This window comes from Blastomonas sp. (genome assembly GCF_046294995.1).
In the GTDB taxonomy this organism is placed as follows: domain Bacteria; phylum Pseudomonadota; class Alphaproteobacteria; order Sphingomonadales; family Sphingomonadaceae; genus Blastomonas.
In genome coordinates this window covers 402,371-456,048 of sequence record NZ_JBKBOG010000001.1, presented here as the reverse complement: position 1 = coordinate 456,048, position 53,678 = coordinate 402,371, and the positions used below count along the sequence as shown (strand labels likewise).

Here is a 53,678-nt window from a genome sequence, read left to right as displayed (position 1 = left end):
GACGAGCTCGACGACGACGAGCTGCTGCTGGAGCTGACGTTGCCCGAAGAGGTGGAGACGTTGCCCGAAGACGTGCTGACGCCGCCGGTGGAGGTGGATACGCCGCCGGTCGAAGTCGAGACGCCGCCGGTCGAAGTCGAGACGCCGCCCGTCGAGGTACTCACACCACCCGTCGAGGTGCTCACACCGCCGGTTGAGGTCGACGTGCTGACGCCACCGGTCGAGGTCGAAATGCCCCCGGTGGAGATGCTGCCGCTGGAGGTGCTGGTCGAACCGGTCGACGAGATGACGACACTGCCGCCGCCACCGCCGCCGCCGAAAAAGCCGCCAAAGAAGCCGCCGCCGAAACCGCCGCCAAAGCCGCCGCTACCGCCGACCATGACCGGGAAGCCGCCACCGCCGCCACCGAAGCCGCCGGTTTCCTGCGGCACAGGCGCAGGATAAGGATAGGGCAGCGGAATGGGCGCGGGCTGCGTGGTGACGGTGACCACCTGGGGTGCCACTCTGGTCGCGACCGGGGCCACGGCCCGGCGCGGACGCTTGATCTGACGTGGGGTTGCCTTGGCGAGCTGGCGACCGCGAATCGGCTTGCTGTTCTTTGCCTGCCGATACTGCTTCACCTGCGCAGGGGGCGTATCTGCCACATGCACTGCTCCACCGCCGATAATCGCTCCGCCGCAGGTGCAGGCGCACAATTTTGCCAAGGCCATCCGTACAGACATTGTGTTTTCTCTCTCAGACCTAAGGAGGCTGATTGCGACCTGCCAGTACAGAAGCTGGGGCCGGGTCAGCGTCCCGATATGCTAGGCAAGCCAGAACAAAGCGTTAATCTCAATGCTGTTAACCCTGATTCGACGACCAGTGCGACTAAAAACTGAGCCTGTCCGGGGGGTCCAACCCCGCCTGTCCCGATTTGGAACCGATTGCAGCAGGTCGATTAACCGCGATGGCCTGCGCCACCCCCAAAAATTCGGCCTGATCGCCGTTGACGCCGCGGCACCCGCCAGCGCTATCGAAGCGGGTCGAAAATCTCCCGGATGGCTCTGCTTTGCAGCTTGTGTGCCCCCTAGGCGCTGGCTATAGGCGCGATCAACATAAGGCCGACAGAGCGTGTCCGACCTTGGGCATCCGCTGCCGGTACCGATATCCACCGGGAGCATGCAATGGCGTCCATCTCGACCGCGATCGACGAGATCGATGTGCTGGCAAAGGCGCGCAAGTCGTTGGAAGGGGACTATTTTCCCTCACCCGACGAAGAATATATGAACGGCCGCCAGCTGGAATATTTCGGCGCGCTGTTGCAGGAATGGAAACGCTCCATCCTGGCCGCATCCAAGGACACGCTGCAGCAGTTGCAGGATGGTCCGATGCGCGAGCCGGACCTCAACGACCGGGCTTCCAGCGAAACCGACTGGGGAATCGAACTGCGCACCCGTGACCGCCAGCGCAAGCTGATCGCCAAGATCGATTCCGCGCTGCGTCGGATCGACGAAGGCGAGTACGGCTATTGCGAGGTTACCGGCGAGCCGATCGGCCTCGGACGGCTGGTTGCCCGCCCCATCGCAACGATGACGGTCGAAGCGCAGGAAGCGCATGAGCGTCGCGAAAAGATATCGCGCGACGACTGATTTTTTGCGGGTTCGGGCCCAAGCTTAACCAATTGGCGACAATCGCTGCGCTATAACATCGGCACCTCCCGACCGTCGCCCAAAGGCGGAGGTCCGGCAGGGAGCACGACCCTTCATGCCAAGCAGCTGGACGCCATATCGATGAACACGCCTGTCAGCCCGAAATCTCTTGAAATGAAAGAGACCCGTGACCGCGACAGCCTGTTCCTGCTGGCGGAACTCACATTCGACGGATCGAGCGAGGTCCACAAGGTCAAGGTCCGCAATCTCTCGCCTGGCGGCATGATGATCGAATCCGACCTGAACGTGGCGCAAGGGCAGACGATCACCGCCACCCTGCGCAACATCGGATCGGTGCGCGGCCAGGTCGCCTGGGCACGGACTTCGCGCTTCGGTGTCGCCTTCGATCGCGAGATCAACCCCAAGCTGGCACGCCAACCGGTGGGCGGCGGTGTCGAACTGCCCCGCTATCTGCGGACCGTCATCGGCACCAAGCCCTCCCATTTTCGCTGAGATTCCCGACGACGGGCGCTGCCCCGTCAGTCGTTCGCCTGAAGCGGCAGTTCGTGGTTCTGCGCGCCCACGCTCTGCGGTGCCAGCCTGAGATTGACCGGGCTGCCGGCGAATGCGATCGGGTGACGCAAGGTGCGGTATTGCCCGATATGCGGTGCGTGCGCATCAATGAAGAAGCCGGTCGCTGCCAGATGCGGATCGCTCGGCACGTCCTCGATCCGGTTGAAACGCATCGCCGGGATGTCCTCGCGGTCGAGCAGTTCGACCCATTCGTCGGTGGTCTTGGTCGCAGCGACCTCCTCGATGATCGCATACAGGTCACCGGTGTGCTTGGTGCGCTCTTCATAGGTTGAAAAGCGCGGATCGCTGAACACTCCGGGCCGCCCGCCGATCTCGAAAAACCGCTCCCACTGACGATCCACATACGGAACGATCGCGATATACCCGTCCTTGGTCGGATAGGGCCGGCGGCGCGGGTTGATCGAGCGGGTATAACCGAATTTCCCGTCCCCGGGGAACGTGTGCCCGTAGAGGTTCTCGACCATGTTGAAGAAGGTGAAGCACTCGAACATCGGCACCGATACGAATTGCCCCTGCCCGGTCCGTTCCTTGTGCACCAAGGCTGCAAGCGTGGCGTTAGCGGCGAACAGCCCGACCGTCTTGTCCGCCACCAGCGAAGGGGTATACGCCGGGTCACCGCCCGAGCGCTTGGCATACAGATCGGCCCAGCCCGATGCCGCCTGGACGAGGTCGTCATACGCCTGGCGCTTGCCGTAAGGCCCATCGGCGCCATAGCCGCAGCAGTGGATGTAGATGATCTTGGGATTGATCTTTTTGACCGCCTCATAGCCAAAACCCATCCGCTCCATCCCGGCCATGCGGACGTTGTGGAAGAAGACATCGGCTTCGCGCAGCAGGGCTTCGATCTGCGCCTTGCCCAGCGCATCTCGCCCGTCGATCGTCACCGCCTTCTTGTTGCGGTTGAGCGCCATGAAGATCGGGCCGAGATCGCCAGTCGGCGAAGCGCCAGCATAGCGCATCATGTCCCCGGTGTGGCTGCCGCCGCGATTTTCGACCTTGATGACGTCGGCGCCCATATCGGCAAGCAGCAGGGTCGCCAGCGGACCCATCACCACGCTCGACATATCCAGCACCCTTATGCCGGCCAACGGCCCGGTGGCTGCTATTTCGTTCGACGTCCAGATCTGTTCAGCCATGCAACGCTCCTGCTTTTGTGTTTTCATCCTCGGCGTTCCCGTGTCGCGATAGCCCGATGCGAGACAGGACGGGTTTGGGTGAGCCTTGCGGTGTGTGGCATTGCCAAACCCGCCATATTTGGGGTATGTTGCGCACGCACGGACAAAGGCTGATCCGGCGCCGGAATGCGGGTCGCACCCTTTCCTGTGAGGATCCTATGATTTTCAGCCTTTTCGAAACTGCCGAACATCGTCGCAAGGACGATGAAGACCTGAAATCACTGCATGAAAGATATGGAACCGAGATCGTCGATGTTCTCGAGGCGCGCGCGGGCGACGACACTTTGAGTGCGCGAGACCGCAGGCACTGGACCCGGTTGCTGCGCAAAGCGCGCCAGCGCTTCGCCGACTGATCGCAAGCGCCGGTGAGCAGCGTGTCTTGCGGAAGGCAGCGCGCGATGACGCGAACGGAGCGCGTCGACGCCCTGCCCTTCGCAACCACCGCTGAATCCATTGCAGCCACCCTGAAGATCCGCTCCCCACGCCGTTAACCGATCGGTTAAACAGCGATGCGGGAGAATCATCCTGCCGTCAATGCACAGTTGGCTGCACGGCGGTGGCGTGCCGTCGATCAGTCTCCAGTGAGGATACGATCGACAAGTTGCTTGACGGTAGGAACAAAGCCGTTGGAATAGAACGGATCGGTCCCGAAATTGTACGCGGCGTGCCCTGCGAACATCAGGTTCTTGTCGACATCCTCGCCATGGGCGATGTTCTGCAGCGCCTTCTGGATGCAGAAGCTGCGCGGGTCGGCGAGATAGCCGGTCGAGAAGTTGTCATGGTCCTTCCACGCGGAAAAGCCGCAATGCGAAAGGCAGCCCATGCAATCGGCCTGGTCCTTGCGGATTTCGGCGCGCTCGTCGGGGGTGCAGAACACCAGGGTGTTGTCGGGGGTCTTGAGCGCGGTGGTGAAGCCTTGCGCATCCCAGCGGCGCGCGCGTTGCAGGTCCTCGGGCGTGACCCAGAAGTTCTTGCCCTTGACCCCGCAATCGAGCTGCGCGGTATGCGTGCCTGCAGTCTCGGTCGAGAACGGGATCTGCCGCTCCGAACGCGCTTCCAGGCTGCGCAGGAACGGGTTGCGCACCGCGCTCGAGTAAAAGCCGGTGGGGCTGAACTTGTGCAGCAGCACGTCGCCGGGCTTGATCTTGGTCAGCTCGTCCTTCCACCCTTGCGGGATCGGGCTTTCCTGCGTCAGCAGCGGACGCGTGCCGAACTGGAACGAGATCGCGCCGAGTTCGGGATTGTCGATCCAGTTCTCCCAGTCGCGCAGATACCACACGCCGCCGGCCATCACGATCTGGACGTCTTCGGACACGCCCTCGGCGCGCATCGTCTCGCGCAGTGCGGCGACACGGGGATACGGGTCCTGCGGAACGCGCGGATCTTCGGCGTTGGACAGGCCATTGTGCCCGCCCGCCAGCCAGGGGTCTTCATAGACCACCGCGGCCATCAGATCGGCATATTTGTGATAGGCACGCTTCCACAAGGCGCGGAAGGCGCGGGCCGAACTGACGATCGGCAGATAGCTGACATTGTACTGCGCCGCGATCTCGGACAGCTTGTAGGGCATGCCCGCGCCGCAGGTGACGCCGGCCACCATGCCGCGTGTCTGCTCGAGGATGCCGTGCAGGATCGGCTGCGCGCCGCCCATTTCCCACAGCACGTTGATGTTGATCGCGCCGTTGCCGCCCGCGATCTCATAGGCGCGGCGGACCTGCTCGACGCCTCCGGCGATGGCATAGCGGATCAGTTCCTCATGGCGCTCGCCACGGGTGCGGCCATGATAGACCTGGGGGATGACGTTGCCGTCTTCGTCGTAGCTGTCCGCATTCACTGCCGATACGGTGCCGATGCCGCCGGCAGCCGCCCATGCACCGGAGCTGGCGTGGTTGGTGGCCGAAACACCCTTGCCGCCTTCGATCAGCGGCCAGACTTCGCGTCCACCATAGACAATCGGCTTCAAACCCTTGAACACGTATAAGCTCCCACATTTGCCCAGCCGTATAAGCATGCTGCGCAACAATTGCCCAATAAAAACGCTGCGCCGGCAGCGGCGTTGCCTGACCGGCGAGTCAGGACTGATCGCATCCCTTGATCTTCTCGGGCGCCAGCATCGGCCCAACCGCCTCGAACCGCGCGAAATACCCTGCAATATCCGGTTTCTCGATGAACTCGGCCAACTTGTACCCCACCGCCTCGAACTCGCAGAACAAAAGCTTGGGCGGTATTCCATGCCGGTTGGTCGGTCGGTCGACATCGACCACGATGACCTGCCCGCCCTGCTTGAGCGCCCGGCGCAAGCGCCAGATAAAGGCATAAGGCTCGGTCACCTCATGGTACATGTGCACCATGAAGATGCGGTCGAAGCTCGCCTCGGGCAGCCGCGGATCGTCGATGTCGCCAGGCTTGATCGAGACGTTGTCAAGCCGGTCGCGCTCGACTCGGGTGCCCAGCCGCTTGAGCGCGCCATCGTCGATGTCCTGCGCCAGCACCCGGCCCTGCTCGCCGACCCGGTCGGCCAGCCGGACGGTGTAGTAACCGTTGCCTGCACCAATATCGGCCACGGTCATGCCCGGCTCTATCCCGGCAAGGTCCATCACCGTGTTCGCCTCGTTGCGGTCGTCGCGGGCTTCCTCGTTGGAAAACTCGTTGCTGACCACGCCTGCGACCGGCCGGTCTGCACGGGGGAACGCGCGCGCGGTTTCGGGCCGGTCGGCCTGATCACCCGATGTCGGCTGGCATGCCGCAAGCCATGCCGTCGCCAATAGCAGCCCTGCCCACCGACCAAAACGGTCAGTCGACATCTTCGACATCCACCTTTTCACCGGTAACCTTTTGCGACAGCGCCGCAGCCATGAACGGGTCGAGCGCGCCATCGAGCACATCACCGGGAGCCGTCGAGGTCACGCCGGTGCGCAGGTCCTTCACCAGCTGGTACGGCTGGAGGACGTACGAGCGAATCTGATGGCCCCAGCCGATCTCGGTCTTGGCGGCATATTCGCCCGAGGCCTCGGCTTCGCGTTTCTGCAGCTCGGCCTCATAAAGCCGGGCCTTGAGCATGTTCATCGCGGTCGCACGGTTCTTGTGCTGCGAACGGTCGTTCTGGCTGGCGGCGATGATGCCGGTGGGAATATGCGTGATGCGCACCGCCGAATCGGTGGTGTTGACGTGCTGGCCGCCCGCGCCCGAGGCGCGATAGGTATCGATCTTGAGATCGCTTTCCTTGACCTCGATCTCGATATTGTCATCGATCACCGGATAGACCCAGACGCTCGAGAAGCTGGTGTGGCGCCGGGCCGAGCTGTCATAGGGCGAAATCCGCACCAGACGGTGCACGCCGCTTTCGGTCTTGGCAAAGCCATAGGCGTTCTCGCCCTTGATCAGCAACGTGGCGGACTTGATCCCCGCCTGTTCGCCGGCGTGATAATCGACCAGCTCGACCTTGTAGCCGCGCCGTTCCGCCCAGCGCGAATACATCCGCTGCAGCATTTCGGCCCAGTCCTGGCTCTCGGTGCCGCCTGCGCCGGCATGGACTTCCAGATAGGTATCATAGCTGTCCGCCTCGCCCGCGAGCAGCGCCTGCACCTTGTCGCGCTCGGCGCGTTCGGCCAGTGCCTTGAGGCTGGCGAGCCCTTCTGCGATGGTCGCATCGTCGCCCTCAGACTCGCCCAGTTCGACGAATTCGATCGCATCGGCCATTTCCGCGCCGATCTCATCGACCGTGCCGATCGCCTGCTCCAGCCTGCGCCGCTCGCGCATCACCTCTTCGGCGGCCTTGGGGTCGTTCCACAGGGTCGGATCCTCGACGCGCGCGTTCAGTTCGTCGAGACGGCGAAGCGCGCGTTCCCAATCGAGAAACTTTCGGACCAGCGCCAGCGCGGCGTTGATGGTGTCAATATGGGCCTGCCCTTCGGCACGCATGGGGCTACTCCTGATGTATTTGGTCCCGCGCTCTAGCTGAAAGCCGGGCAATCGCAAAGCCCTGCGCGGTATGCGTGATTGATCTTGGCCGCCGAGCGCCTAGATTGGTGGCATGCACGGCACACCCGGCCCGGTAACGATCGATCTGACGATGCTGATGCGCGCCTATGCGATCGGTATCTTCCCGATGGCCGACGCGCGCGACGATGTCGACGTGTTCTGGGTGGAGCCAGAAATGCGCGCGATCCTGCCGCTCGATACCTTCCATCTTTCCAAGTCGCTCAAGAAGGTGATCCGCTCCGACCGCTTCACCGTCACCTGCAACCGCGCGTTCGGGCAGGTTATCGCGATGTGCGCACAATCCGCACAAGGCCGCGAGCAGACCTGGATCAACCGCACCATCGAGGCGAGCTTCATCGCGCTCAACAAGCAGGGCCGCGCGCACAGTATCGAGTGCTGGCAGGGCGATGCGCTGGTCGGCGGGCTGTACGGGGTCGAGATCGGCCGCGCGTTCTGCGGCGAAAGCATGTTCAGCCGGGCAACCGATGCCAGCAAGGTCGCGCTCGCCTGGCTGGTGGCAGCGATGCGCCGGGGCGGCATGAGCCTGCTCGACTGCCAGTTCATCACCCCGCATCTGGCATCCTTGGGCGCGATCGAAATCCCGCAGGCGGAATACATGAAGCTGCTGAACGCGGCGATCAGCGATTCGCCGTTTGCTCCGCCGCGTATCCCTCGCCCGCATCCGGTGACGGTCGATAGTTACTCGGTATCGGTCGATGGGGTGGCCGGGCCGGGCTCGGGCTCGGGGCTGGTTGCCGGATTTTCAGCGTTGGCAGGCGGCGATGCCGCAGGCCGGGGGCCGGGTGCGGCTCCCTCTGCCACCGGCGCATCCTCGCCGGGATATTCCATCGCGCAGTTCTTGACCCAGACATCGTAAATCGGGTGCTCGACCACGTTGAGCGACGGCGATTCCTTGAACACCCAGCCCGAGAACACCCGCTTCCAGACCGGATCCGACGAACGCGTCTCGCGATGCTGGACCAGCAACTGCACGAACGCTCCGGTTTCGGGCACCGGTTCCCAAGGCGCGGTGCGTTCGCAGGCCGACAGACGGACGATCGCGTCACCGATGCGCCGCGATTCGCCGGGCTTCATCTCGAGATCGCGAATCTCGCCGTTGCGTTTGTTGAGGAAGGCGATGGTGGCGACGCGCTCAGCCATCGGCGTCGCATCACTTGCATCGGGCGCCGCAGCGGCGGTGGCCGGTGCGCGGGTGGCTGGCTGCGCCTCGGTCTCAGGTTCGCTACCCTGCCCCAGGCGATCGCCGAACTGTGTCCAGGCATAAACCCCTGCCCCGATGAGCGCGGCGACCAGAATGACGATGGCGATGATTCGCCCGCGCGTCACGCCTCGGGAGTCCACGCTTCATAATCGCCGGTCGCCGCAGCCCGCACGCCGCCGCGATCGAGCGACCCTGCAGGGCGATAGGCGCCAATCGTTCCGGTCTGGTTGGGGACATAGTCCTTTTCCCAGATGCGCGGCGGCGGAAGGTGGCTTTCGGGAATCGCATCATAGCTGTTGTGCAACCAGCCGTGCCATTCGGACGGGACCCGGCTTGCATCGTTGGCGCCTTTGTAAAGCACCCAGCGGCGTTCCTTCCGCCCCTTTTTCGGCTTGGAGCGGAAATAGGTGTTGCCCTGATGATCCTCGCCGACCTTCTCGCCATTGAGCGAGCTGAACAAAAGCGTGCCGACGGTCGCGCCGTCCCACCAGGTGAAGATTTTTCCCAGAAGTCCCATGGCTGCCCGCTTAATGCGTGGGAACCGAAAGGGGAAGATGGTTTTGCACCCACCCTGCCCGCTTTATCGCGCTGTGCGGCGCCGAGCTGAAGATTCTCGTCGGCCAGACAAAGGTGAAGCGGGACAGCCAGGCCATCCCGCTTCGATCCACAGTTGCGACCCTGGGGACAACAATGTGGGGCAGGTCGAGCCCCAGCATTCAATTCAGCCAGCCAGCGCCATCTGCTTGTCGCTGACCAGGCGATGCATCGCCTTTTGCAGCTTTTCAAACGCGCGCACCTCGATCTGACGAACGCGTTCGCGGCTGACGTTATAGACCTGGCTCAGCTCCTCGAGCGTCTTGGGGTCATCGACCAGCCGCCGCTCGTTCAAGATGTGACGCTCGCGGTCGTTCAACGCCTGCAGCGCTTCGCCCAGCATGTCATGCCGCATCGAGGCTTCCTGCGCATCGGCAACGGCTGCATCCTGCAGCGGCCTGTCGTCAGTCAGCCAGTCCATCCACTGGCCGTCGCCATCCTCGCGCATCGAGACGTTGAGCGACGCATCGCCGCCCATCGCCATGCGGCGGTTCATGTTGACGACTTCGGTCTCGGACACGCCCAGCTTGGTCGCGATCGTCGTCACGTCATCGGGGTGAAGATCGCCGTCCTCGAATGCGCGCAGGTTGTTCTTCATCCGGCGCAGGTTGAAGAACAGCTTCTTCTGGGCAGCGGTGGTGCCCATCTTGACGAGGCTCCAGCTGCGCAGAATGTATTCCTGGATCGACGCCTTGATCCACCACATCGCATAGGTCGCGAGGCGGAAGCCGCGATCGGGCTCGAATTTCTTCACACCCTGCATCAGGCCGATATTGCCTTCGGAGATCAGCTCGCTGACTGGCAGCCCATAACCGCGATAGCCCATCGCAATCTTGGCGACGAGGCGCAGGTGCGAGGTGACAAGCTGCGCTGCAGCTTCAGAATCCTGATGCTCCTGATAGCGCTTGGCGAGCATATATTCCTGCTCGGGCTTGAGCAGCGGATATTTGCGGATTTCGGTGAGATAACGGTTTAGGCTGGCCTCCCCACCAAGTGCGGGGATGGTTGCCGGGACACTTCTGGTCGCACTCATGTTTACCCTTTCTGCCGATCCGATTCGCGGGCCTCGAAGGAGCGCCCATCATGTGGATCGCATTTCGACTTGCAACTTAAACACGCATTATAGTCAAAAGTTCCGCCATATCGGCCGGAATCGGACTAAAAAAGTCGCATTCAAATCCAGTCACCGGATGTATAAACCCGAGGCGCTGCGCGTGCAATGCCTGACGACCGAAATCCGCGGCTTTGAGCAGGTTTCGCAGCGCTTTGGGCGGCTTGGAATACAGCGGATCGCCAAGCAGCGCGTGACCGATGCTGGCCATGTGAACGCGCACCTGATGCGTCCGCCCGGTCTCCAGCCGACACTCGACCCGGGTCGCCCCGACCAGCCGCTCTTCGGTGGTGTAATGGGTGACGGCGTGTTTGCCGCGCCCTTCGCCCACCAGCGCCATCTTCTTGCGGTCATGGTCGCTGCGGCCGATATTGCCACGGACCATGCCATCGGCCGGGAGGGGCCGCCCCTGCACGATCGCGACATAACGCCGATTGATCGTGTGCGCGGCGAATTGCGCCGCCAGCCCGAGATGCGCGGCATCGGTCTTGGCGACCACCAGCAGCCCCGAGGTATCCTTGTCGATGCGGTGGACGATACCGGGCCGGGCGACGCCGCCTATTCCCGACAATTGCCCCGCACAATGGTGCAGCAGCGCATTGACCAGAGTGCCATCGGCGTGGCCGGCCGCCGGATGCACGACAAGGCCCGCCGGCTTGTCGATCACCAGCAGATGCGGGTCTTCATGCACTACGACCAGCGCGATGTCCTGCGCCTGGGCATCGAGCGGCAGTGCATCGGGAACGGCAATCGCGTACCGCGCGCCAGCGGCCAGCTTCACCGACGGGCGGGTGACCGGCTTGCCATCGACCGTCACCGCGCCTTGCAGGATCAGCGCCTTGATCCGTTCACGCGACAGGTCGGGCTCGGCCAGAGCAAGCCCTGCATCCAGCCGCTGGCCCTCGGCGCTGGCGGGGATCGTGCCGGTACGGGGTTCGCTCGCAGGCATGTTGGATCGCGGGGCGTTCATGGCTATGCTGTGGCCCATGCAGATCAGGCTTTCAAGCGCGCTCCATGCCCAGTTGCTTGCACAGGCGCAGGCATCGCACCCCGATGAATGCTGCGGCCTGTTGTTCGGAGACGACCAGCGCGTTCGCCGGATCCAGCCTGCCGCCAATGTCGCGGATGATCCGTCCTGCACGTTCGAGATCGATCCATCCGCGTTGATCGCAGCCGAGCGTGCGATGCGCCAGGGCGGCGAGCGGCTTATCGGCCATTATCATTCGCACCCCAATGGCCGCGCCGAGCCTTCTGCCCGCGATGCCGCCAGCGCCGCATCCGATGGGCGCCTGTGGCTGGTAATCGCCGCAGGGCGCATCACTGCCTGGCGGGCAATCGACAGCGGCGCCATATGCGGCGCGTTCGACCCGGTAGAGCTGATGCTGGCGGATTGAGCGGATCGAGCGGATTGAGCGCATTGATCTGCGGCAGTGGATGGCGTAGGCGCAGCACCCTGCCGCATTAAGGCTTGAACCTGTGCGACATTTTCGCCACATCGGCTGGGCACGACCAGCCGGTCGATGCGCGCTTCTCCTCGTTTCACGCCCGAAGGCCAGCCCCCGCTTATGCCCAGCCATGCAGATCTGTCTGAAACCGAACTTGCCAGCCTGCTGTGCTCACGGCTTTGCCATGATCTGCTGAGCCCGATCGGTGCGATGAACAACGGGCTCGAACTGCTCGCCGATGAAACCGATCCTGAAATGCGTGCGCGGTGCATCGAACTGCTGACCGACAGCGCGCGCGCTTCGGCCAACAAGCTCAAGTTTTTCCGCCTTGCGTTCGGCGCGGCCGGCGGGTTCGGCGACAAGGTCGATGTCAACGAGCCACGCCAGCTGATCGAGGGCCTGGTGGCGGACAAGCCACGGGTGGAGCTGCAATGGCATGTCCCCTCCAACCTGCTCGCCAAGCCTGCGGTCAAGGTGCTGCTCAACCTTGCGCTGATCGGCCTTGATGGGCTGGTACGCGGCGGCCAGCTGATCATCGCGGCGGAAGAAAATGGTGGCACCTGCGAAATCGCGGTCAACGCCACCGGACCCAAGGTCGTCATCGACGAGGCAGTCGCAGGCGCGCTGTCGGGCAGCACGCTGGGCACGCCGATGAGCCCGCGCACAGCACCGGCCTATATGATCCTGCAGATCGCCCGGCGCAGCGGCGGCGATATTCAGCTTGCCGCCACGCCCGAGTCTCTGGTCATCGGCGCCATGCTGCGGGTCTGAAACCCGAACCCCTTCCTGCCCGCCGCAACCTGATCTTAACCATATCCGGCGCACACCGTAACCCAAGCGCTCGCGGACGGTGGATATGGACGACCTGATACAGGAATTTATCGCTGAAACCCGTGAAACGCTCGACGCGCTGGCGAGCGAACTTGTGCTGTGGGAGCAGAACCCGCACGACAGTGCGCGGCTCGACAGCATCTTCCGCTTCGTCCACACGGTCAAGGGCAGCTGCGGTTTCCTCAATCTTCCCCGCTTCGAGCGGCTGAGCCATGCAGCCGAAGACGTGCTCGCGCAGGTCCGCGACGGCAAGCGCGAGGCTTCGGCGCCGCTGGTCGATGCGGTGCTCGGGATCATCGATCGCATCGGCGAGCTGATCATCGTGATGGAGTCGGGCGAGGCCCTGCCCGACGGGTCGGATTCCGATCTTATCGCCGCGCTGGACCGTCAGCCCGTGGCCGCCGGGTCGGTGGCGACGGAACCTACAATCCCTGCCAACGACACCGGCTCTGCTGCGCGCAGACATGCCGCCATCCGGTCGATCCGCGTGCCGCTCGACCTGATCGACCACCTGATGAACGGCGTGTCGGACATGGTGCTGGCGCGCAACGAGGTGGCCCGCTGCCTGCGCGACGACCAGAACGGCCCGGTGCTCGAAAATGCGTTCGACCGGCTTTCAGCCTGCATCGCCGACATGCGCGATGCCATCGGCCAGACCAGGATGCAGCGTATCGAGCGCATCTTCTCGCCGCTGCCACGGCTGGTGCGCGATCTGTGCGCCGACCTCGGCAAGCAGGTGGACCTGCGCACCTCGGGCAGCGACGTCGAATTGGACCGCGAGATGATCGAGATGATCCGCGATCCGCTGACGCACATCATCCGCAACTCGATCGATCACGGCATCGAATCGCCTGTCGCGCGCAGCCTGGCGGGCAAGCCTGCCGCCGGCCGCCTGAGCATTTCGGCACGGCAATCGGGCAACCAGATCCTGATCGAGATCGCCGATGACGGCCGCGGCATCGATATCGACAAGCTGGTCGCGCGCGCCCAGGCCGCCAAGGTGCGCAGCGCGTCCGAGATCCACGGACTGAGCGAGCGCGCCCGGCTGGAATTGATTTTCGCACCCGGCCTGTCCACCGCCGATCAGGTCACGGCAATCTCGGGTCGCGGCGTCGGCATGGACGTCGTTCGCTCCAACATCGAACGGATCGGCGGCGCGATCGACCTGGAGAACCATCCCGGCAAGGGCTTGCGGGTCATCCTGCGCGTGCCGCTGACGCTCACCATCATCCCGTGCCTGACCGTGCGCGCCGGGGGCCAGGACTTCGCAATGCCGCGCTCTGCCATCCGCGAAATCCTGTTCGACAACAACGATCAGGTGCGCATCCAGCAGGTGGGCGGTCGCGACCTTGCCTATATCCGCGGGGAATGCCTGCCGCATGTCGCGCTCGAGACGTTGCTCGGGCTCGATTTCGCCGCCAATCCCGCCGCACGCCATCGCACGATCATCACCCTCAACGCCTCGTCCGAACTGCGCTACGCGCTCGCGGTGGAGGCGGTGATCGATCACGAGGAACTGGTCGTGCGTCCTGGCGCGCCGGTGATCATGGCCGATGGGCTTTATGCGGGCACCACCCTGCCGGACAATGGTCGCCCGATGCTGCTGCTCGATCCGCTGGGATTGGCCAACCGCGCCCAACTGAACGAATTCGCCCGTAGCGATGACAGCCAGCACGGGCAAACGCCCGACGCAGCCGAGATCGATGGTGGTTCTGCGCTGCTGTTCCGCGAGGCAGCAGGCATGCTGCGGCTGATGACGCTGGCGGCGGTCGAACGCGTCGAGGATGTCGATGCGGCTCGGCTGGCGCTGGCAGGGGGCCAGGTCCGGCTGAGCATCGACGGCGAAAGTCGCCCGGTCTTCGGGCTCGACCAACCGCCGCAATCGGGCCACGCCAAGCTTCTGCACCTGAGCGACGGCAAACGACACGTGCTGTATGCGGTCGACGACGTGATCGACATCGTCCGGCTGCCCGCCACGGTCGAACCGGCAAGCGAGCCTGGCCTGGTCGGCGGAATCGCGCTGCTGGGCGACGAGCAGATCGAGGTGATCGATCCGCACTGGGTGTTCAGCCACCTGGTTGGCCCGGTGCGCGCGTCCGACCGGCCTGCCTGCTATCTGATCGGCACCGACGATCCGTGGACACGCAACATTCTCGCGCCCTTGGTATCGGCAGCAGGCTATCGCCCGGTGTTCGGAGTATCGGATGGCGATTGCTCCGACGCGGCGGTCAGCATCGTCATCGGCGACGAAGCGCCGACGGGGCTGGGGCTGCATGGCAACGTCATCCGTCTGCGCGATACGCTGCCGGCAGGGCCACACGATGCCGACACCATTTATCGCTATGACCGGGCAGCTTTGCTTGGCCGCCTGATCAACGGACGGACGGGAGCAACCGGCACATGAAAGAGCTCTACCTGATCGCGGTGATCGCGGGCGAGAAAGTGGCGATCCCCGCAGAACAGATCGACAGCGTCGTCAATGTCCGCGAGTCCGTTCCCGTACCGTCGTCCGCGCCGTTCATCGCCGGACTGTTCGCACTGCGCAGCCGGGTGCTGACGCTGATCGACTGCCAGTATTTCGTCAGCGGAGAGCCAGCCGACCTGACCCCGGGCCAACCGGCGATCGTCGTCAACATCGGCGGCTGCCATTACGGGCTGCTGGTCGATTCGGTCATCGACGTCGTGCAGGCGGCCAACCCCCCTGTGCCGCTGCCTGTCCAGCTGCCTGCAGGATGGCGCGATATCGGCCGCGCGCTGCTCGACATCGATAGCGCGACCTATCTGCTGATCGATCCCGATTACATGGTCAACCCCGCGCTGCGCCGCGCAGCCTGACGTCGCGCTTTGCGGTGAACCGCGCGTGCCCTGCGCGCCGTGTTAACATGCTGATTACTTATCGTCCCTAATGTCGGCATCTGGCAAGTTTGCCAACGGGAGGGCGCTTCATGAAAACCTGTCTGGTTGTTGACGATAGCAAGGTGATCCGGAAGGTCGCTCGGCATATTCTGGAAACGCTGAATTTCGCGGTTTCCGAAGCCGCCGATGGCAGCCAGGCGCTCGACCATTGCAGCCAGACAATGCCCGACGTCGTCCTGCTCGACTGGAACATGCCCGTGATGAGCGGAATGGAATTTCTCTGCGCCCTGCGCAAGGTCGAAGGCGGCGCAAGCCCCAAGGTCGTGTTCTGCACCACCGAAAACGGCCGCGGCCATATCCAGGCAGCGATCGACGCCGGAGCCGACGAATATGTGATGAAGCCCTTCGACCGCGAAACGCTGCACAGCAAGCTCCAGATCGTCGGCTGCGCCTGATAGCAGGCGGGGGGCACAACCGGATGGTCGTTCTCGAACCCAGCGCAACCGCGCGGCGTGCCCTTCCCCGCGCGCAGGGTGCGGGGCATGTCAGCCAGGTGCTGATCGTCGACGACAGCCTGGTCATGCGCTCGGTCATCCAGCGGGCTATCGATTCCGCGCCGGGCTTTACGGTGTGCGCAAGCCTGCCATCGGCGCAGGCTGCGCTCGAGTTCCTTTCGTCCCATCCTGCCGACATCATCCTGCTCGACATCGAGATGCCTCGCCGCTCGGGGCTGGATGCGCTTCCCGATCTGGTCGCGGCGAGCAACCATGCGCGCATTCTGGTGCTGTCCTCGCAGTGCCGCGAGGGCGCTCCGGCCTCGCTCAAGGCCTTGGCGCTGGGCGCCAGCGACACCCTGTCCAAGCCCGACCAGCAGTTCTACCCGCGCAGCTTCACCACCAAGCTGCTCGAGAAGCTGCAATTGCTGGGCGATGCGGCGCGGATCTCGCGTCAGGCGATGCCGCCGGTGGTCGCCCGCCCGGTGGCCACCCACAGCACGCTCGAATGCATCGCCATCGGCTCGTCGACCGGTGGCATCAGCGCGATCCACGAGTTGCTGGGCCAGCTTGACCCGCACATCGACGCGCCGATTCTCATCACCCAGCACCTCCCGCCCGATTTCATCCCGTTCCTCGTCCGCCACATCGGCGATCTGGATCTGCGGCCCGTGCACCAGGCAACCGACGGCGCAGTGCTGCAGCGCGGGCACATCTATTGCGCTCCCGGCGATGCGCATCTCGGGCTCCAGAGCAAAGGCGGGACCACGCGCATAAAGCTGCTCAACGACTGGCCGGGCACCGCCTACAAGCCATCGATCGATCCGATGTTCACGGCGGTCGCGCGCTGCTTTGGCGAGCGCGGCGCTGGCGTTATGCTCAGCGGCATGGGGGCTGACGGGCTGGCGGGCGCGGAGCTGCTCGCTGCCGAAGGCGCGCCGATCTATGTCCAGGATGCGCAGTCCAGCACCGTATGGGGCATGCCCGGAGCGGTTGCCCGCGCAGGCCTTGCCAGCGTCATCCTTCCCCCTGCCGGTATCGCCCGGTTCATCGCCGATTGCTGGCTGGAGCCGAAATGATCCACTCCCCACCTGCTGCCAGCGCGACGCGCATTCTCGCCGGGCTGCTCGAATCGCGCACCGGTCAGCAGATTGCGCCCAGCCGCTACTGGCGTATCCAGAGCGCTCTCGCGCCGATCCTGAAAGCGCAAGGCATCCCCGATCTGGACGCGTTGGTCGCGGTGCTTTCCGATCCGGACAACGAGCAGCTGCTGCAGGCCTCGCTCGATGCGATGCTCAACAACGAAAGCTTCTTCTTCCGCGACACCGCGATTTTTGCCGCATTGCGCTCCGAGGCATTCCCCGCGCTGCGCGAGCGGCGCGCCCATCGCAAGACGCTGCGCATCTGGAGCGCGGGCACCTCCACCGGCCAGGAGGCATATTCGGTCGCGATGCTGGTCGATTCCGAGCGTGACAAATGGACCGACTGGAAGATCGAGATCATCGGCACCGACATTTCTCCCTCGGTCATCGCACGCGCCAGGACGGGCCGATACAGCCAGTTCGAGATTCAGCGCGGGCTTTCGGTCGATTACATGCTGCGCTACTTCGCGCAGGACGGGGAGGACTGGGTCATCGATCCGCGGCTGCAGGCGATGGTGCGGTTCCAGGAAGACAACCTGCTCAAGCCACGCGCCGAGCTCGGCCGCTTCGACATCATCCTGTGCCGCAATGTGCTGATGTATTTCGCGCCCGAAACCCGGCATATCGCCTATTCCAAGCTGGAACGATCGCTGGAAAATGACGGCATGCTGATGCTGGGCGCGGCGGAAACGGTGCTGGGCCAGACCGAACTTTTCTCCGCAACGCGCGAGATGCGCGGTCTCTACTCGAAGGCATCGGGCGGCCTTTCGGGCCAGTCGATCATTCCGCCCCCCCTGCGCTGATTTTTTTGGCAGCCAGTGTTCGCAACTGCAGCATAAAAGCTGTTCTGGTCCGGCATTTGCCCTATGCCACGCCACATGACGCACGATTCGCCCGCGCCTGACCTGCCCGAACGCGACTTTGGCCGCGTAGACTGGGCTGTCGCCGTCATGATGATGCTGCTTTGGGGCTTCAATATCATCGCGATGAAATCGGCCGTGGACAGCGCCGGCGCGCTGCCGGCGGCGTTTCTGCGTCAGGCGATCGTGGCGGTGGTGTGCCTGCCGTTTCTGCGGATCGTTCCGGGCCGAATGCGGTTGATGGCGGTGCTCGGGGTTTTGAGCGGCGGCCTGTTCTACGTGTTGATCGGCCTTTCGCTCAAGGTCAGCACCAACGTCAGCGCGCTGGCCATCGCCGGGCAATTGGGTGTGCCCTTCTCGCTGATCCTCGCGGTGATTTTCCTCAAGGAAAAGATCGGTGTTCCCCGCCTGATCGGCATCATCCTCGCTTTGTTCGGCGTCGTCCTGCTGGTGTTCGATCCCAAGGTTGCCGGCGAATTGCCCGCCATCGCGATATCGGCCTGCGCATCGCTGATCTGGGCGATCGCCACGCTGATCCAGCGCAATCTGGGCGGGATCGGCGTGCTCAACATCAGCGCCTGGATGGGATTGTTCGGCTCGCTTGTCATCCTGCCCTTCGCGTTGCTGCTCGAGCCCCGCGGCATCGCGCTGCTGCCGTATCTCAGCCTGGAAACCTATGCCTGGACCGCCTACGCCGCCATCGGCTCGAGCATCGGCGCGCAAGGTGCGATGGTGTGGCTGCTGCAGCGGCACAGCGTCTCCACCGTCAGCCCGCTGACCATTCCCACGCCGGTGATCTCGGTCGCGTTCGCCACCTGGTGGTTCGGGACGCCGCTGACCCCGCTGATGATTGCAGGTGGATTGATCGCATTGCTTGGCGTCTCTATCGTGGCGATCCGCAACGCCCAGCGTTCGCGGATGCTGGCCGAGGCTCGGCTGATGAAGGAGGGCACCAGATCTTGATCGACACCCCGTCGCCGAATTACGACGAACGCATGGCTCCGATCAGCATGCTGGTATTGCACTATACCGGAATGCAGGATGCGCCGTCGGCGATCGACTGGCTCGCCAACCCGGCGTCGAAAGTGTCCGCGCATTATGTCGTGACCGAAGATGGCCAGATCATCCGCATGGTCGACGAGGCCAACCGCGCCTGGCACGCGGGCCGCGCGCACTGGCGCGGCATCAAGGACGTCAACAGCGCCAGCATCGGTATCGAGATCGTCAATCCGGGGCATGAATTCGGCTACCGCCCGTTCCCCGAAGAGCAGATGTCGGCGCTGATCCCGCTGGTGGCGGACATCGTCGACCGGCACCGCATCCCGCGCGCCAATGTGGTGGGGCACAGCGATGTCGCGCCCGAGCGCAAGCAGGACCCGGGCGAACTGTTCGATTGGCAGAGGCTGGCGCGGGTGCGGCTGGCGCTGCCGATTCCCGATGGCCGTCTGGTCGATCCGTACTGGAGCGATGGCGCATTCCTGCTCGCGCTCGAGCGCTTCGGCTATGACATTGCCGACGGGCGCGCGGCGACCACGGCATTCCAGCGACGCTGGCGCCCTGGCACGATCACCGGCGAAGTCGACGGCGAATGCCGCGCGATCCTGTTCTCGCTGCTGCTCGACCGCGATGCGGGCCGTTACCGCTGATTGCGCTCTGCGCAAATCGCCGCTAGGGCCGCTGCTGCCAGAGGGTCGGGCAGCCGCGGGTTACGCAAGTGACGCGAGGAAAGTCCGGGCTCCACGAAACAAGGATGCCGGGTAACGCCCGGCGGGGGCGACCCCAGGGACAGTGCAACAGAAAGCAGGTTGCCAAAGGCTTCGGCCAGGTAACATTGAAAGGGTGCGGTAAGAGCGCACCGCGCGGCCAGCAATGGTTCGCGGCACGGTAAACCCCATCCGGAGCAAGACCGAATAGGGGCGGATTTGGCGATACGGTTTCTGCTTGCAGAGGCGCGTCCCAGGGGTGTTTCGGCCCCTTGCCGCCCGGGTTGGTTGCTTGAGCGGTGCAGCAATGCCCCGCCTAGAGGAATGGCTGCCCATGACCGGCAACGGTCAGGACAGAACCCGGCTTACAGACCCTCTGGCAAATTTTGTTTCGAAGCTGGGAGCGCTCAAAGCGCGGCAAGCACCAGACGCGCCGGGATGCCGTTCTCACCGTTCAGAATATCGGACTGGCACTGGGCAAAATCCTGTGCGGATCCGCCGAAATAGGCCTGCGAACCCAGCGCAAACGCCGCCATCATTGCGATCGACAGCATAGCGGAGAACATCAACTGGCGGCTCATGCGGTACATCCCTGAAACATCTTGATTCGCAATCTATGTTGCAGATGCGAGATGGATAGCCGCGCAATCCTTTCAAGACCCTTAGCGTTCGACAAACGACATTTCAGGGCGATGAAGCGATCACCGCGCGCCAGCAGACGAATGAGCGAATAACCGCAGCAGGCTCTAGCCGAGCGGGCGCGCGGTTGTTACTTGGGTCCACAATGGCAGGCAAACGATCATCCGACTGGGGTTTCCCGCGCTGGCGTGGCTATGGGTCGTCGCGCGAGGCGCAGACGGTGCGGATGTGCGACCGGCACGGGTGCGACGAGGCGGGCAAATGCCCCGCGCCCAAGTCTCCCAACAGCCCGGACCGCTGGTATTTCTGCGAAAAGCATGCCGCCGAGTACAATCAGGGCTGGGATTATTTCGAGGGCCTCGACAAGGAAGAGGCCGCCGCGCGCGCCGCCGAGGAAAAGCGCGATACATCGGGCTATCGCGAATCGGTATTCAACGAATGGGCAGGTTCGGGCGACGGCAGTAGGACGCGCGACGAGATGCGCGCGCTCGACGTGCTCGAATGCAATGCGCACAGCGAGTTCGACGAGATCAAGAAGGCCTATCGCCGGCTTGCCAAGGCCAATCATCCCGATACCAACCAGAACGACAAGGACGCCGCGGTGCGCTTTCAGGCGATCCAGGCGGCCTATGCAGTGCTGCGCAGCGCCGAGGAAAGAAAGGTCTGGAAGGGCGTGTAATCGCCACCACCCGACCCTATCTGACCAGAATGAAAACAGAAATCCGCGCCAACTGGTCGCATGCCATTCTCGTGTGCAAGAAGTGCCAAAAGCGCGCCAAGGCCAGTTTCGGTCCCGAGGGCGATCCCTCGCTCGCCAAGGCGCTCAAGCGCCGTCTGCCCGGTGGCAAGGGCCGCAAGGCGCGGCTGGGTGTGATCGAGGTACCCTGCCTCGACATATGCCCGAAAAAAGCCGTGGTCCTGATCGACACCCGCCATCCCGACAGCTGGCGCATCGTGCGCCAGGATGCCGACCTCGATCGATTGGCTGAAGAGCTGACGTCGGGCTGATGCTCGCAAAAAAGGCCGCTCCTGTTGCCAGGAGCGACCTTCATGCGTGTGGGTGCGGCTAAAGCTTAGCGGCAGCTGACCCGGCTGCGGTCGATCGCACGACCGGCGGCTGCACCACCCAGGCCACCGACGACGGCACCCAAGGTCTTGTCGCCACGGCCTGCGACCTGATCGCCGATCAGCGCGCCAACGCCTGCACCGACCAGCAGACCGGTGGTGCCGTTGCTGCGCTGGCAGCGATAGCGACCATCGTCGCCGCGCCAGTAGCGTCCTTCATAACGTGCCTGCTTGCGGCCGTCGCGGCGGCCTTCGCGGTATGCACGGCGGTCATCGCGCCGCTGAAACTGCGCAGCATCCTGCGAATGGAAATTGGTGGGCACCGGCAGGGCAACCGGGTTGGCGGGCGCCGGGTTCAGGAACGCAGCGGCGCTGGCAAGTGCAAGGGTCAACATGGTGTTATCTCCAGTGTTTGCTCCGGGCGGTTCGTCCCGGCTCGAAACATACAACATTCATCCCCGCCGCCGGTTTCATGAACAGAATACAACGTGACCGAATACAGCGGTTCTGCCGTCGAGCCGCCCCTCAGACGCGATGAATCGAATTTGTGCTTGCAACGGAATGCTGTCTTATCCATATAAGACACATGCTGAACATTCTTTCCATTCTCATCGGGCTCTTCGCGCTGCTGATGGCGATCCCTGCCTTTCTGCCGCTGTTGGGCGCGCTCAACTGGTTGATCATTCCGGTCGCAATGCTGGGTGTGCTGGTGGGCTTCGTTTCCAGCAGCAACACGGGCCGAAACCTGTGCCTGGTGGTGCTCGCCATCTGCATTATCCGGCTATCGCTGGGCGGCGGTATCTTCTAACCCGCACCGCATGAGCGGTGACAGCAAGCAACTGAAAGGCCTGCCCGAAGCGGTAGGGGCCTATACGATCTGGGGCTTCATGCCGCTGTTTTTCAAACAGCTGCAGGGCATTTCCCCGGTGGAAATCGTCGCGCACCGCGTGATGTGGTCGGTGGTGCTGATCGTGGTGATCCTCTGGGCCAGCCGCCGCCTGACCGAATTCACCACAGCGCTCGCCGATCCGCAAATCCGCCGCTTCATGCTGGCGAGCTCAAGCCTGATCGCGACCAACTGGCTGGTCTATATCTGGGCCATCACCAATGGCCACATCCTTGCCGGAAGCCTGGGCTATTACATCAACCCTCTGGTCAACGTCGCTTTGGGCGTCGTGTTTTTCCGCGAGCGGATGAACCGCACCCAGCTGGTCGCCATCGCGCTGGCTGCCGCTGGCGTATTGGTACTGGCCAGTGAGTCGCTGGCGTCGATCTGGATCAGCCTGTCGCTCGCCGCGTCGTTCGGGCTTTACGGAATGGTACGCAAGATGGCGCCGGTGGGCTCGCTCCCTGGCCTGGCCTGCGAAACCACGCTGCTGCTGCCGTTTGCGCTGGGATACGCATTTTGGGCGGCATGGCAGGATCCTACGCCAGGCTTCGGCTATTCGGCCTATACCGACATTTTCCTGATCGCCGGCGGTGCGGTGACCACCATCCCGCTGCTGTTGTTCGCCAGCGCCGCGCGCAAGATGCCGCTGTCGACACTGGGGTTCATCCAGTTCATCGGCCCAACGATCCAGTTCATGCTGGGCGTGTTCGTCTATGACGAGCCGTTCACCCGTGCGCATGCGATCTGTTTCGCGTTGATCTGGACCGCCGTGGCGCTGTTCTGCGTCGACAGCGTCAGACGTTCGCGCGCGGCGCAGGCTGCGGTTGCGGCTTAATCCGTTCGATTTCCCCGGAGCGTCATTCCCGCGTACGCGGGAATCCCGCTATTGCGAACACGCTCGCTCCAAAGCGGGACCCCCGCCTTCGCGGGGGTGACGGTGATAGGTGTCTAGCTCCCAGTTCCGGTAAGCGAATTCAGCCAGCCCCGACCAGGCCCTTTTCCTGCATCAGGCTCTGCAGTTCGCCGGCTTCGAACATCTCCATCATGATGTCCGATCCGCCGATGAATTCGCCTTTTACATAGAGCTGGGGGATGGTTGGCCAGTCGGAGAATTCCTTGATACCCTGGCGGACTTCCATGTCCTGCAGCACATCGATGCTTTCGTAATCGACGCCGAGGTGATCGAGAATGGCGATCGCCTTGCTGGAAAAGCCGCACTGCGGAAACAGCGGCGTGCCCTTCATGAACAGCAGGACGTCATTGGCCTGAACGATCTCGGCGATGCGGGCCTGTGCGGTGTCGGTCATGGTGTCAGCTCCGTAGGTATGCAGATGGTGCCAGTTTGGCCTGGCATTTAGCTGGGGAGCGCGGTGGTCAGTTGCAAGGCATGCAGTTCGCCACCCATGCGGCCGCCCAGCGCTGCATAGACCGCGCGCTGGCGGGCAATGCGGCTTAGCGGACGGAAGCTTTCGGCGACCACATGCGCGGCATAATGATCGCCATCGCCCGCCAGATCGGTGATCGTGACATCTGCGTCCGGAATACCGGCCTTGATCAGCGCCTCGATATCTGCCGCACGCATCGGCACGGCTCAGTTCGCCTCTTCGATATACTGGCGGCGCGCCTCGACCATCTTGGATTCGAGCGCGGTGCGCACGCCCAGTTCGTCAATCTCGACCCCGGCCGAGACCAGATCGCCCAGCAGCTTGCGGATGACGTCTTCATCGCCTGCTTCCTCGAAATCGGCCTGGACGACCGCTTTGGCATAGGCTTCGGTTTCTTCGGGCGTCAGCCCCATCTGCTGCGCGGCCCAATGGCCGAGCAGGCGGTTGCGCCGGGCGGTGATCCGGAACTGGAGGTCTGCATCGGCTGCAAACTTGGCTTCGAACGCGCGTTCACGGTCACTGAAACTGGTCATGTTGGCCCTTTATTGGTCAAGAATGGGGTTGGTCATGCAGGTCTGGCGTTAGCGCATACGCACAGCGCGCGTTAGCGGCAAGCGCCAAACCGCACGACTCAGCCCATCACATGGTCACCACAAGCTTGCCGATCGCCTCGCGATTTTCAAGCCGGGCGATCGCCTCGTGCGCGGTGTCGAAGCTGAAGGTTTCCGAGATGCGCGGCGAAATCTTGCCCGCCGCCCAAAGATCGAACAGTTCGGCGATGTTGGCAGCGTTGCGCTCGGGCTCGCGCGCGGCGAATGCTCCCCAGAACACGCCGCAGACATCGCAGCTCTTGAGCAGGGTGAGGTTGAGCGGCAGCTTGGCGATACCGGCGGGGAAGCCGACCACCAGGAAGCGGCCTTCCCATGCCATCGCACGGACAGCGGGCTCGCTGTAGTCGCCGCCGACCGCGTCATAGACGATATCCGCGCCGTTGGGGCCGACCGCGTCCTTGAACGCGTTGGCGAGCGCCTTGGACTGGTCCTTGTCGAACGGCTGGCGGGCATAGACCACGACCTCGTCCGCACCCGACGCGCGGGCAGCCTCAGCCTTTGCCTCGCTCGAAACGCCCGCGACGACGCGCGCGCCATACGCCTTGCCCAGTTCAACCGCTGCCAGGCCTACGCCGCCGGCTGCACCCAGCACAAGCAGGGTATCGCCCGGCTTGATGTGGCCGCGATCCTTGAGCGCGTGGATCGAGGTGCCATAGGTCATCAGCAAGGATGCACCCTGCTCGAAGCTGAACTGGTCGGGAAGCTTGTATGCCCCAGCCGCCGCGACGACCTTCTTTTCGACCAGCCCGCCAAAGCCGGTGCCTGCGATCACCCGGTCGCCTACCGACCAGCCGGTGACGCCCTCGCCCACGGCTTCGACAGTACCCGCAATCTCGCTGCCCGGCGCGAACGGGCGCTGGGGCTTGAGCTGATACATATCCTTGATGATCAGCGCGTCAGGAAAGTTGATCGAGCACGCCTTGACCGCGACCAGCAATTCGCCGGGACCTGCGACCGGCGCATCGATCTCGGTCATCTCAAGCGTTTCGGGTCCACCGGCAGCAGTCGACAATAGGGCTTTCATGTGAGGCTCTCTCCGTTTGTTGTTGTTTGATCCATCGTCACCCCCGCGATCGCGGGGGTCCCGCTTTTGATGCTGACGTACCGCAGAAGCGGGATTCCCGCGTTCGCGGGAATGACGGCGTCAGGCTGCTACAGGCACCATCCAGGGGCGGTCTGCGCTGACCTTCGCCTCGTACGCACTGATCGCATCCGCCTTGCCCAGCGTCAGCCCGATCTCGTCGAGCCCCTGCATCAGGCAGGTCTTGCGGAAGGGGTCGATCTCGAAGCTGAAGCGGTCCTGGAACGGCGTCGTCACGGTCTGGGTTTCCAGGTCGATATAGATGGTGTCGGTCTGCGCCACCTCCATCAGCCGGTCGATCGCGTCCTGCGGCAGTTCCACGGTCAGAATGCCATTCTTGAACGCGTTGCTCGAGAAGATGTCCGAAAAGCTCGGTGCGATCACCGCAGTGATGCCCAGATCGATCAACGCCCAGGCGGCATGCTCGCGGCTCGATCCGCAGCCGAAATTGTCGCCTGCTATCAAGATCGGCGATCCGGCGTACTTGGGATCGTCGAACACGTTGCCCGGCTCGGCGCGGATCGTTTCGAACGCACCGGCGCCCAAGCCTTCGCGACTGATCGTCTTGAGCCACCGCGAGGGGATGATGATATCGGTATCGACGTTCTTGCGGCCAAACGGGATGGCCTTGCCCTCGACGCGATCAATCGGTTGCATGGGGGCCCTCGGTCGCTTCGGCGCCCGGCTCTTCAGGCTTTGCAGGGGCGGCGGTCTTCGGTTTGTTGAACTGCTTGCCAACATACAAAAGTGCCGCAGCCAATGCTGCGGAACCTACCGCGGCACCTGCCATTGCGCTGTTCGACCAGCCGTCCTTCTTGTCCTTGCTCACTGTATTTACTCCGCCGCCTGGGGAAACGTCGGCAACTTGCCCACGTCTGCCGGCTCATGTTGAATGATCACCGTCGCCTTGAGATTGTCGGCCAGTTTCTTGAAGCGGTCAAGCGATGCCAGAGTATCGGCGCGGTCGACGTTGAACGTGGGCACGCCGTTTGACGCGTAATTTTCGCTGAAATGCGCGAGATCTCCGGTCAGCAGCACCGGTCCTTTATCCTTCAGCCGCACCAGCAGACCGCTGTGTCCCGGGGTGTGACCGGGGAGCCGCAGCATGGTCACCGATCCATCGCCGAACACATCCTTGTCGGTGGTCGCCTGCTCGACCTTGCCGCCGCCCGAAATCCAGTGTGCAAACGGCGCGGGGTCGGCGCCGTAGGATGCAGGATCGGTGGTCAGCACCGTCCAGTCGGCCTTGCCGACGATCAGCGTGGCGCCCGGAAACTCGGCCAGCTGGCCGCTGTGATCGAAGTGATAATGGCTCAGGCCGACATGCGTGATCTTTGCCGGATCGATCTTGAGCTGCGCCAGCTGCTCCTTGATCGTCAGCGTGACCGTCGCGTCCATCGCCTGGTTGTCATCAAGGGGCTTGCCCTTCATCGCCGATGGCAGGCCCGTGTCCCACAACAGATAATCGCTGCCATGACGGATCAGATAGCAGCTGCTCGCCAGCCGCTTCGACTGGCCGGTATAGGCCTGGATGTCGGAAAATGCGTTGAGATCGTTCGCCGCCACGGTCCCGCAATCGAGCCGCCAGAGTTGCACGTCGGCGTCCTGTGCATGGGCTGACGTGGCCGTGGCGAGGGCCAGAGCAGCGCCCACGAGAACATTGCGGAATGGGCTCAACTTCACTCTCCTATCACTTGAACGTCGATCGATTTTGCAACGGAAGCCAACTGGCGGTCGAACGTTGCCAATGGCAACCGATTGCTAACCGCGCAATGCAGATAGGCTGCGTCATAGATCGTCAAATTGTGCTCGCGTGCTATGGGCAACACCAGCGAGAATTGCGCAAACGGCGCAAGCGTGTCCACAGCAAAGCTGAGCAAGTTCAGGATGTGCAGAAATCCCGGCAGATCCTCAGGCTTGCACCTGTTAGTGCGCTCTCCCTGGCGTATGCCATTGGCGACCTCGGCAAACCAGTGCGGTGGCACCACAAGCTGGTGATCGTCTGTCATGGCGTGGACCGCCATTGATGCAGGCGTTTCCTCATCCTTGAATAACCAAGCCAAGGCGACCGATGCATCAAGGACAAACTTATCCATTACCAACGCCGACCTTCGTTGATCAGGTCCTTGACCGACATGCCGGGGCCCAGCGTCGGACCATGCATCCGCCGCCACTCGATAAAGTCTTCACGCGCCTTGCGCCGCGCGTCGATCTTCTGCTGCTCGCTTTGATCGGGATGCCCAAGCCGTGCCACGGGCTTACCGTGACGGGTAATCAGGATTGTCTCGCCCGCGACAACACGGTCGAGCAAAGCTGAAAATTGCGCCTTGGCCTCGGCTGCCGAAAACACAGTCGCACGCACATCCATCATGCACCTCTTGGAGTTTTGACCAAAATACTCCGGAATTCAGGTCAAATCAACGTCCGCACATCGCTGAGCCTGCCGGTCACCGCAGCGGCTGCTGCCATCGCGGGCGACACCAGATGTGTCCGCGCACCCGGACCTTGGCGGCCGACGAAGTTGCGGTTTGAGGTCGAGGCGCAGCGCTCGCCCGCTGGCACCTTGTCGGGGTTCATCCCCAGGCACGCCGAGCAGCCCGGCTCGCGCCATTCGAAGCCGGCCTCGATGAAGATGCGGTCCAGCCCCTCCTCTTCGGCCTGACGCTTGACCAGCCCCGAGCCCGGCACGACCAAAGCGGACTTAATTCCAGGCGCGTTGTGCCGCCCCTTGAGCACCGCTGCGGCCGCGCGCAGATCCTCGATCCGGCTGTTGGTGCAGCTGCCAATGAAGATGTGCTCGACCGGCACCTCGGTCAGCGGAGTACCCGCGGTCAGGCCCATATAATCGAGCGACTTCTGGGCAGCGGCGCGCTTGGAAGGATCGGAATAGCTTGCCGGATCGGGAACATGACCGGTGATGGGCACCACGTCCTCGGGGCTGGTGCCCCAGGTCACCGACGGTGCGACATCGGCGGCGTTTATGACGACGCTGGTATCGAACACCGCGCCGTCATCGGTCTTGAGCGTGCGCCAATAGGCGACTGCCGCATCCCAGTCCGCGCCTTTGGGTGCCATCGGTCGGCCTTTCAGATATGCAAAGGTCGCATCATCGGGCGCGATCAGCCCGGCGCGCGCGCCCGCCTCGATCGACATGTTGGCGACGGTGAGCCTGCCCTCGATCGACATCTGTTCGAACACCTTGCCGCGATATTCGATGACATGCCCGGTGCCGCCGGCAGCGCCGATCTGGCCGATGATGTGCAGAATCAGATCCTTGGGACTGACTTCGGCGGGCAGATCGCCTTCAACGCGGATCTCCATCGATTTCGAGCGCTTGAGCTGCAGCGTCTGGGTCGCCAGCACATGCTCGACCTCCGAGGTGCCGATGCCGAACGCCAGCGCGCCCAGCGCACCGTGCGCGGCGGTGTGGCTGTCGCCGCACACCATGGTGCAGCCCGGCAGCGTGAAGCCCTGCTCGGGGCCGATGACATGGACAATGCCCTGGCGCGCGTCGGTCGCATCGATATAGGGCACGCCGAATGCGGGTGCGTTGCGCTCGAGCGCCTCGAGCTGCGCGCGGCTTTCGGGGTCGGCGATCGGGATACGGTTGCCTTGTGCATCGACGCGCGGCGTGGTCGGCACGTTGTGATCGGGAACGGCCAGCGTCAGATCGGGCCTGCGCACCTTGCGCCCGGCCATGCGCAATCCCTCGAACGCCTGCGGGCTGGTGACCTCGTGCACGAGATGCCGGTCGATGAAAATGATCGCGGTGCCATCGTCGCGCTGGTCAACGACATGCGCATCCCAAATCTTTTCGTAGAGCGTTTTTGCTTCGGCCATCCCTCAAACCTTCGTATTTGCGGCGTTTCCGCCTGTCGCTTGACAGAAGCGCGGCGCCAAATCCAGCGCGCATTTGGTTGCCGCCGCAACCGCCTGCACGTGGCCCCTTCAAACCGGCTGCAATTGCGCCTATTCTTGTGACCATGCAGGCTCTTATCAATCTTGGAATCGTGATTGCCACAACCGCGTTCATGGAATTTGTCGCCTGGTGGAGCCACAAATACGTGATGCACGGCTGGGGCTGGGGCTGGCACCGCGACCATCACGAACCGCACGACAACGTGCTCGAGAAGAACGACCTGTACGCGATCGTCGGCTCGGCGATCTCGATCAGCCTGTTCATCATCGGCGCGTGGGTCTGGGAGCCCGCCACCTGGATGGGCATCGGCGTGATGATCTACGGCGCGATCTACACGCTGATCCACGACGGCCTGGTCCACCAGCGCTATTTCCGCTGGGTGCCCAAGAGCGGCTATGCCAAGCGCATCGTCCAAGCGCACAAATTGCACCACGCGACGGTCGGCAAGGAAGGCGGGGTCAGCTTCGGCTTCGTGATCGCCGAGGACCCGGTGAAGCTCAAGCAGGAGCTGAAACGCCAGCGCGAGGCGGGGATTGCCGTGGTGCGGGAGTCGGCAGGGGCGGTTTGAGGCGGCTTCCTAAAGCCCTCCCCCTTGATGGGGGAGGGTTGGGTGGGGGTGATCCCTCCGGATTGCGCCGCAGCAACCAGCCGCACCATCACCCTCACCGCTGCGACTAGGCAGCAAGCTGCCAAGTCTCGCTGCCTCTCCCATCGAGGGAGAGGCGAACCGGGCCAGCTCTCCCATTAAGGCAGCGGCCGACCTCACAACATCCCCGTATCCGTCGGCAGGCCCAGCGCCACCCGCCCCACCAGTTCGTACACGCTGCTCGCGGTTGCGATGTGCTGCGTCGCTACATGCGCGTCGCGGAAGCGGCGTTGGAGCGAGCTTGTCATATAGACCGCGCTGCCGCCGCCGATGGTGAACGCGATCTTGGCGACATCCGCCGCAGCCTCGGTGGCATAAGTCGCCGCCAGCCGCAGCTTGGCGCGCTCCTCTGGCGACAGCTGGCCGCGCGTCGTCGCGCCCTCCCAGCACTCGGCGATGCTCTCGCGGAAGAAGGCTTCCGCCGCCGCAAGCTTCGCCTCGGCACGCATCAGGTCGGTCTGCACCACGCTGCGTTCGGCCATGGTGCGCTGTCCGCCCTGAGGCTTCTTGGCGCGGGCGAGCGCCTTGATCTCGTCCATCGCGCCTGCCGCATTGCCCAAAGCCACCGAGGCAACGCCCAAGGCGAGCAGCCCGAACACCGGAAACTGATACAGCGGCCCCTGCTCGACCGGCGTGTCGGCGATCAGCGAGACGCTGCGCGCCTTGGGCACGATCGCGTCCCTGACGGCGATATCGCCCGACCCCGTACCCTTCATCCCCATGACATGCCAGGTATCGAGCAGTTCGACCTCGCTGGCCGGGAAGATCATCATCCGGTGATACGGCGCGCCGTTGTCGAAGCGCTGCAGTTCGCCATCCTTGAACACCATCGCGCCGCCGCACAGCCAGTCGCAATTCGCGCTGCCTGATCCCCACTGCCAGCGGCCGGTGACCTTGTAGTGATCGCCCATGTCGTCCGCCCGCCCCATCGGCGCGAACACGCCGCCGGTGATCGAGTGCGGATCGGAATACACTTCTGCCGCGACTTCGTGCGGCAGATAGGCGGCGTTGATCGCTGTGGTCGCCCCGATCATCGCGCACCAGCCGGTGCTCGCCTCGGCGCGGGCGATGGCGTGGAGCACGCTCACCAGATCGAGCGGCGCCATCTCCAGCCCGGCCAGGCTTTTGGGGCGGACCATGTTGAAAACGCCTGCTCGGGCGAGCGATTGCGCGATGTCGGCGGGCAACCGCCGCGCCTCCTCGATCTCATCGGCGCGCGCGGCGATGCCGGGGAGTTGCAGAGCGACCGCATGGCCCAGCGGTTCGATGCTCTCGAGTGGTTTCATGTAAAGTCCCTCTCCCCTTTAGGGGAGAGGTTAGGAGAGGGGACTGCATTGTGCCCTCGCGCCATTCCCCTCTCCCTTCGCCGCTGCGCGGCTCTTCCCTCTCCCCTCAAGGGGAGAGGGCGTTTGATCACAACCGCATCAAACTCGCCAGATTGTTCTTCTGCATGTCGCTCGATCCGCCGACGATCGCCATGCCGAGTAGGTCGCGGACATGGCGCTCCATCTCATAGGCATCGCTGAGCGCGTACGATCCCATCACCTGCTGGCAGGTCAACGCGATCTCGACGCCCATATTGGCGACGAACAATTTGGCCATGCTAGTTTCGATCGAGCACGGCCGCCCCTCGTTGGCGAGCCATGCGGCGTGATAGAGCATGTGCCGCGCCGCGTGCCATTGGGTGCATGCGGTGACAAGCTTGTGGCGGATCGCCTGATGCTGGCTGATCGGCTTGCCGAACTGCACGCGCTCCTGCGCATAGCCCCAGGCCTCGTCGATCGCAGCGCGCGCGATGCCCAAGGCTACGGCGGAAATTTCGAGTTTCTCGACATCGAGCGCGCGGCCCGCGAGCAGTTTCCAGCCCTTGTTCCACATCGCCTCGCCACCGACGATGGCGCTGACCGGCAAGCGGACATTGTCGAAATAGACGTCCTGGCTGTGGGTGTAGCGAAGGTTGACGTGCTCGATATCCTGCATGGTGACGCCCGGCGCATCGGTCGGCACCAGCACGAACGACAGGTTCTTGTAGCGATCCTCCGCAGGCCCCGAGCGCACCAGGCAATAGATGTAATCCGCCCAGTCCGCGCCGGTGCACCAGCGTTTCGATCCATTGATAACCACCTCGTTCCCATCGCGCACCGCGCGGGTCTCGACGCTGGCCAAATCGCCGCCGACATTGGGCTCGGAAAGGCCATAGGCGAAGAACAGTTCGCCTTTCGCGAGACGCGGCAAAAACTCGGCCTTTTGCTCTGCCGATCCGTTCTCGGAGATATTCATGCCGCCGTAGAAACTGGTGTGGATGAAGGGACCGGCGAGGCACGGCCCGCTTGCCGCCAGTTCCTCGATCACCGCGACCGCGGCGACAAGGTCCTGCCCTGCCCCGCCATATTCTTCAGGCACGGTAAGAGCCGTGAGGCCCAGCTCGTTGAGTTTGCCGTAAACATCGCGCGGCCAGCGCGCCGCCTTGTCCCACGCCTGCCGCGCCTCGCGCGGAGCGTGTTCCGCCAAGAACCGCTGCAAGGTTACGCGCAACGCGGAGACGTGGTCGGGTTCGTCGATGAAGGTCTGGAGGGTCACTTAGGTGCGCCCTCCCCATGACCGTTTTCCGGCGAAAGCCGGAATCCAGGGCGACGATAGTACAATCTCGCTCCTGGGCTCCGGCTTTCGCCGGAAAACGGGAAGGGCATGGTTGGCGAGCCCTGCCCCTCTCTGTCACCCCCGCGAAGGCGGGGGTCCCGCTTGTGCGCATCGGTGGAGCAGTGAAGCGGGATTCCCGCGTTCGCGGGAATGACGAGCAAGGTCACCAGCACTGCCCTCACTCCCCCGTCAACTTAGGCGCGCGCTTCTGCGCCATGGCTTCCACCGCCTCGCGCCGGTCGCCGAGAAAGTTCGAAACGCTCTCCCAGCCGATCGCCGCATCCATCATCTGCGCAGCCAGCGCGCGCAGCGGGATGTTGGTCACGGTCTTGGTCCAGCGCACCGCCCATTTGGGATTGCCCTGCAATTTGGCGATGATCTCTGCCAGCTTGGTATCAAGCTGATCCCCCGGCACCGCGTGGTTGATCAGCCCCATCGTCTTGGCCTCGGTCGCGGTCAGCATGTCGCCGGTCATCAGCAGCTCCTTGGCGCGGGCATAGCCGATCAGTTGCGGCCAGATCAGCGCGCCGCCATCGCCCGCGACCAGCCCGACCTTGACGTGCGGGTCGCCGATCAGCGCCTTTTCGTCGGCCACGATGATATCGCACAGCAACGCGATCGTGGCGCCCAGCCCTGCGGCTGCGCCGTTCAGCCGGCACAATATCGGCTTTTCCATCTCGAGCAGGCTGGTGACGATGCGCTTGGCATCCCAGGCGATCGCGCGGAAGCTCCCCGGATCGTCGATCTGCTGCTGGAACCAGGCGAAGTCGCCGCCCGCGCAGAACGCACGGCCCTTTGCGGTGAGCACGATGATGTCGCTGTCGGAGTCGCGCTGCAGATCGGTGAACACCCTTGCCAGCTCGTCGTGCATCGGGCCGTCGACGCCGTTCACCGGATGGTCCGAGGTGATGATCGCGCTGAGCACCCGCCCGTCGCGCTCGAAGGTGAAGCGGGTATAGACCTGGTCCTCGATCCGGAATTCGTGTGCCATCATGCGTCTCCCAGCCGCACCAGCCGCCGCCCGAAATTGGCGCCGGTGAACAGCCCGCAAAAGGCTTGCGGAAGCTGGTCGAGCCCGTCGAACAGCTCCTCGCGATAGACGAGCTTGCCCTCGCGGATCATCCCGCCCATCTCGGCCTGTGCAGCGGCAAACTGGGGAATGTCGTCGAACACCACCAGCCCGCGCATCGTAAGCCTTTTAGCGATGAACTCGGCGGTGTTGGTGATCCCGGCGCGCTGGTCGTGCGGAACGCTGTAGTCCGCGACCTGCCCCGACACCACGATATGGCCGTTGAAGCGCATCAGCGGCAGCACGGTGTCGATCATCGCGTTGCCGACATTGTCGAACAGCAGGTCAACGCCTTTGGGCATCGCCGCTGAGATCGCACCCGCCAAATCATCGGTGCCCTTGTAGTCGATCGCGGCATCAAAACCGCATTCGCGCACCAGCCAGTCGCATTTGTCCTGCCCTCCCGCGATCCCGACCACGCTGGCTGCGCCCCAGGCCTTGGCGAGCTGCCCTGCGGTCGCGCCGACCACGCCCGCCGCCGACGTCACCAGCACATGCGCGCCTTCGCGCATACTGCCCACGCGCTTGAGCCCGAACCAGCTGGTCATCCCCGGAATGCCCAGAATGCCCAGCCAAAGCGAACGCGGCAGGCCGTTGTCGGGCAAGGGCATGATATAGCCGCGGCCATCGCCGATGCTGTGGCTGGCCCAGCCGCCGCCAGCAGTCACCCAGGTGCCCACCGGAAAGCGCTCGTTGCGGCTCTCTATCACCTGCCCCACCACGAACCCGTCGATCCGCCCGCCCGGCGGGATTGGCGGCGCATAGCTCGCCCCCGTTGCCGACAGCCGCGAGCGCACGCCCGGATCGACCGACACGATCCGATGCTCGATCAGGAACTGGTGGTCTTTCAGCGCGGGAATTTCGCTGTCGGCAAAGGTGAAGTCGCCCGGCTGCGGCAGACCTGCGATCGGGGCTTTGAGCACGACGCTGCGCATGGTTGCCATTGGGGTATCCGCTCCTGCTTTTTGTCTGATTTCGGCCAGAATTGCAGAAGCAGCGCCAGACGCAAAGCGGAAATGTCGGCGATCTCTGGAGCCAGCATGGCGATCGCCGATGCCCTAGCGTCATATCCCCGCGTTTGGTCAGCGCGTCAGCCCGGGCGTCGCTCGCTGCCCAGCTCGGCCAGCAGCGCACGGTCGGCCTCGGGCACCAGCCCTTCGAGCACGCGCCAGAAGCCGGTGACCGATTCCTGCCCTGCCCGCCGATAGGCCTGCGACAGCCGCGTGCGCAGCGCATCGAACAGCTCGGCCTCGAGCGCGCCACCGGCCTGGGTCAACCGCAGCAGCTTCTGCCGCCGGTCGGTGTCGCCGCTGCGCGTCTCGATCAGGTCGCGGCGCTGCAGTTCGGTGAGCACCCGGCCCAGCGACTGCTTGGTGATCGCCAGCGCGCGCAGCAGCTGGCTCACCGTCAGATCGGGATTGCGCGCGATGAAATACAGCGCACGGTGATGCGCGCGGCCCAGCCCCTGCTTGGCCAGCTGGTCGTCGATCGACTTGGTCAACCGCGTATAGCCGAAGAACAGCAGCTCGACGCCATGCCGCACTTCATCCTCGCGCAGAAACAGGGCGGAAGCCGGTGGGGAAGATGGGACAGGCATGTTGACCTTGATTGCCAGCACGATTAGGTCTTGGCAAGCCCGTGTTGCAGCAAGGCCAGCGATCGGGACCACGACCACCCATAATCCTTGCAGTTTTCAGGGGATGACATGCTGCCCTTCGCCGTTGAGCCGACTTCAAACCCCACCCCCGCCGATGCGCGCGATGCGGCGCTCGCCGATCCGGGCTTCGGCAAGCTTTTCACCGATCACATGGTGGTGGTGCGCTATGACGAGAACAAGGGCGGCTGGCATGACGCGAAAGTCACCGCGCGCGCGCCGATCCCGATGGATCCCGCCTCGTCGGTGCTGCATTATGCGCAGGAAATCTTCGAGGGCATGAAGGCGTACAAGCTCGCCGATGGCAGCACCGCGTTGTTCCGCCCCGATGCCAACGCCCGCCGCTTCAACGAGTCGGCTGCGCGCATGGCGATGCCTGCGGTGCCACCCGAAGTGTTCATCGAATCGGTCGAGCAACTGGTGCGGATCGATTCGGACTGGTTTCCCAAGGTCGATGGCGGGGCGCTCTATCTGCGCCCGTTCATGTTCGCGAGCGAGGTGTTCCTGGGCGTGCGTCCAGCCAAGCAGTACCTCTTCATCACCATCGCCTCGCCCGTCGGCGCCTATTTCAAGGGCGGCGCAGCACCGGTGACGATCTGGGTATCGCAGCATTACACCCGCGCCGCTCCCGGCGGCACCGGCGCTGCCAAGTGCGGTGGCAACTATGCCGCGAGCCTCGTGGCGCAGGCCGAAGCCACCGCGCAAGGCTGCGACCAGGTCGTGTTCCTCGATGCCGCAGAGCACAAATGGGTCGAAGAACTCGGCGGCATGAACCTGTTCTTCGTGTTCGAGGACGGCAGCATCGTCACCCCGCCGCTGACCGGAACGATCCTTCCGGGGATCACTCGCAATTCGGTGATCACGCTGGCGCGCGCGCAGGGGATGACCGTGCGCGAGGAACCTTATTCGATCGACCAGTGGCAAGCTGACGCCGAAAGTGGCAGGCTGCGCGAGACCTTCGCCTGCGGCACCGCAGCTGTGGTGACGCCGGTCGGCACGGTGAAATCCCCGCAAGGCAGCTTCACCATCGGCGGCAACCAGTCGGGTCCGGTCACCGCCGCGCTGCGTTCGGCGCTGGTGTCGATCCAGCGCGGCGACGCCGCCGACCCGCACGGCTGGGTCCACCGCATCGGCTGATCGCGCGAGCGCCTGCTGCCTTGCACCGCCGGCGCCCTAAAAAGGCGCTTGGCGGGCCAACGCTTTTCCGTATATAGGCGCCTCCCGCGCTGCCCCGGCCCCACGCCGCCCGGCAGCGCCGCGAGCACGGCATTGGGGTGTCGCCAAGTGGTAAGGCACCGGTTTTTGGTACCGGCATTCGCAGGTTCGAATCCTGCCACCCCAGCCAGCTTTTGAATTCCGACCAACGCATTGAAATTTAAAGAAAAAGCCTGCGATTCAAAATAACGTGGCTACTAGGATGGCACCCTAGGTTGGCCACGCGAAAGCATCATGATTCGGCGGCCCTCGGAACGCAATGGGAATTGCTCTTCATCCACAGGATATCCCCTGGAATCGACGGCATCTCGAATAACAATATACCTACGCAAGTTTCGGTATTGTATGCGTCAGGCAGCAAGTGACTATTTCCGGCCTGGGCAATCAGCCGAGCAGATTTGGCGCGCGACGCGGATGTTGACCGGTGCCAAGATTGGACATCAGTTGCCGGTTCAAATCCGTAATTTTTAGGCTTTGTCCGTTTGCGCGCGTTGCATACCGATAAAATCCGGGCGGCGCTTTTCCAGAAAAGCGGCGATGCCCTCACGACTTTCGTCGGTGGTGCCCAAAGCAGATATGCTGCGCGCTTCGCGGTCCAGATGGCCTTCGAAGCTGTCGCCATAGCTGTCCAGCAGCAAGGCCCGTGCCGCACCGATGGCACCAGTTGCACCGGATGCCAGAAGGCTGGCCTGCTTCATGCCTTCCGACGTCAATTCCTCTGCTGATACCACATGCGAAACCAGGCCGATCTCGGCGGCCTCGTCAGCGCCGACGCGCCGATTGGATATGATCATCTGCTGGGCCTTCCGCATTCCCACCAGCCTGGGTAGCAGCCATGACATGCCCCCGTCGGGGCTGAGGCCGACCGCGCCATAGGCTGCGGTAAAATGGGCGTTCGGTGCAGCCAGCACGATGTCGCCTGCAAGAGCAAGGCTGAGGCCGGCTCCTGCTGCCGGACCATTAGCCAGCACCACCAGAGGTTTGCGCATCCGCATCAGCCGCGACACTGCCATATGAAGCGTGCCCGCCAGTTGACTCAGAAACGCAGCTACGTTGGTACCGGCATCCGCAAAGGACGAAAGATCGCCGCCGGCGCAAAACAGCCTGCCGGAACCCGTCAACACCACACAGCGGATCGCACCATCCGTGTCGCAACGGATGGCCGCCTGCAAAAGCGCCTGGGCCATATCCATGTTGATCGTGTTGCCCGTCTCCGGACGATTGAGTGTGAGAGTAGCGACGCCGGCATCGAACGACACAAGGACAGGCAGATCATTCATCGGCAATGCTTCATCGATTGTCGTGCAAGCTTTGCCAACACGGGAAAACTGGCAGCACGCTCATGCGCATGGGCAGAAGCAGCGGTCCCGCGGATCACTCGTCCCTTGATCCCATGGAAGATCGCGGCCAACCGGAAAAAGTTGAACGCGACATAGAACCCCCAGCCGGGAATCGATTCACGACCGGTTCGCTGGCAGTATGCAGCCAGATAGGTTTCCTCCGATGGTATGTTCAGGCCTTCGAGGTCTGCCCCAGCCAGGCCGGCAACGATATCCGGCGGCATCTGGTACATCATCGCATGATACGCGAAATCGGCCAGCGGATGGCCCAGCGTGGACAGTTCCCAGTCCAGAACCGCGATCACCTTTGGTTCGCTGGGGTGAAAGATCATGTTGTCGCGGCGGAAATCGCCATGGACGATGCTCGTTTCATCGCCATTGGGAATGTTGGCGGGCAGCCACTCGACCAGCGCATCCATGTCCGCGTTGCGGCCCGCATCGCTGTCTTCCAGATACTGGCGCGACCAGCGGCCGATCTGGCGGGTGAAATAGTTGCCAGGCTTGCCATAGTCTTCCAGACCGATTGCACGATAATCGATGCTATGCAGTTGTGCGATGACCGCGTTCATCGCATCGAAATAAGCGGGCCGCTGCTTACGCGATACGCCGGGGAACGTCGCATCCCAGAAGATACGCCCCTCGACCATCTCCATTACGTAAAACCAACTGCCGATCACGGATTTATCAGTACAAAGTCCGTAGACCTCAGCCACGGGGAAGTCGACGCTGCCCAGCGCGGCGAGCACGCGGGCTTCGCGGTCGACCGCATGCGCGCCCTGGAGCACATCGCCAGGTGGTTTGCGGCGGAGCACATAGTCTCGCGACGGGGTCAGCAACTTGTACGTGGGGTTGGATTGGCCACCCTTGAACTGCTCGACACTCAGCGGCCCGCAGTAACCGTCCACATTGGCCGCCATCCAGCGCGCGAGCGCGCCTTCATCAAAGCTGTAGGCCTCGCGCACCGCGCTGGTCCCGGCATTGGCGTCCTGGCCCAGTGCGCTGTTCATGCCTGCGCCACCTTCCAGTCGCGCTTGATCTTCTTGGCCAGGCTCCATTTGTGGACTTCGGTGGGGCCGTCATAAATCCGGAAAGCGCGGATCTCCCGGAACACCTGCTCGACGATGGTGTCGCTGGTAAGGCCGGTGCCGCCCATGACCTGCACACAGCGATCGGCAATCCGCATCAGCGCCTCACTGACCGCAACCTTGGCCATCGAGCTTTCCGCGGTACCCAGTGCGCCGGTATCCAGCACGTCCGCGCACCAGTCGATCATCAGTTCGGCCTGCTTGAGGTCAATCAAGTTTTCGGCCAGCATGAAGCCGACACCTTCGTGATCGATCAGCGCCTTGCCAAATGCCTGTCGGCGGTTGGCATAGTCGGTCGCGATCTCGTGGGCGCGAACACATGCACCCAACCAGCGCATGCAATGCGACAGCCGCGCCGGCGCCAGCCTGATCTGAGCATACTGGAAGCCTTCTCCCGCCTGCCCCAGCATCTGGTCGGCAGGTACGCGCAGGTTGTCGATCGTCACCACGGCATGGCCACCTGGCATAGAGCTGTCGATAGTATTTGGAATGGAGTCTATGCGAATGGCCGGATCGGGCAGATCGACCAGAAACATGCACGCGCCTTCATCGGCTTTGGCCATGACGATGCCGACCTGCGCGCCCTGCGCCCCGGTGATGAACGCCTTGCGCCCGTTGATCACCCAGTGGTTGCCATCAAGGTGGCAACGGGTTTGCATCATCGACGGATCGGACCCCGCTCCGCCCTCCGATGCCGGTTCGGTCATGAAAAAGGCCGACCGCGCCTCGCCCTTCACCAGCGGCGCGAGGAATTTCTGCTTGATTTCGGCGCTGCCGACCTTGCCGAGCAGATACATGTTGCCCTCATCGGGCGCAGCGGTGTTGCAGGCCAGCGGACCCAGTGGCGACAGCCCGGTTCGGGCCAGCACCAGCGCGGTCTCGCGCTGCGAAAGGTGCCTGCCATCGGCAAGGATATGCGGGGTCAGCACGCCCGCCGCCCGAGCCTTGCGGCGCATTTCCGCGACCATCTCGTCGGTGGGGCAATCATGATGATCGCGCCGGGGGTCGCGCTCGTAAGGAACCACCTCATCGCGGACGAACCGTTCGACGCGCTCGGCGATCGCCAGCGTCGCCTCCATGCCCACGCCAGTCATATCGCGGTGCCCTTGTCGAGACCTAGCCACGATAAGCCATCGATTGCCGCGAACGAAAGTGCATGCCTGGTCATATTCAATCTCTTTCATCAATGTCCGGCCGCCGCGCATTGACCCGGCTTGCCTGTGGACGAATGCTGCAAACGGGCGCCTACGCCATCAGCCCGCCGCCGTTGGCATGGAGGATCTGACCGGTGATGAAACTGCTGCGGGGTGACACGAGAAACAGCACGGCCTCGGCAATCTCGTCGGGCGTGCCGAGCCGTTGCAACGGCAACGCGGCGGTCACCGCGTCAACTGCGCCGGTCTCATCGGATGCCATCAATGCGGCCACGGCGTCTGTCATCGTCGGCCCCGCAGACACCGCATTGACCCGCAAATGCGGCGCATATTCCGCAGCAACCGCACGCGTGAACGCTTCCACTCCCGCCTTGCTGGCCGCATAGACCGAAAGCCCCGGCGTCGGGAAACGCGCCGCTGTCGAGGACATGTTGACAACCACACCAGCACCACGCTCATTCATCAAGGGCAGAACCGCGCGGCACATGTTGATGGTGCCGACGAGATTGGCTTCGATCGTTTCGGCAACCAGATTGTCCGTGGTGTCGCATAGTAGCGCGGTGGGATAGGCACCGGCGATATTGGCGAGCACATCCACTCTGCCGAACGCCGCGAGTGCGGCTTCGCAGGCACGCGCTGCAGTTTGCGGGTCGCCCAGTTCTCCTGTCACAATCTGGCTTGCCTGGCCGGTCGCGGCTATCGCCTGCTGCGTCTCTGCCAAGGCGGCGCGATCGCGGCCCACAAGAACGACGGATGCGCCCCGCCGGGCGATCATGATGGCGACCGCGCGCCCGATCCCGCGCGAGGCGCCCGTTATGATCGCTGCCTTGCCGGCAAATTCATCGACCGCCATGCCTTCAGCTTGCAGCCAGCTGCCGACCGGTGTCGTTGAGCACGACACGCACGCGAACATCGGCGTCATCGCCCTTGCACAGTCCGACATAAGCGACCTGTTCATCGTGCAACGCAGACCACGCGATATCGACCTCTTCGGCGATATGCGTGCCGTGTTCGGTATACAGCCAGGCGCTACCGACGGTGAGTTCGACCAGCAACGTTGCGAGCACGGTTCGCCGAACCGCGGGCTTCGCCAGAACGCGCGCGACACGCGAATAGGCCGTGTCCATCTGGACACCCTGGGGAATGGTGATCAGGCCCCAGAACATGCCCCAGCGGCGCAGCATCGCAACAAACTGGGCGACGAGAAAGGCGGCGATCAGGCAGCAGACCATCGATCAGGCCGGGACGAGCTTGATTTCGGTACGGCCCTGCACCGCGACACTCGCCGTCGCACGCCCATCCAGCGCCGCTTCGAGGGTCTGTCCGGTCTGGACGATCCGATAGCTTCTGCCTGGCTTCAACCGCGCGAAGCCCAGGTCGAACGCTCCTGCCTGGCCACCAGGATGCAGCACCAGGTCCAGCGCTTCGCCATCGGTGACCGCGCGCGTGACGATGACGTCGGGATAGGTGGCTTCGGCGAGAATGGGGCCCTTCGCCCATGCCTCCGGCAGCCCCTTGTTGACCATATCGCGCACGGTGTTGCGGCGCGACCAGGTCATGGCATCGGCAAGGCCAGGGTCATAACGGCGGCCGATCTCGGTCCGGGTGGCAGCGATGATCTCCTCATCACCCATTTCGAGCGCCGACCACAGCACCAGAATCAACGGATTGAGCTCAGGCCATTTCGAAAAATCGGCCGGCTTGCGGGTATCCCAGCCCAATGGCAGCAGCTTGAAATCGAGCCCGCCGTCATCCTTGCGCGTGATCCATTGCTGCTTGAGGATCTGCCACAGGCGCTCGGCCTGCGCTGGCGCATGCGGTGTCAGGAAACGGATGCCCCAGGCCTCGCCGAACAGTCCCGACAGGCTGGGGACGGTGAAGCCGAAGGGCGCGGAGGTGCAAACCTTGATGCGGCCATCGGCCAGCATCATTTCCTCCTCCATCGTCTGCTCGAACCTGTCGGAGATAGCCTCGGCATAATGCGTGCCATGACGGCCGTCATGTAGTTCAAGCGCGGTGCGACCGACGAGGTTGCACATTGAATAGGTCCAGCGCGGTTCGCAGGGGAACCAGCCCATGTCATAGCGCTTGTAGTTCTTGACGACCTCTTCGAGCATCGTGCTGTGGCTGTAGGGAAACGCGGTCTTGTCGTCCCAGCGGAAGGTCAGCGAACCCGGAGCAGCAAAGGGCGAAGTGCCGCTCGAAGTCTCGAACATGCCGAGCGAGACGCCGAGAAACCCGGTCAGCATGATGTTATCGATATGCACGGGGTTCTTGTCGGGCTTGAGGTTGCCCCAAAGGCTTTCCCAGTACCAGTAGTTCCAGGTCTTCCGGTCGATATGCTTGCAGATCAGGTTTTCCTGCGCGGTGTTTAGGTAGCCGTGGAAGGCCGGCAGCTGGGTGTACTGCCCCATCGAGAGGTTCCACGACATGGTGCAGATCTGATAGCGCAGCGCGCCATCCTGCCAGGTGTCTTCGGTGCTGAATCCGTTCCAGCTGTCGACGGGCTGCAACGCCAGATCGAGCATCCGGCGGAACTCGGCAATCTGCGCCTCGGGCATTTCGCCTGCAGCCACCACGGGATAATCGCGCAGCAGCGGCTCGACCTTGGTGATCACCGGATTTAGATCCACCGCGCGGGCCTGAGCGGCAGCGAATTCGCGGCGTCGGCCCAGCGCGAGATAGCCATGCACACCGGCAACGGCAACAGGGATGCCCCATGTCATCCAGGCGACGCCCGAAGATCCTTCGATCCAGGCTGCAGACGCAAGCGCGGTGCCCAGCAAGACCGCCGGCGGCCCGAGGATCACACCGCGTGCCCACCAGATGAACATGATCACCGCGAACGCGGCAACGCTCACCAGAGCCAACGCCACGCCGGCTACTCCACCGGCATAGAAGAAGCCCGCACCGGGAAAGATCATGCCGAAACCAAAGGCGATCCACTGCGGGCCCAACCCCAGAACCGCAGGCGCAACCCCGGCCGCAAACCACAGGGCCAGAAAGCCGTAGAACCGGTAGAGCAGCCGCGCCGTAATCGGCCCGTGCATCCGGGTCCGCGGCGGTATCGGCGGGATACGGTCGACAATCCGGGGAACGGTCTGGACGACGGCATCGCGATCGAAAGGATCAAGATTCAACGGCTGCGTCGCCATAACACTCTCCCAAGGTTGCGATTATCGGCACAAACTGCGTGCAGGCTTGGATATGCCAGGCACGGCAGCCACAGCATCTCTTTATGGACTTATCGTAGAACGATTCTGTCGAACGGACAAGTCCTTGGCAGGTCCGTCCGACAGCCTGCGTCAATACCGCCAGGTCACCTGCAGGCCATACGTGCGCGGCATCCCGGCAAAGCGCGTAACCGAGGCCAGATTGTCCTGCACGTTTGTCCAGTAATAGACGTTGCCGAGATTGCGGACGAAAGCCCCGACCCTCAGATTGCTGTCAGGCACATTGATTCCTGCCCGGAGGTCGACCAGCGTGTAACTGCGCATGTCGAACCGCGCATCGCGATTGATCGTTGCGGTGTCGCTGTTTGCCAGTGTCGATGAAGTCTTGCCGTTGTGCGTTGCAGACACCCCAAAGAAGGCGTTGACCGACGATGCGACGGGAAATTCATATTCTGCGTCGGCGATCGCAGTCAGCTTGGGCGCGAAGGGAAAACGCTGGCCTGCGAAGTCAGCAGTCGTCGCGTCAGGCTGAAAGCCAACGAATTCCTTGATCTTCGTATCGATATACGTGCCGCCGACGCTGATCCGAAGTCCATCGACCGGTCGCGCAAGCATGGACAATTCGATACCCTGCACACGGCTCTTGGGGATTTGCACCAAGCCTTCGAGAGTGCCAAAGACCGGATCAGGCAAGCGACCGCGCAGCTGCTTGTCCTTGTAATCATAATAGAAAGCCGCCGCCGTCAATTCGAGCCTGCGGTCGGCTATCGGTGCCTTGATGCCAAACTCATAGGCCGTGACCGATTCCTGCGTCACCGGCGTGTAGCCGAGGCCACTGGCCACTGATGCGGTCGGGAAGCTTCCAGACTTGTAGCCCCGGCTTACGCGACCGTAAAACAGGGTGTCGCCGGGTGTCTGGTAGTTCACGCCGACGTTCCACGAGATGTTGTCCTCGTTGAGCTGGTCGAACACCGCCGGGTTGAACGGAGTCAGTGTAGCATCCAGTGTAATGCAGCCGTTTGGCTGGACGTTGGTGCCGAACAGGGTATTCCACCAAACTGCCGTCCCGCCCTGATAGTCGTTGGTGCAGCCTTGAAAGTCACGGTCGGTCTTGGTGTAGCGCGCGCCACCGATCAGCGTAAGGCTGTCGGTGAGCATGAACTCCACGTTACCGAAGAGCGCGAAAGCCTCGATATCCTGATCCGAATAGTTGAAGGTGAGCTGGCCCTGCGGCGACCCGGGGATCGTGAACAGCGGATCGGACGAAGGACCCTGGCTGAAATTGTAGAACAGCCGGTCGAAGGTCGATGCCTTGTTGTAATTGCCGCCGACGATGATGTTGACGCGTTCGAGCGTTGCCGAAAGCCGGATTTCCTGAGAAAAATCGCGGATATAGCCACTCGTGTTGGTATCGACCGATGCGAAGACGGTGCCGTCAAAATCCTGGACCGAGTCGGTCTTGTAATCCGAATAGGCTGTGATCGACGTGAGTGTCAGCACATCGCTGAGGTCGATATCGGCGCGCAGGCTGATCTGATAGAAGCGGTCGTCACGCCTCGGGCGGCGGCCGAACGGGCCGCGTTGCGAATAGTCGAACTGGCTGTAATCGGTCGCGGCGTTGAAGTCGTTGAAGCCGTTGCGGTAAATTCCATAGCCCCAGTCGGCGGCGCGCGCATTTTGCGGCGCTCGCGGATAGCTGGCGAACGCGATGCCTGCCGGGCTGCCGCATGTCGGTGCCGGGGTCACCGAGCAGGTATCGCTCTGGATTTGAGCAGCCTGCGTATCGCCATTGTCGGTCCAGCCATTGGCATTGAGCAGCAGGCGAACGCTATCGGTGGGCTCCCAGAGCAACTGGACCCGCCCTTGCAGCTGATCCATTTTGCCCAGTTCATCGTTGCGGGTGAAGCTCTTCTGCCAGGCGCCGCTCTGGACGGTACGCAGCGCGACGCGCGCCTTGAGGGTATCGCTGATCGGCCCGCTGACAAAACCCTGCACGTCGAAGGTCGAAAAGCGTCCGAAGCTGGCAGTGCCGCCGGTCGTGAAGGTATCTGTGGGCTTGGCAGCAACATAGTTGATCGCCCCGCCGGTGGTGTTCTGACCGAACAGCGTACCTTGCGGACCCTTCAGCACCTCGACCCGCTCGATATCGAACGCTGCGCCCCTGGTGGTAGCGCTGAACGGCAGCTGGATTTCGTCGACATAGACCGCGACGGTCGGCGAGGCCGACAGCGTGGTTTCATAAAAACCGACCCCTCGCAGCGTATATACCGGCGTGTTGAACGGCGAAGGCTGGACCGTCAAACCGGGGACAATCTTACCCAAATCCGTTGGAGAGCCGATCCCGCGCGTGATCAGTGTGTCGCCGCTTTCGGCGGTGATCGACAGACCAACATCGAGGATGTTCTGATCGCGCTTGTTGGCCGTGACGATGATGACGTTGGGATCAGGAGCACTTTCTTCTACGCCCGCATCCTGTGCGATGACCGGGGTTGCAAAAGCCACCAAAGCCAAAGCTGAGCTGCCCAGCATCCAGATGCTACGTGATGAAACCATGTTCAGTGCTCCTCTCCTGAACGCCGTTTGCTGTTTGCAAATCTGGCGGTGGGCTGGTGGCCCGTGGATCATGTCTTCCACAATCAATGTCGCCCGTCAAGATCGTTTGACGATTTCGTGGGATGAGCATGTTCGATTAATTTGTCAGGGTGATAGACCTTGATCGGCGATGGCGCTAAAGACAGGTGCGATATCCAGGAAAAGAAGAATGGCTTCGACCACACTTGCCCCCAACAGCATGAGCACACCAAGCAAAGCCGAGATAACAGTGCCCGCCGAGCCGGCGCTGAGCGCTACCGACAAAGTCTCGGAAGCCATTATCCAGGGGATCAGGTCCGGTGTCTTTGTACCTGGCCAGCATCTGCTCGAGCCCGATCTGACTCGGCGACTGTCGATAAGCCGTGGATCCTTGCGTGAAGCCCTCAAGCATCTTGCCGCTGCCGGGATCGTGACGCTCAATCGCTACCGCGGTGCCTATATTGGTATTCTCGACAAAAAGTCGGTGCTCGACTTGCTCGATACCCTCGAGCCGCTTGCGCGACTTGCTGCCCGGCTCGCCGCGCAGAAGTGGGATAACTCCGAGTTGCAGCAACAGCTTGTCGAGGCAGTCGAACTTATCGAGCATTCGGGTGGGACCGGCAATCGGGCACGCTATCTCGAATACCGCAGACGCTTCTATGACGCGATGATCCAGATGGGCGGCAACCGCGAACTCGAGCGGGTAATGCCGCTCTCGCGTACCGACCTGTTCAGGGCGCAGGTCGAAACCGTTCAGAGCGAAGAGCAGCGGATGCGGCACGTCTCGGGCTATCGGCGCATTGCCGAGGCCATTCTGGCACGCGATGCCGATGAAGCGGACGCGGCGGTCAAGCACCATTTTGGTGGTACCCGCCAGACCATGGACGAGTTGCCCGAATCGGCGTTTCCCACTCTGGATAACTGATCCGTGTCGGCACGGACCGCACGTCCCGCGTTTCAGCACCTGATACGCGGACGCCGCGACCTGTTGCGCAAATTCCTGGCTCGATTGCACCGGTCCCCGGCCCTCCGCACATTCGCTGCATCGCCATAGCTTGGAGCTGTGCAGTGACCCTTCCTTTCTGGCGGTAATATGTCGTAGCCTGATAGTTTGTTGTCGATATGTGTGGACGAAATCGTCCGACACATTTAGCTTGGCCCTCTGACCCTGACGAATCAGGGTGTTAAGGAGCAGGCCGATGACGCACATTATGGCGATTTATCCCAATGATGCGGGCAGCAGGTTCGATGCGGATTATTATATCGGCAGGCACACAAAATTCGCGGAAAACCTGTTGACTGGCCATGGGCTGATCGAAATCCGCTCGGTGCTGGGACGCCACGCACTGGATGGCTCGACACCCCCTTTCTGGGCGATCAGCGAGATGGTGTTCACCTCGCGCGAGGCTTTCGACCTGGCGATGGCTGCCCATGGCGCGAACCTGTTCGCGGACCTTCCCAATTATACCGACGTCGCCCCTTTGCTGCAGGTCGGCACCCTCGTCGGCGCTTAGACCCTAATTTGAGAATACAACCCTGGAGAGAGATATGAGAAATTTTGCCCGCAACGAAATGGACGATATCGGCCAGCTGATCGGGCTCGACGAACTGTTGAACCACCAGATCGTCGACACCTTCGCCTCGACCGCAACCTCCGAGCAGAGCTGGACCGAAAAGATCTGGTCGGCGATGGTCCGCAAGGACGGCACGCTGGCGATCGACTTCGGCCTAGGGCGCTACCACAACCGCGGCGTCATGGACGGCTGGGCCGCCGTTTCGCGCGGCAGCCAGCAGTGGACCGTCCGGGCGAGCCGTGAATTGCGCGATGACCCGACGATCACCGAGGTCGGCCCGATCCACTACGAGATAATCGAGCCACTGCACAGCGTGCGCTACCGGCTTGACCGCAATGATATCCAGCCCATCGCCTACGACGTGACCTTCACCTCGAAAATGCCGCCGTTCTTCGAGGACCGTCACAAGCAACGCGAAAAGGACGGGTTCCGCATCGGCTCCGATGTCATCCGCTATCACCAGATCGGCGTGCCCTCGGGGTGGGTCGAGATCGAGGGCGAGCGCATCGAGATCAACCCCGATGAGTGGACCGAATATCGTGACCATAGCTGGGGCACGCGGCTTGATGTCGGAGCACACAACCCCGACGTGCGCCCGACCGCCGACTTTGGCGACGTCAAGTTCGGCGAAGGCGAATTCATGCTGGTGTGGAGCCCGTTCATGCTGGTGCAGCCCAATGGCGAAAGCTACGCCTACCACTTCTATTATATGGCCAAACAAGGGCGGATCTTCTATTCGTCGGGCTATTGCAACCACCCCGATGGACGCCAGGAAAAGGTCGCTCGGGTTCGTCCGGAACTCAAATATGATGACCAGACGCGGCGACTGCTCGGCGGGCGCGTGCATTTCGACATGATGCAGGGCGGCACCCGGACAGTCGAGGTCGAGGTCATGGGAACCTCGGGAGTGCACCTCGGCCCTGGCCTGTATCTGGGCTTTGACGGAAAGAAGCACGGGTCATGGAAAGGCCCGCTGGAGGTCGATGGCGAGATGTTTGCGGACACGATGGATATCGAGACCCTGCGTCGTATACGCCAGCTGCGCGATTGCCCCATTCGCGTCACCGAAGGCGATGCGGTGGGCTATGGCATAATGGAGACGATCATCCACGGCGCGCACCCCGATCTGGGTCTGACCGCGGCCAGTTCGCTGATCTGACCAGGAGGGTATGAACATGCTGGGCAGAGACACTCAGATGCTGGCGGAAGGCCTACGCGGCTACCTGCCGCGCGGATCGGCGATCACGGGCGTCAAGACGCTCTCGGCGGGCCATTCGAACGAAACCTATCTGGTCGAGGGGCTCAACGAAATCCTTCGAATGCCGCCATCGGAAGAGGGGCTTCTGCCCCCTTATGACATGGCACGGCAGCACGCGATCCTGTTAGCGGTGAAGTCCAATACCGACAGCGTACCGTTACCGTCTATGCTGGAACTGTGCACCGACCCCGATGTCATCGGCGATGAATTCTTCCTGATGGAGTGCGTGCAGGGAGAGGCTTTCGAATATGTCACGCCCGATTGGGTCAAGGCAGATCCCGTTGCCGTGCCCGACAGCATCTGCCGGCAGTGGTTCGATGCGCTGATCGGTCTTCACAACATGCCCGTAAACGCGATGCCGCCCGGTGGACGCAGCATCCAGCAGGAGGCGCAGCATTGGCTGGACGTCGCATGCGGCGCAGAGGCGACGAAGGACCTGATCGATGTACTGGCCAGCCTCGCCACCAATCCGCCACGCCCCTCAGGCGCGGCAACACCGGTGCATGGCGACCCCAAGCACGGCAACTGCCTGTGGCAGGACGGCCGGCTGACGGCGTTTCTCGATTGGGAAATGTCGCAGGTTTCAGAACCGCTGCTGGACCTGGGCTATGTGCTGATGTTCCACGATCAGGGCGAAGCGTCGCTAGCCGATGCAGGATTTGAACAGCCCGGCTGGTGGTCGCCGGATAAGATGGTTGCCGAATGGGAACAGGGCACGGGGCGAACCGCAGTCGATGTGGCCCGCTACACCGTTCTGGGGCAGGCAAAGGTCGCCGCGATCATTGCGCTCGGCGCGCATCTGTTCACCAGTGGAAAGACAGCGGATGCCCGGTTCCAAGCGTTCGGAGCGGTTCTGCCTGCCTATACCAAATTGCTGGTCAAGCGGGCGATGGCGGCGGGGTGAAAAATTCGCGGCTGCGCTGCCGTGCTCAGGGTGGAGCAGCCGCGCATTCAGCCATCCACGGTCAGTATGACATCACCGAATTCTATTAGGGCACCCGGTAACGCCTGCGCAGCCTGAACGGTGCCAGCAGCATCGGCGGTGAGCGCGATTTCCTCATCCAGCAGAGCGATCCGCGCGATCGTCGTGCCGTGTTCCACAACGTCGCCTTCCGCCGCCGTCCAGATCAGCGTGGCAACATGCGGAGCGGTCAATTGCCATGTCGTGGCAATGTGCGTCACGCCATCGGCAGCGGGCGCAATCCGCGCTGTCGCTATCATGGGATTGGCCCCGCCGCCATCGCGCGCGATGAACACGCTGACGTCACCGGACCGGACGTAAAGATCGCGGTAGGATGATTGCACGAACATCCGCATCAGCGCGCGGGTATCACTGACGAGCGTGCTCATGCGCCAGACTCCAGTGTTGCCAGCAAAGCGGGAAGGACAGGATCGGTGATAATAGTGTGGACCCCAAGCCGTGCCGCCAGCCGCGCCGTTTCCGGATTGGCAAATATGGCACCGCGCACGGCGTCAAGCCCGGCAATCTGATCTTGCAGCCGATCTACTTCGCCGCCCGCCAACTGCTCGTCGATGTCGGCGATACCTGCGATGTCCACGTTATCTTTCGCACTCAAGACAGTCAGACCGCTGCGCTGTCGCGCCCATTCGGTAAGGCGCGCAAGTGCAGGATCGGCGCGCTCGTCGGGAGCCAGCACCGGAAGCGCGCCTGGATAGACCACGCCGCCGCTGCCATCGACGGTCACTACGGATCCTGGCGTGATCGCATGACCTGCGCCGACGCCGACAATGCACGGACGACCAAGCGCGCGGCTGACGACCGCAGCATGCGAGGTCGATCCGCCTTGTTCGGTGATGATCCCGCGGGCAGCGATCATGCCGTGAATATCGTCTGGGCTGGTCGTCGCGCGCAGCAGGATGATGTCTTCGCCATCCGATGCCCTGCGATCAGCCTCGTCAGGATCGGTCACGACGATACCGCTGGCCACGCCAGGGCACGCCCCCTCGCCCTTGCCGAGCACCGCAAGCGCATCGGTCGCACCGTCGGCCAGCTTGGGCCGCAGCAGCGTTGCCACCTGCTCAGCGCTGACCCGGGTTAACGCGGTGGCCTCGTCGATCATGCCCTCGGCGACCATATCCACCGCAGCGCGCACTGCTGCATCGGGCGCGCGCTTGGCAGAGCGGGCCTGCAGCAGATAGAGCTTGCCCGACTGAACGGTAAATTCGATGTCTTGCATGTCGCCGTGCTCCCGCTCGAGCAGTTCGGTCGCATGCAGCAGCGCGGCATGGGCAGCCGGATCAAGACCTTGCATCGCATCGAGCGACAGCGGGGTAAATTTGCCCGACACCACATCCTCGCCCTGCGCCCGGGGCAGATATTCTCCATATGGCTTGCGTTCGCCGGTCAATGGATTGCGGCTGAAAATGACTCCGGTTCCGCTTTGCGCATCGAGATTACCGAACACCATCGCCTGGATGGTGACCGCCGTCGAAAGATCGTGCGGTATGCCATTATGATCGCGGTAACGGCGGGCGCGCCTTGAGTTCCAGCTCTCAAACACCGCGCGTACGGCGCCTGTAAGGCACTCTTGCGGACTGGTCGGCAGCCCTGCGGTTTGCGCGCGCCATTTCGCAGGATCTGCCGCCGAGTCGAGTTCGACCGGCATCTTCATTACGATGGCGGCATAGAGCTCGAGAAACCGCCGATGGGTGTCGCGCGCGAACGCGGGCATCCCGGTTTCTGCCGCCAACGCCGCTTCGGCCGCAGCATCGATCCCCAGATTGAGCACCGTGTCCATCATGCCGGGCATGGAGATCGCCGCGCCCGATCGCACGGAAAGCAGCAAGGGTTTGTCACCGTGGCCGAAAGTGCGCCCGGTTTCGCGTTCGAGCCACGCAAGGCCTGCTGCGATCTCGGCTTCAAGGCCGGCGGGGAAATCTCCGCTGTCCAGAAAGGCCAGGCATGCGCCCGTGCTGATTACGAAGGCAGGCGGCACAGACAGGCCCAGCGCAGTCATCCGCGCGATCGACCACGCCTTGCCGCCGATCAGCGCCTTGTCGGGCAGCGTGCTGCCATCGAGCCGGATCGCCCAATCGCTTTGAGTCACGACGGTCATTCCTCGCGCACCTGGCCCATGATCCGCAACAGATCCTCGTGCAGTTCGAACCACACCGTGTGATAGCTCTCGCGGCGGATATCGCTGACCCATTCGACGTCCCCGTCCTCGGCAAATTCGAGCGCGGCGAGCAGCTTCTCGGAATAGACCGCAAGCCGTGGCAGATGCGATGCCATCCGCGCGAGCAGAGGCTCGACAATCTCGTGTACTTGGCCCAGCCGGTCGATCACGACATCGTCATGGCCCTTGTCGCTGTGATCGTTGGCAACCTTTTCACCGCCGATGTCGAGCGTCTGCCAGTCGGTGATGACCTGCTTGAGCGTCTTGTTGACCCGTTCGAAGGCGTCGTAAGCGCTGACAAAGGCAGCATTGCCCCGCAGGTCGGCAAAGTGACGGCGATAGCGTGCTTCGAGTGCGACCCGCGCCAGCGGGGTCAGCGCATATCCCCCCTTGGCTTCGATCGCACGGCTCGTGGCGACGGCGTTGTCGAGCGCCGCCTTGGTCTGCGCAGCGTCCATCGCCATCAGCCCGGCAATGGCATCGGCAGGCGCATGCCGCTTGATGGCCAGCCCATGAAAGACAAGGTCCCGTTGGTCCATGGCTCAAGCCTCCCCTTCGCGGCGATGGCGCCAGACACGCGCAATCCGGCGGGTGCCCAACTGGTAGTCCTCGGTCGTTTTGGCATCAGCGCTCGATTCGATTGTCACGACATCGCCGTCCTCGATCCCTGCGATCTTGGCGTTCATCACGCACGGGATGTTGTACTCACGCGTAAGGATGCCGAGGTGCGATCGGACGGTGCCTCCAGCGCAGATCACTGCTGCAAACTGTTCGATGATCGGCGCTGTCAGGGTGCCGCCCGAATCGTCGATGATCGCAACCGTGCCCGGCGGTACGCCGTTGGTCAGATAATCGAGGACGCGGCTGTTGCTGCGGATGAAGCGCGCGGTGCCGCTCATGTCCGAGCCATGGCGCACCACATTGTCGCCCTCGCCGCACAGTGCCCGGCCGTCCGCGTCCATCGGTTGCTGGGGGGCTTCGGGGTGCGAGAAGCTGGCATCGCCATTTTCCGATCCCGCCTCAAGCGGCTTGTATATCTCGGGCCGCTCACTCGCCGAAATGCTGGCGGACCAGTCGAAGCGATGGCCGCTGTCCAGAATGGCGCGCTCAACGGCGGAAAAATCATCCTTGGTAACCAGCGTGTCGGCAACCTGCAGACTGAAGTCGGACCAAGACAGGCCGGATTCGGCATATTTCTGCCGGACAATGTCGTGGGTCAGCGCGAGTACGGCCTCGACCAGAGGCGAGGCAGGCGGCGCAACATGGCGCAATCCATCAATCGGCAATTCAGCCACGAAACACCCTCTCATCATCGTTTTAATGTGGCCGATTTGTGAACCAGCCCAGCGGCACTGTCAAGCGTGACGGATGAAATCGTCGGACGATATTGACGGGTCCTGCGGCGTCGGATAAGCCCTGATCAACAACCAAGCGCACAGGAGAGCCTCGTGGCAAAGATCGATAACCCGCGTGTACTCATCGTCAATGACGACGGTATAGACGGACCTGGTATCGTTCTGCTGGAGGAAATCACCCGCCAGTTCACCGACGACATATGGGTGGTTGCGCCTGATCAGGAACGCTCCGGCGCGGGACATTCGCTATCTCTCTCACTTCCGATCCGAATCAAGGAACGCGACAGCCGCCACTTTGCGCTGAACGGCACGCCGACCGATTGCGCGCTCCTGGGCATCTATGAGCTGATGGGCGACAAAAGACCCGATTTCGTCCTCTCCGGCATCAATCGCGGCCCCAATCTGGCGGAGGATATCACCTATTCGGGCACGGCGTCCGCCGCGATGGAAGGGGCGATGCTGGGCATCCCGGCGATCGCGCTGAGCCAGGTGATCACCTATCAGGGCGAAATTCACTGGAACACAGCGCGCAAATATCTGCCGCAAGTGCTCGAAAAACTGTTTGCGATGGACTGGCGACCA

60 protein-coding genes, 1 tRNA gene, 1 other RNA gene and 1 pseudogene (2 of these 63 running past the window's edge) are annotated in these 53,678 nt (G+C 63.0%); 27 read left to right on the top strand and 36 right to left on the bottom strand.

Annotation, left to right across the window (positions count from 1 at the left end):
* From ACK4R0_RS02110 to ACK4R0_RS02100, 3 genes are all read left to right on the top strand, one after another.
* A protein-coding gene (locus ACK4R0_RS02110; protein WP_409669493.1) for a hypothetical protein crosses the window boundary here: on the top strand, positions 1 to 444 show its 3' portion. The gene continues 57 nt to the left of window position 1, outside the view; only the last 444 of its 501 coding nucleotides appear in the window; the start codon falls outside the window, past its left edge; its stop codon occupies positions 442 to 444.
* A gap of 719 nt (positions 445 to 1,163) precedes the next feature.
* Positions 1,164 to 1,628, top strand: a complete 465-nt coding sequence (dksA, locus tag ACK4R0_RS02105; RefSeq protein ID WP_409669490.1) for an RNA polymerase-binding protein DksA — start codon at positions 1,164 to 1,166, stop codon at positions 1,626 to 1,628.
* 174 nt (positions 1,629 to 1,802) lie between these two features.
* Positions 1,803 to 2,141, top strand: a complete 339-nt coding sequence (locus ACK4R0_RS02100; RefSeq protein ID WP_409669487.1) for a PilZ domain-containing protein — start codon at positions 1,803 to 1,805, stop codon at positions 2,139 to 2,141.
* 26 nt (positions 2,142 to 2,167) lie between these two features.
* Here the strand turns inward: ACK4R0_RS02100 and ACK4R0_RS02095 are convergent, their stop codons facing one another.
* Positions 2,168 to 3,358 (bottom strand): CaiB/BaiF CoA transferase family protein, encoded by a 1,191-nt coding sequence (locus ACK4R0_RS02095; RefSeq protein ID WP_409669484.1) that lies wholly within the window; start codon positions 3,356 to 3,358, stop codon positions 2,168 to 2,170.
* A gap of 125 nt (positions 3,359 to 3,483) precedes the next feature.
* Here ACK4R0_RS02095 and ACK4R0_RS02090 point away from each other — a divergent pair, with 125 nt between their 5' ends.
* A complete protein-coding gene (locus tag ACK4R0_RS02090) occupies positions 3,484 to 3,750 on the top strand; it encodes a hypothetical protein (protein ID WP_409669482.1) in 267 nt (88 codons plus the stop codon).
* A 218-nt stretch (positions 3,751 to 3,968) separates the two neighbouring features.
* On the opposite strand, the gene ACK4R0_RS02085 is transcribed toward ACK4R0_RS02090, so the two are convergent.
* The 3 genes from ACK4R0_RS02085 to prfB all read right to left on the bottom strand — a co-directional run bounded on the left by ACK4R0_RS02085 (position 3,969) and on the right by prfB (position 7,318).
* Positions 3,969 to 5,372 (bottom strand): NAD(P)H-dependent flavin oxidoreductase, encoded by a 1,404-nt coding sequence (locus ACK4R0_RS02085; protein ID WP_409669479.1) that lies wholly within the window; start codon positions 5,370 to 5,372, stop codon positions 3,969 to 3,971.
* Positions 5,373 to 5,469: 97 nt separating this feature from the next.
* A complete protein-coding gene (locus ACK4R0_RS02080; RefSeq protein WP_409669476.1) occupies positions 5,470 to 6,201 on the bottom strand; it encodes a class I SAM-dependent methyltransferase in 732 nt (243 codons plus the stop codon).
* On the bottom strand, positions 6,191 to 7,318 hold the full coding sequence (prfB, locus tag ACK4R0_RS02075; RefSeq protein WP_409669473.1) for a peptide chain release factor 2: 1,128 nt from the start codon (positions 7,316 to 7,318) through the stop codon (positions 6,191 to 6,193). Before prfB ends, ACK4R0_RS02080 begins: the two co-directional genes overlap by 11 nt.
* A gap of 112 nt (positions 7,319 to 7,430) precedes the next feature.
* On the opposite strand from prfB, the gene aat reads away from it, so the two are divergent.
* The gene (aat, locus tag ACK4R0_RS02070) at positions 7,431 to 8,255 is read left to right on the top strand and encodes a leucyl/phenylalanyl-tRNA--protein transferase (RefSeq protein WP_409669470.1); all 825 of its coding nucleotides are present in this window, start codon (positions 7,431 to 7,433) and stop codon (positions 8,253 to 8,255) included.
* Between the two features lie 35 nt (positions 8,256 to 8,290).
* On the opposite strand, the pseudogene ACK4R0_RS02065 reads toward aat, so the two are convergent.
* The 4 genes and pseudogenes from ACK4R0_RS02065 to ACK4R0_RS02050 form a co-directional block, all read right to left on the bottom strand.
* Positions 8,291 to 8,473, bottom strand: a pseudogene (locus ACK4R0_RS02065) (DUF2155 domain-containing protein); the annotation flags it as partial.
* Positions 8,474 to 8,721: 248 nt separating this feature from the next.
* On the bottom strand, positions 8,722 to 9,117 hold the full coding sequence (locus tag ACK4R0_RS02060) for an NADH:ubiquinone oxidoreductase subunit NDUFA12 (RefSeq protein WP_409669467.1): 396 nt from the start codon (positions 9,115 to 9,117) through the stop codon (positions 8,722 to 8,724).
* 204 nt (positions 9,118 to 9,321) lie between these two features.
* The gene (rpoH, locus tag ACK4R0_RS02055; RefSeq protein ID WP_409669464.1) at positions 9,322 to 10,227 is read right to left on the bottom strand and encodes an RNA polymerase sigma factor RpoH; all 906 of its coding nucleotides are present in this window, start codon (positions 10,225 to 10,227) and stop codon (positions 9,322 to 9,324) included.
* Between the two features lie 76 nt (positions 10,228 to 10,303).
* Entirely contained in the window at positions 10,304 to 11,254 is a 951-nt protein-coding gene (locus tag ACK4R0_RS02050; protein ID WP_409670869.1) for an RluA family pseudouridine synthase, read from the bottom strand.
* 19 nt (positions 11,255 to 11,273) lie between these two features.
* Here ACK4R0_RS02050 and ACK4R0_RS02045 point away from each other — a divergent pair, with 19 nt between their 5' ends.
* The 10 genes from ACK4R0_RS02045 (at position 11,274) to rnpB (ending at position 20,020) form a co-directional block, all read left to right on the top strand.
* The gene (locus ACK4R0_RS02045; RefSeq protein WP_409669461.1) at positions 11,274 to 11,699 is read left to right on the top strand and encodes a Mov34/MPN/PAD-1 family protein; all 426 of its coding nucleotides are present in this window, start codon (positions 11,274 to 11,276) and stop codon (positions 11,697 to 11,699) included.
* A 171-nt stretch (positions 11,700 to 11,870) separates the two neighbouring features.
* Complete coding sequence (locus ACK4R0_RS02040) at positions 11,871 to 12,521, top strand: histidine phosphotransferase family protein (RefSeq protein WP_409669458.1); 651 nt, start codon at positions 11,871 to 11,873, stop codon at positions 12,519 to 12,521.
* Positions 12,522 to 12,606: 85 nt separating this feature from the next.
* Entirely contained in the window at positions 12,607 to 14,985 is a 2,379-nt protein-coding gene (locus tag ACK4R0_RS02035; RefSeq protein ID WP_409669455.1) for a chemotaxis protein CheA, read from the top strand.
* Positions 14,982 to 15,416 carry a chemotaxis protein CheW gene (locus tag ACK4R0_RS02030; protein ID WP_409669452.1) on the top strand — a complete coding sequence of 145 codons (435 nt, stop codon included), beginning with the start codon at positions 14,982 to 14,984 and terminating at the stop codon, positions 15,414 to 15,416. Before ACK4R0_RS02035 ends, ACK4R0_RS02030 begins: the two co-directional genes overlap by 4 nt.
* Positions 15,417 to 15,526: 110 nt before the next feature.
* Positions 15,527 to 15,892 (top strand): response regulator, encoded by a 366-nt coding sequence (locus ACK4R0_RS02025; protein WP_409669449.1) that lies wholly within the window; start codon positions 15,527 to 15,529, stop codon positions 15,890 to 15,892.
* 23 nt (positions 15,893 to 15,915) lie between these two features.
* Positions 15,916 to 17,010, top strand: coding sequence for a chemotaxis protein CheB (locus ACK4R0_RS02020; RefSeq protein ID WP_409669446.1), 1,095 nt, complete (start codon positions 15,916 to 15,918; stop codon positions 17,008 to 17,010).
* Entirely contained in the window at positions 17,007 to 17,876 is an 870-nt protein-coding gene (locus ACK4R0_RS02015) for a CheR family methyltransferase (RefSeq protein WP_409669443.1), read from the top strand. Before ACK4R0_RS02020 ends, ACK4R0_RS02015 begins: the two co-directional genes overlap by 4 nt.
* 75 nt (positions 17,877 to 17,951) lie before the next feature.
* On the top strand, positions 17,952 to 18,896 hold the full coding sequence (locus tag ACK4R0_RS02010) for a DMT family transporter (RefSeq protein ID WP_409669440.1): 945 nt from the start codon (positions 17,952 to 17,954) through the stop codon (positions 18,894 to 18,896).
* Positions 18,897 to 18,928: 32 nt separating this feature from the next.
* Entirely contained in the window at positions 18,929 to 19,579 is a 651-nt protein-coding gene (locus ACK4R0_RS02005) for an N-acetylmuramoyl-L-alanine amidase (RefSeq protein WP_409670866.1), read from the top strand.
* Positions 19,580 to 19,616: 37 nt separating this feature from the next.
* Positions 19,617 to 20,020: RNase P RNA component class A (gene rnpB / locus ACK4R0_RS02000), an RNA gene on the top strand.
* 23 nt (positions 20,021 to 20,043) lie between these two features.
* On the opposite strand, the gene ACK4R0_RS01995 is transcribed toward rnpB, so the two are convergent.
* Positions 20,044 to 20,217, bottom strand: coding sequence for a hypothetical protein (locus tag ACK4R0_RS01995; protein ID WP_409669437.1), 174 nt, complete (start codon positions 20,215 to 20,217; stop codon positions 20,044 to 20,046).
* 203 nt (positions 20,218 to 20,420) lie between these two features.
* On the opposite strand from ACK4R0_RS01995, the gene ACK4R0_RS01990 reads away from it, so the two are divergent.
* Together ACK4R0_RS01990 and ACK4R0_RS01985 are read left to right on the top strand one after the other, a co-directional pair.
* A complete protein-coding gene (locus ACK4R0_RS01990) occupies positions 20,421 to 20,954 on the top strand; it encodes a J domain-containing protein (RefSeq protein ID WP_409669434.1) in 534 nt (177 codons plus the stop codon).
* 29 nt (positions 20,955 to 20,983) lie between these two features.
* On the top strand, positions 20,984 to 21,283 hold the full coding sequence (locus ACK4R0_RS01985; RefSeq protein WP_409669431.1) for a (2Fe-2S) ferredoxin domain-containing protein: 300 nt from the start codon (positions 20,984 to 20,986) through the stop codon (positions 21,281 to 21,283).
* Positions 21,284 to 21,348: 65 nt separating this feature from the next.
* On the opposite strand, the gene ACK4R0_RS01980 is transcribed toward ACK4R0_RS01985, so the two are convergent.
* The gene (locus ACK4R0_RS01980) at positions 21,349 to 21,735 is read right to left on the bottom strand and encodes a glycine zipper 2TM domain-containing protein (RefSeq protein ID WP_409669428.1); all 387 of its coding nucleotides are present in this window, start codon (positions 21,733 to 21,735) and stop codon (positions 21,349 to 21,351) included.
* 191 nt (positions 21,736 to 21,926) lie between these two features.
* Here ACK4R0_RS01980 and ACK4R0_RS01975 point away from each other — a divergent pair, with 191 nt between their 5' ends.
* A complete protein-coding gene (locus ACK4R0_RS01975) occupies positions 21,927 to 22,148 on the top strand; it encodes a hypothetical protein (protein WP_409669425.1) in 222 nt (73 codons plus the stop codon).
* 10 nt (positions 22,149 to 22,158) lie between these two features.
* Positions 22,159 to 23,064 (top strand): EamA family transporter RarD, encoded by a 906-nt coding sequence (rarD, locus tag ACK4R0_RS01970; RefSeq protein ID WP_409669422.1) that lies wholly within the window; start codon positions 22,159 to 22,161, stop codon positions 23,062 to 23,064.
* A gap of 139 nt (positions 23,065 to 23,203) precedes the next feature.
* Here rarD and grxD read toward each other — a convergent pair whose 3' ends face one another.
* The 10 genes from grxD to leuC form a co-directional block, all read right to left on the bottom strand.
* A complete protein-coding gene (gene grxD / locus ACK4R0_RS01965; RefSeq protein ID WP_409669419.1) occupies positions 23,204 to 23,536 on the bottom strand; it encodes a Grx4 family monothiol glutaredoxin in 333 nt (110 codons plus the stop codon).
* 47 nt (positions 23,537 to 23,583) lie between these two features.
* Positions 23,584 to 23,811 carry a BolA/IbaG family iron-sulfur metabolism protein gene (locus tag ACK4R0_RS01960; protein WP_409669416.1) on the bottom strand — a complete coding sequence of 76 codons (228 nt, stop codon included), beginning with the start codon at positions 23,809 to 23,811 and terminating at the stop codon, positions 23,584 to 23,586.
* Positions 23,812 to 23,820: 9 nt separating this feature from the next.
* A complete protein-coding gene (locus ACK4R0_RS01955; RefSeq protein ID WP_409669413.1) occupies positions 23,821 to 24,147 on the bottom strand; it encodes a DUF1476 domain-containing protein in 327 nt (108 codons plus the stop codon).
* Between the two features lie 106 nt (positions 24,148 to 24,253).
* Positions 24,254 to 25,249: an NADPH:quinone oxidoreductase family protein gene (locus ACK4R0_RS01950; protein ID WP_409669410.1), complete on the bottom strand. Its 996-nt coding sequence runs from the start codon at positions 25,247 to 25,249 to the stop codon at positions 24,254 to 24,256.
* Between the two features lie 120 nt (positions 25,250 to 25,369).
* Positions 25,370 to 25,963: a 3-isopropylmalate dehydratase small subunit gene (gene leuD, locus ACK4R0_RS01945; RefSeq protein WP_409669408.1), complete on the bottom strand. Its 594-nt coding sequence runs from the start codon at positions 25,961 to 25,963 to the stop codon at positions 25,370 to 25,372.
* Entirely contained in the window at positions 25,950 to 26,135 is a 186-nt protein-coding gene (locus tag ACK4R0_RS01940; protein WP_409669405.1) for an isopropylmalate isomerase, read from the bottom strand. Before ACK4R0_RS01940 ends, leuD begins: the two co-directional genes overlap by 14 nt.
* A 5-nt stretch (positions 26,136 to 26,140) precedes the next feature.
* On the bottom strand, positions 26,141 to 26,983 hold the full coding sequence (locus ACK4R0_RS01935; RefSeq protein WP_409669402.1) for an N-acyl homoserine lactonase family protein: 843 nt from the start codon (positions 26,981 to 26,983) through the stop codon (positions 26,141 to 26,143).
* 2 nt (positions 26,984 to 26,985) lie between these two features.
* Positions 26,986 to 27,402 carry a type II toxin-antitoxin system VapC family toxin gene (locus tag ACK4R0_RS01930; protein ID WP_409669399.1) on the bottom strand — a complete coding sequence of 139 codons (417 nt, stop codon included), beginning with the start codon at positions 27,400 to 27,402 and terminating at the stop codon, positions 26,986 to 26,988.
* Positions 27,402 to 27,668 carry a type II toxin-antitoxin system Phd/YefM family antitoxin gene (locus tag ACK4R0_RS01925; protein ID WP_409669396.1) on the bottom strand — a complete coding sequence of 89 codons (267 nt, stop codon included), beginning with the start codon at positions 27,666 to 27,668 and terminating at the stop codon, positions 27,402 to 27,404. The genes ACK4R0_RS01930 and ACK4R0_RS01925 overlap by 1 nt, the downstream gene beginning before the upstream one ends.
* Before the next feature lie 50 nt (positions 27,669 to 27,718).
* Positions 27,719 to 29,146: a 3-isopropylmalate dehydratase large subunit gene (gene leuC / locus ACK4R0_RS01920; RefSeq protein ID WP_409669393.1), complete on the bottom strand. Its 1,428-nt coding sequence runs from the start codon at positions 29,144 to 29,146 to the stop codon at positions 27,719 to 27,721.
* A 143-nt stretch (positions 29,147 to 29,289) separates the two neighbouring features.
* Between leuC and ACK4R0_RS01915 the strand changes: the two genes are divergently transcribed.
* Entirely contained in the window at positions 29,290 to 29,793 is a 504-nt protein-coding gene (locus tag ACK4R0_RS01915) for a sterol desaturase family protein (protein ID WP_409669390.1), read from the top strand.
* A gap of 194 nt (positions 29,794 to 29,987) precedes the next feature.
* Here ACK4R0_RS01915 and ACK4R0_RS01910 read toward each other — a convergent pair whose 3' ends face one another.
* From ACK4R0_RS01910 to ACK4R0_RS01890, 5 genes are all read right to left on the bottom strand, one after another.
* Positions 29,988 to 31,157, bottom strand: a complete 1,170-nt coding sequence (locus ACK4R0_RS01910; RefSeq protein ID WP_409669387.1) for an acyl-CoA dehydrogenase family protein — start codon at positions 31,155 to 31,157, stop codon at positions 29,988 to 29,990.
* 127 nt (positions 31,158 to 31,284) lie between these two features.
* Positions 31,285 to 32,451, bottom strand: coding sequence for an acyl-CoA dehydrogenase family protein (locus tag ACK4R0_RS01905; protein ID WP_409669384.1), 1,167 nt, complete (start codon positions 32,449 to 32,451; stop codon positions 31,285 to 31,287).
* 238 nt (positions 32,452 to 32,689) lie between these two features.
* Positions 32,690 to 33,502: an enoyl-CoA hydratase/isomerase family protein gene (locus ACK4R0_RS01900; RefSeq protein ID WP_409669381.1), complete on the bottom strand. Its 813-nt coding sequence runs from the start codon at positions 33,500 to 33,502 to the stop codon at positions 32,690 to 32,692.
* Entirely contained in the window at positions 33,502 to 34,524 is a 1,023-nt protein-coding gene (locus ACK4R0_RS01895) for an NADP-dependent oxidoreductase (RefSeq protein ID WP_409669378.1), read from the bottom strand. Before ACK4R0_RS01895 ends, ACK4R0_RS01900 begins: the two co-directional genes overlap by 1 nt.
* Before the next feature lie 146 nt (positions 34,525 to 34,670).
* Complete coding sequence (locus tag ACK4R0_RS01890; RefSeq protein WP_409670863.1) at positions 34,671 to 35,177, bottom strand: MarR family winged helix-turn-helix transcriptional regulator; 507 nt, start codon at positions 35,175 to 35,177, stop codon at positions 34,671 to 34,673.
* A gap of 108 nt (positions 35,178 to 35,285) precedes the next feature.
* On the opposite strand from ACK4R0_RS01890, the gene ACK4R0_RS01885 reads away from it, so the two are divergent.
* Both ACK4R0_RS01885 and ACK4R0_RS01880 read left to right on the top strand, forming a co-directional pair.
* Positions 35,286 to 36,371, top strand: coding sequence for a branched-chain amino acid aminotransferase (locus ACK4R0_RS01885; RefSeq protein WP_409669375.1), 1,086 nt, complete (start codon positions 35,286 to 35,288; stop codon positions 36,369 to 36,371).
* A 133-nt stretch (positions 36,372 to 36,504) separates the two neighbouring features.
* Positions 36,505 to 36,579, top strand: a tRNA-Gln gene (locus ACK4R0_RS01880).
* A gap of 337 nt (positions 36,580 to 36,916) precedes the next feature.
* Here ACK4R0_RS01880 and ACK4R0_RS01875 read toward each other — a convergent pair.
* The 7 genes from ACK4R0_RS01875 to ACK4R0_RS01845 form a co-directional block, all read right to left on the bottom strand.
* The gene (locus tag ACK4R0_RS01875; protein WP_409669372.1) at positions 36,917 to 37,729 is read right to left on the bottom strand and encodes an enoyl-CoA hydratase/isomerase family protein; all 813 of its coding nucleotides are present in this window, start codon (positions 37,727 to 37,729) and stop codon (positions 36,917 to 36,919) included.
* On the bottom strand, positions 37,726 to 38,796 hold the full coding sequence (locus tag ACK4R0_RS01870; protein WP_409669369.1) for a phosphotransferase: 1,071 nt from the start codon (positions 38,794 to 38,796) through the stop codon (positions 37,726 to 37,728). The genes ACK4R0_RS01875 and ACK4R0_RS01870 overlap by 4 nt, the downstream gene beginning before the upstream one ends.
* Positions 38,793 to 39,968, bottom strand: a complete 1,176-nt coding sequence (locus tag ACK4R0_RS01865) for an acyl-CoA dehydrogenase family protein (RefSeq protein ID WP_409669366.1) — start codon at positions 39,966 to 39,968, stop codon at positions 38,793 to 38,795. Before ACK4R0_RS01865 ends, ACK4R0_RS01870 begins: the two co-directional genes overlap by 4 nt.
* Before the next feature lie 151 nt (positions 39,969 to 40,119).
* A complete protein-coding gene (locus ACK4R0_RS01860; protein WP_409669363.1) occupies positions 40,120 to 40,881 on the bottom strand; it encodes an SDR family NAD(P)-dependent oxidoreductase in 762 nt (253 codons plus the stop codon).
* 4 nt (positions 40,882 to 40,885) lie between these two features.
* Positions 40,886 to 41,260 carry a hypothetical protein gene (locus ACK4R0_RS01855; RefSeq protein ID WP_409669361.1) on the bottom strand — a complete coding sequence of 125 codons (375 nt, stop codon included), beginning with the start codon at positions 41,258 to 41,260 and terminating at the stop codon, positions 40,886 to 40,888.
* A 3-nt stretch (positions 41,261 to 41,263) separates the two neighbouring features.
* The gene (locus ACK4R0_RS01850; RefSeq protein WP_409669358.1) at positions 41,264 to 43,168 is read right to left on the bottom strand and encodes a hypothetical protein; all 1,905 of its coding nucleotides are present in this window, start codon (positions 43,166 to 43,168) and stop codon (positions 41,264 to 41,266) included.
* Positions 43,169 to 43,333: 165 nt separating this feature from the next.
* A complete protein-coding gene (locus tag ACK4R0_RS01845; protein ID WP_409669356.1) occupies positions 43,334 to 45,754 on the bottom strand; it encodes a TonB-dependent receptor in 2,421 nt (806 codons plus the stop codon).
* 238 nt (positions 45,755 to 45,992) lie between these two features.
* Between ACK4R0_RS01845 and ACK4R0_RS01840 the strand changes: the two genes are divergently transcribed.
* From ACK4R0_RS01840 to ACK4R0_RS01825, 4 genes are all read left to right on the top strand, one after another.
* Positions 45,993 to 46,697: a GntR family transcriptional regulator gene (locus tag ACK4R0_RS01840; RefSeq protein WP_409669353.1), complete on the top strand. Its 705-nt coding sequence runs from the start codon at positions 45,993 to 45,995 to the stop codon at positions 46,695 to 46,697.
* Between the two features lie 274 nt (positions 46,698 to 46,971).
* Positions 46,972 to 47,286: an EthD family reductase gene (locus tag ACK4R0_RS01835; RefSeq protein ID WP_409669350.1), complete on the top strand. Its 315-nt coding sequence runs from the start codon at positions 46,972 to 46,974 to the stop codon at positions 47,284 to 47,286.
* Between the two features lie 34 nt (positions 47,287 to 47,320).
* Positions 47,321 to 48,505, top strand: coding sequence for a hypothetical protein (locus ACK4R0_RS01830; protein WP_409669348.1), 1,185 nt, complete (start codon positions 47,321 to 47,323; stop codon positions 48,503 to 48,505).
* A gap of 16 nt (positions 48,506 to 48,521) precedes the next feature.
* Positions 48,522 to 49,508, top strand: a complete 987-nt coding sequence (locus ACK4R0_RS01825) for a phosphotransferase family protein (protein ID WP_409669345.1) — start codon at positions 48,522 to 48,524, stop codon at positions 49,506 to 49,508.
* Between the two features lie 47 nt (positions 49,509 to 49,555).
* Here the strand turns inward: ACK4R0_RS01825 and ACK4R0_RS01820 are convergent, their stop codons facing one another.
* The 4 genes from ACK4R0_RS01820 to ACK4R0_RS01805 are packed head-to-tail and all read right to left on the bottom strand — an operon-like array spanning position 49,556 to position 53,036.
* Positions 49,556 to 49,954 (bottom strand): hypothetical protein, encoded by a 399-nt coding sequence (locus ACK4R0_RS01820; protein ID WP_409669342.1) that lies wholly within the window; start codon positions 49,952 to 49,954, stop codon positions 49,556 to 49,558.
* On the bottom strand, positions 49,951 to 51,681 hold the full coding sequence (locus ACK4R0_RS01815; RefSeq protein WP_409669340.1) for a pyruvate, phosphate dikinase: 1,731 nt from the start codon (positions 51,679 to 51,681) through the stop codon (positions 49,951 to 49,953). The genes ACK4R0_RS01820 and ACK4R0_RS01815 overlap by 4 nt, the downstream gene beginning before the upstream one ends.
* Positions 51,678 to 52,280 (bottom strand): hypothetical protein, encoded by a 603-nt coding sequence (locus tag ACK4R0_RS01810; protein WP_409669337.1) that lies wholly within the window; start codon positions 52,278 to 52,280, stop codon positions 51,678 to 51,680. The genes ACK4R0_RS01815 and ACK4R0_RS01810 overlap by 4 nt, the downstream gene beginning before the upstream one ends.
* Positions 52,281 to 52,283: 3 nt before the next feature.
* Positions 52,284 to 53,036 (bottom strand): PEP-utilizing enzyme, encoded by a 753-nt coding sequence (locus ACK4R0_RS01805; protein ID WP_409669335.1) that lies wholly within the window; start codon positions 53,034 to 53,036, stop codon positions 52,284 to 52,286.
* Between the two features lie 153 nt (positions 53,037 to 53,189).
* Here ACK4R0_RS01805 and surE point away from each other — a divergent pair, with 153 nt between their 5' ends.
* A protein-coding gene (surE, locus tag ACK4R0_RS01800) for a 5'/3'-nucleotidase SurE (RefSeq protein ID WP_409669332.1) crosses the window boundary here: on the top strand, positions 53,190 to 53,678 show its 5' portion. The gene runs 291 nt beyond the window's last position; the window shows 489 of its 780 coding nt (coding positions 1-489); its start codon is at positions 53,190 to 53,192; its stop codon lies off the right edge, out of view.

What these genes read in the sequence shown, in the direction of transcription:
- leuD (WP_409669408.1), bottom strand. Translation starts at nt 25,963, where the DNA reads ATGCAACCGATTGATCGCGTCGAGGGCAAGGCCATCCCGTTTGGCCGC.
- ACK4R0_RS02030 (WP_409669452.1), top strand. Translation starts at nt 14,982, where the DNA reads ATGAAAGAGCTCTACCTGATCGCGGTGATCGCGGGCGAGAAAGTGGCG.
- ACK4R0_RS02025 (WP_409669449.1), top strand. Translation starts at nt 15,527, where the DNA reads ATGAAAACCTGTCTGGTTGTTGACGATAGCAAGGTGATCCGGAAGGTC.
- ACK4R0_RS01820 (WP_409669342.1), bottom strand. Translation starts at nt 49,954, where the DNA reads ATGAGCACGCTCGTCAGTGATACCCGCGCGCTGATGCGGATGTTCGTG.
- ACK4R0_RS01900 (WP_409669381.1), bottom strand. Translation starts at nt 33,502, where the DNA reads ATGGCACACGAATTCCGGATCGAGGACCAGGTCTATACCCGCTTCACC.
- ACK4R0_RS01865 (WP_409669366.1), bottom strand. Translation starts at nt 39,968, where the DNA reads ATGACTGGCGTGGGCATGGAGGCGACGCTGGCGATCGCCGAGCGCGTC.
- rarD (WP_409669422.1), top strand. Translation starts at nt 22,159, where the DNA reads ATGAGCGGTGACAGCAAGCAACTGAAAGGCCTGCCCGAAGCGGTAGGG.
- ACK4R0_RS01910 (WP_409669387.1), bottom strand. Translation starts at nt 31,157, where the DNA reads ATGAAACCACTCGAGAGCATCGAACCGCTGGGCCATGCGGTCGCTCTG.
- ACK4R0_RS01890 (WP_409670863.1), bottom strand. Translation starts at nt 35,177, where the DNA reads ATGCCTGTCCCATCTTCCCCACCGGCTTCCGCCCTGTTTCTGCGCGAG.
- ACK4R0_RS02015 (WP_409669443.1), top strand. Translation starts at nt 17,007, where the DNA reads ATGATCCACTCCCCACCTGCTGCCAGCGCGACGCGCATTCTCGCCGGG.
- ACK4R0_RS01990 (WP_409669434.1), top strand. Translation starts at nt 20,421, where the DNA reads ATGGCAGGCAAACGATCATCCGACTGGGGTTTCCCGCGCTGGCGTGGC.
- ACK4R0_RS02095 (WP_409669484.1), bottom strand. Translation starts at nt 3,358, where the DNA reads ATGGCTGAACAGATCTGGACGTCGAACGAAATAGCAGCCACCGGGCCG.
- ACK4R0_RS01985 (WP_409669431.1), top strand. Translation starts at nt 20,984, where the DNA reads ATGAAAACAGAAATCCGCGCCAACTGGTCGCATGCCATTCTCGTGTGC.
- aat (WP_409669470.1), top strand. Translation starts at nt 7,431, where the DNA reads ATGCACGGCACACCCGGCCCGGTAACGATCGATCTGACGATGCTGATG.
- ACK4R0_RS02020 (WP_409669446.1), top strand. Translation starts at nt 15,916, where the DNA reads ATGGTCGTTCTCGAACCCAGCGCAACCGCGCGGCGTGCCCTTCCCCGC.
- ACK4R0_RS02100 (WP_409669487.1), top strand. Translation starts at nt 1,803, where the DNA reads ATGAAAGAGACCCGTGACCGCGACAGCCTGTTCCTGCTGGCGGAACTC.
- ACK4R0_RS01960 (WP_409669416.1), bottom strand. Translation starts at nt 23,811, where the DNA reads ATGCGTGCGGCAGATATCGAGGCGCTGATCAAGGCCGGTATTCCGGAC.
- dksA (WP_409669490.1), top strand. Translation starts at nt 1,164, where the DNA reads ATGGCGTCCATCTCGACCGCGATCGACGAGATCGATGTGCTGGCAAAG.
- ACK4R0_RS01975 (WP_409669425.1), top strand. Translation starts at nt 21,927, where the DNA reads ATGCTGAACATTCTTTCCATTCTCATCGGGCTCTTCGCGCTGCTGATG.
- ACK4R0_RS01855 (WP_409669361.1), bottom strand. Translation starts at nt 41,260, where the DNA reads ATGGTCTGCTGCCTGATCGCCGCCTTTCTCGTCGCCCAGTTTGTTGCG.
- ACK4R0_RS01955 (WP_409669413.1), bottom strand. Translation starts at nt 24,147, where the DNA reads ATGACCAGTTTCAGTGACCGTGAACGCGCGTTCGAAGCCAAGTTTGCA.
- ACK4R0_RS01915 (WP_409669390.1), top strand. Translation starts at nt 29,290, where the DNA reads ATGCAGGCTCTTATCAATCTTGGAATCGTGATTGCCACAACCGCGTTC.
- ACK4R0_RS02035 (WP_409669455.1), top strand. Translation starts at nt 12,607, where the DNA reads ATGGACGACCTGATACAGGAATTTATCGCTGAAACCCGTGAAACGCTC.
- ACK4R0_RS01995 (WP_409669437.1), bottom strand. Translation starts at nt 20,217, where the DNA reads ATGAGCCGCCAGTTGATGTTCTCCGCTATGCTGTCGATCGCAATGATG.
- ACK4R0_RS01885 (WP_409669375.1), top strand. Translation starts at nt 35,286, where the DNA reads ATGCTGCCCTTCGCCGTTGAGCCGACTTCAAACCCCACCCCCGCCGAT.
- ACK4R0_RS01840 (WP_409669353.1), top strand. Translation starts at nt 45,993, where the DNA reads ATGAGCACACCAAGCAAAGCCGAGATAACAGTGCCCGCCGAGCCGGCG.
- leuC (WP_409669393.1), bottom strand. Translation starts at nt 29,146, where the DNA reads ATGGCCGAAGCAAAAACGCTCTACGAAAAGATTTGGGATGCGCATGTC.
- ACK4R0_RS01895 (WP_409669378.1), bottom strand. Translation starts at nt 34,524, where the DNA reads ATGGCAACCATGCGCAGCGTCGTGCTCAAAGCCCCGATCGCAGGTCTG.
- prfB (WP_409669473.1), bottom strand. Translation starts at nt 7,318, where the DNA reads ATGCGTGCCGAAGGGCAGGCCCATATTGACACCATCAACGCCGCGCTG.
- ACK4R0_RS01875 (WP_409669372.1), bottom strand. Translation starts at nt 37,729, where the DNA reads ATGAATGATCTGCCTGTCCTTGTGTCGTTCGATGCCGGCGTCGCTACT.
- ACK4R0_RS01830 (WP_409669348.1), top strand. Translation starts at nt 47,321, where the DNA reads ATGAGAAATTTTGCCCGCAACGAAATGGACGATATCGGCCAGCTGATC.
- ACK4R0_RS01810 (WP_409669337.1), bottom strand. Translation starts at nt 52,280, where the DNA reads ATGGACCAACGGGACCTTGTCTTTCATGGGCTGGCCATCAAGCGGCAT.
- ACK4R0_RS02005 (WP_409670866.1), top strand. Translation starts at nt 18,929, where the DNA reads ATGGCTCCGATCAGCATGCTGGTATTGCACTATACCGGAATGCAGGAT.
- ACK4R0_RS01870 (WP_409669369.1), bottom strand. Translation starts at nt 38,796, where the DNA reads ATGAACAGCGCACTGGGCCAGGACGCCAATGCCGGGACCAGCGCGGTG.
- ACK4R0_RS02060 (WP_409669467.1), bottom strand. Translation starts at nt 9,117, where the DNA reads ATGGGACTTCTGGGAAAAATCTTCACCTGGTGGGACGGCGCGACCGTC.
- rpoH (WP_409669464.1), bottom strand. Translation starts at nt 10,227, where the DNA reads ATGAGTGCGACCAGAAGTGTCCCGGCAACCATCCCCGCACTTGGTGGG.
- ACK4R0_RS02080 (WP_409669476.1), bottom strand. Translation starts at nt 6,201, where the DNA reads ATGTCGACTGACCGTTTTGGTCGGTGGGCAGGGCTGCTATTGGCGACG.
- ACK4R0_RS02010 (WP_409669440.1), top strand. Translation starts at nt 17,952, where the DNA reads ATGACGCACGATTCGCCCGCGCCTGACCTGCCCGAACGCGACTTTGGC.
- ACK4R0_RS01950 (WP_409669410.1), bottom strand. Translation starts at nt 25,249, where the DNA reads ATGAAAGCCCTATTGTCGACTGCTGCCGGTGGACCCGAAACGCTTGAG.
- ACK4R0_RS01845 (WP_409669356.1), bottom strand. Translation starts at nt 45,754, where the DNA reads ATGGTTTCATCACGTAGCATCTGGATGCTGGGCAGCTCAGCTTTGGCT.
- ACK4R0_RS01860 (WP_409669363.1), bottom strand. Translation starts at nt 40,881, where the DNA reads ATGGCGGTCGATGAATTTGCCGGCAAGGCAGCGATCATAACGGGCGCC.
- ACK4R0_RS02050 (WP_409670869.1), bottom strand. Translation starts at nt 11,254, where the DNA reads ATGCCTGCGAGCGAACCCCGTACCGGCACGATCCCCGCCAGCGCCGAG.
- ACK4R0_RS01815 (WP_409669340.1), bottom strand. Translation starts at nt 51,681, where the DNA reads ATGACCGTCGTGACTCAAAGCGATTGGGCGATCCGGCTCGATGGCAGC.
- ACK4R0_RS01980 (WP_409669428.1), bottom strand. Translation starts at nt 21,735, where the DNA reads ATGTTGACCCTTGCACTTGCCAGCGCCGCTGCGTTCCTGAACCCGGCG.
- ACK4R0_RS02045 (WP_409669461.1), top strand. Translation starts at nt 11,274, where the DNA reads ATGGCTATGCTGTGGCCCATGCAGATCAGGCTTTCAAGCGCGCTCCAT.
- grxD (WP_409669419.1), bottom strand. Translation starts at nt 23,536, where the DNA reads ATGACCGACACCGCACAGGCCCGCATCGCCGAGATCGTTCAGGCCAAT.
- ACK4R0_RS01930 (WP_409669399.1), bottom strand. Translation starts at nt 27,402, where the DNA reads ATGGATAAGTTTGTCCTTGATGCATCGGTCGCCTTGGCTTGGTTATTC.
- ACK4R0_RS01825 (WP_409669345.1), top strand. Translation starts at nt 48,522, where the DNA reads ATGCTGGGCAGAGACACTCAGATGCTGGCGGAAGGCCTACGCGGCTAC.
- ACK4R0_RS02090 (WP_409669482.1), top strand. Translation starts at nt 3,484, where the DNA reads ATGTTGCGCACGCACGGACAAAGGCTGATCCGGCGCCGGAATGCGGGT.
- ACK4R0_RS02040 (WP_409669458.1), top strand. Translation starts at nt 11,871, where the DNA reads ATGCCCAGCCATGCAGATCTGTCTGAAACCGAACTTGCCAGCCTGCTG.
- ACK4R0_RS01835 (WP_409669350.1), top strand. Translation starts at nt 46,972, where the DNA reads ATGACGCACATTATGGCGATTTATCCCAATGATGCGGGCAGCAGGTTC.